Origin of the sequence: Azoarcus sp. L1K30 (assembly GCF_018122735.1) — a bacterium.
Taxonomy (GTDB): Bacteria; Pseudomonadota; Gammaproteobacteria; order Burkholderiales; family Rhodocyclaceae; genus Parazoarcus.
The window spans coordinates 433,538-491,208 of the sequence record NZ_JAGRRD010000001.1; the positions used below are offsets into that span (position 1 = coordinate 433,538).

Annotated in this window: 50 protein-coding genes; 19 read left to right on the top strand and 31 right to left on the bottom strand. The window is 63.8% G+C overall.

Translation table 11 applies throughout. The features are described from left to right. Positions 1-245: 245 nt before the first annotated feature. On the bottom strand, positions 246-1,043 hold the full coding sequence (locus tag J5J83_RS01980) for a helix-turn-helix transcriptional regulator (RefSeq protein ID WP_212344655.1): 798 nt from the start codon (positions 1,041-1,043) through the stop codon (positions 246-248). Positions 1,044-1,115: 72 nt separating this feature from the next. Here J5J83_RS01980 and J5J83_RS01985 point away from each other — a divergent pair, with 72 nt between their 5' ends. Beyond that, a complete protein-coding gene (locus J5J83_RS01985) occupies positions 1,116-2,345 on the top strand; it encodes an MFS transporter (protein ID WP_212344657.1) in 1,230 nt (409 codons plus the stop codon). On the opposite strand, the gene J5J83_RS01990 is transcribed toward J5J83_RS01985, so the two are convergent. From J5J83_RS01990 to J5J83_RS02095, 22 genes are all read right to left on the bottom strand, one after another. Then, a complete protein-coding gene (locus J5J83_RS01990) occupies positions 2,342-3,079 on the bottom strand; it encodes a Crp/Fnr family transcriptional regulator (protein WP_249115854.1) in 738 nt (245 codons plus the stop codon). The two genes, J5J83_RS01985 and J5J83_RS01990, sit on opposite strands and share 4 nt — an antisense overlap. 37 nt (positions 3,080-3,116) lie before the next feature. After that, entirely contained in the window at positions 3,117-5,021 is a 1,905-nt protein-coding gene (locus J5J83_RS01995) for a VWA domain-containing protein (protein WP_212344674.1), read from the bottom strand. A 3-nt stretch (positions 5,022-5,024) separates the two neighbouring features. Then, complete coding sequence (locus J5J83_RS02000) at positions 5,025-6,032, bottom strand: 4Fe-4S binding protein (RefSeq protein ID WP_212352726.1); 1,008 nt, start codon at positions 6,030-6,032, stop codon at positions 5,025-5,027. Position 6,033: 1 nt separating this feature from the next. Then, a complete protein-coding gene (locus J5J83_RS02005; protein ID WP_212344676.1) occupies positions 6,034-6,441 on the bottom strand; it encodes a hypothetical protein in 408 nt (135 codons plus the stop codon). Between the two features lie 24 nt (positions 6,442-6,465). Then, on the bottom strand, positions 6,466-7,266 hold the full coding sequence (locus tag J5J83_RS02010; protein WP_212344678.1) for a CbbQ/NirQ/NorQ/GpvN family protein: 801 nt from the start codon (positions 7,264-7,266) through the stop codon (positions 6,466-6,468). Beyond that, positions 7,263-7,532, bottom strand: a complete 270-nt coding sequence (locus J5J83_RS02015) for a cytochrome C oxidase subunit IV family protein (RefSeq protein ID WP_249115585.1) — start codon at positions 7,530-7,532, stop codon at positions 7,263-7,265. Before J5J83_RS02015 ends, J5J83_RS02010 begins: the two co-directional genes overlap by 4 nt. Positions 7,533-7,548: 16 nt before the next feature. Continuing rightward, on the bottom strand, positions 7,549-8,145 hold the full coding sequence (locus J5J83_RS02020; protein WP_212344680.1) for a cytochrome c oxidase subunit 3 family protein: 597 nt from the start codon (positions 8,143-8,145) through the stop codon (positions 7,549-7,551). A 147-nt stretch (positions 8,146-8,292) separates the two neighbouring features. Further along, the gene (locus J5J83_RS02025) at positions 8,293-9,234 is read right to left on the bottom strand and encodes a phosphatidate cytidylyltransferase (RefSeq protein ID WP_212344683.1); all 942 of its coding nucleotides are present in this window, start codon (positions 9,232-9,234) and stop codon (positions 8,293-8,295) included. 14 nt (positions 9,235-9,248) lie between these two features. Beyond that, complete coding sequence (locus J5J83_RS02030) at positions 9,249-9,869, bottom strand: lysophospholipid acyltransferase family protein (RefSeq protein WP_212344686.1); 621 nt, start codon at positions 9,867-9,869, stop codon at positions 9,249-9,251. 9 nt (positions 9,870-9,878) lie between these two features. Further along, positions 9,879-10,322 carry a hypothetical protein gene (locus J5J83_RS02035; protein ID WP_212344690.1) on the bottom strand — a complete coding sequence of 148 codons (444 nt, stop codon included), beginning with the start codon at positions 10,320-10,322 and terminating at the stop codon, positions 9,879-9,881. Then, positions 10,312-11,625: a phosphatase PAP2/dual specificity phosphatase family protein gene (locus tag J5J83_RS02040; protein ID WP_212344692.1), complete on the bottom strand. Its 1,314-nt coding sequence runs from the start codon at positions 11,623-11,625 to the stop codon at positions 10,312-10,314. The genes J5J83_RS02035 and J5J83_RS02040 overlap by 11 nt, the downstream gene beginning before the upstream one ends. Then, positions 11,622-13,385, bottom strand: coding sequence for a bifunctional alpha/beta hydrolase/class I SAM-dependent methyltransferase (locus J5J83_RS02045; protein ID WP_212344694.1), 1,764 nt, complete (start codon positions 13,383-13,385; stop codon positions 11,622-11,624). Before J5J83_RS02045 ends, J5J83_RS02040 begins: the two co-directional genes overlap by 4 nt. A gap of 5 nt (positions 13,386-13,390) precedes the next feature. Then, complete coding sequence (locus tag J5J83_RS02050; protein ID WP_212344696.1) at positions 13,391-14,014, bottom strand: CDP-alcohol phosphatidyltransferase family protein; 624 nt, start codon at positions 14,012-14,014, stop codon at positions 13,391-13,393. Between the two features lie 324 nt (positions 14,015-14,338). Beyond that, entirely contained in the window at positions 14,339-15,727 is a 1,389-nt protein-coding gene (locus J5J83_RS02055) for a 4Fe-4S binding protein (RefSeq protein WP_212344703.1), read from the bottom strand. Continuing rightward, positions 15,724-16,548, bottom strand: coding sequence for an FTR1 family protein (locus tag J5J83_RS02060; protein WP_212344706.1), 825 nt, complete (start codon positions 16,546-16,548; stop codon positions 15,724-15,726). Before J5J83_RS02060 ends, J5J83_RS02055 begins: the two co-directional genes overlap by 4 nt. Before the next feature lie 21 nt (positions 16,549-16,569). Continuing rightward, on the bottom strand, positions 16,570-16,908 hold the full coding sequence (locus J5J83_RS02065; protein ID WP_212344709.1) for a cupredoxin domain-containing protein: 339 nt from the start codon (positions 16,906-16,908) through the stop codon (positions 16,570-16,572). 78 nt (positions 16,909-16,986) lie between these two features. Beyond that, positions 16,987-18,471 carry a carbohydrate porin gene (locus J5J83_RS02070; protein WP_212344711.1) on the bottom strand — a complete coding sequence of 495 codons (1,485 nt, stop codon included), beginning with the start codon at positions 18,469-18,471 and terminating at the stop codon, positions 16,987-16,989. 1 nt (position 18,472) lies between these two features. Then, the gene (locus J5J83_RS02075; RefSeq protein ID WP_212344714.1) at positions 18,473-19,018 is read right to left on the bottom strand and encodes an iron transporter; all 546 of its coding nucleotides are present in this window, start codon (positions 19,016-19,018) and stop codon (positions 18,473-18,475) included. 215 nt (positions 19,019-19,233) lie between these two features. Further along, complete coding sequence (locus J5J83_RS02080) at positions 19,234-20,442, bottom strand: multidrug effflux MFS transporter (protein ID WP_212344717.1); 1,209 nt, start codon at positions 20,440-20,442, stop codon at positions 19,234-19,236. 45 nt (positions 20,443-20,487) lie between these two features. Next, positions 20,488-20,958: a MarR family transcriptional regulator gene (locus tag J5J83_RS02085; protein ID WP_212344726.1), complete on the bottom strand. Its 471-nt coding sequence runs from the start codon at positions 20,956-20,958 to the stop codon at positions 20,488-20,490. Positions 20,959-21,156: 198 nt separating this feature from the next. Continuing rightward, complete coding sequence (locus J5J83_RS02090) at positions 21,157-22,536, bottom strand: cbb3-type cytochrome c oxidase subunit I (protein ID WP_212344730.1); 1,380 nt, start codon at positions 22,534-22,536, stop codon at positions 21,157-21,159. 44 nt (positions 22,537-22,580) lie between these two features. Then, the gene (locus tag J5J83_RS02095; RefSeq protein WP_212344733.1) at positions 22,581-23,006 is read right to left on the bottom strand and encodes a cytochrome c; all 426 of its coding nucleotides are present in this window, start codon (positions 23,004-23,006) and stop codon (positions 22,581-22,583) included. Between the two features lie 247 nt (positions 23,007-23,253). Between J5J83_RS02095 and J5J83_RS02100 the strand changes: the two genes are divergently transcribed. Then, entirely contained in the window at positions 23,254-23,550 is a 297-nt protein-coding gene (locus J5J83_RS02100) for a hypothetical protein (protein WP_212344736.1), read from the top strand. A gap of 102 nt (positions 23,551-23,652) precedes the next feature. On the opposite strand, the gene J5J83_RS02105 is transcribed toward J5J83_RS02100, so the two are convergent. Together J5J83_RS02105 and J5J83_RS02110 are read right to left on the bottom strand one after the other, a co-directional pair. Beyond that, on the bottom strand, positions 23,653-24,918 hold the full coding sequence (locus tag J5J83_RS02105) for an HD-GYP domain-containing protein (protein WP_212344740.1): 1,266 nt from the start codon (positions 24,916-24,918) through the stop codon (positions 23,653-23,655). Between the two features lie 169 nt (positions 24,919-25,087). Then, the gene (locus tag J5J83_RS02110; protein WP_212344743.1) at positions 25,088-26,623 is read right to left on the bottom strand and encodes a fumarate hydratase; all 1,536 of its coding nucleotides are present in this window, start codon (positions 26,621-26,623) and stop codon (positions 25,088-25,090) included. Between the two features lie 224 nt (positions 26,624-26,847). Between J5J83_RS02110 and acs the strand changes: the two genes are divergently transcribed. The 7 genes from acs (at position 26,848) to J5J83_RS02145 (ending at position 39,570) form a co-directional block, all read left to right on the top strand. Further along, positions 26,848-28,812 carry an acetate--CoA ligase gene (acs, locus tag J5J83_RS02115; RefSeq protein WP_212344746.1) on the top strand — a complete coding sequence of 655 codons (1,965 nt, stop codon included), beginning with the start codon at positions 26,848-26,850 and terminating at the stop codon, positions 28,810-28,812. Between the two features lie 201 nt (positions 28,813-29,013). Continuing rightward, positions 29,014-29,211, top strand: coding sequence for a hypothetical protein (locus tag J5J83_RS02120; protein ID WP_212352728.1), 198 nt, complete (start codon positions 29,014-29,016; stop codon positions 29,209-29,211). Between the two features lie 13 nt (positions 29,212-29,224). Next, a complete protein-coding gene (locus tag J5J83_RS02125) occupies positions 29,225-31,954 on the top strand; it encodes a sensor histidine kinase (RefSeq protein WP_212344747.1) in 2,730 nt (909 codons plus the stop codon). Between the two features lie 45 nt (positions 31,955-31,999). Continuing rightward, positions 32,000-32,368 carry a response regulator gene (locus J5J83_RS02130; RefSeq protein ID WP_212344750.1) on the top strand — a complete coding sequence of 123 codons (369 nt, stop codon included), beginning with the start codon at positions 32,000-32,002 and terminating at the stop codon, positions 32,366-32,368. A gap of 3 nt (positions 32,369-32,371) precedes the next feature. Further along, positions 32,372-34,543: an exonuclease domain-containing protein gene (locus J5J83_RS02135; protein ID WP_212344753.1), complete on the top strand. Its 2,172-nt coding sequence runs from the start codon at positions 32,372-32,374 to the stop codon at positions 34,541-34,543. A gap of 46 nt (positions 34,544-34,589) precedes the next feature. After that, a complete protein-coding gene (locus J5J83_RS02140; protein ID WP_212344756.1) occupies positions 34,590-36,626 on the top strand; it encodes a sodium:solute symporter family protein in 2,037 nt (678 codons plus the stop codon). 190 nt (positions 36,627-36,816) lie between these two features. Continuing rightward, the gene (locus J5J83_RS02145) at positions 36,817-39,570 is read left to right on the top strand and encodes an EAL domain-containing protein (RefSeq protein ID WP_212344759.1); all 2,754 of its coding nucleotides are present in this window, start codon (positions 36,817-36,819) and stop codon (positions 39,568-39,570) included. Positions 39,571-39,976: 406 nt separating this feature from the next. Here the strand turns inward: J5J83_RS02145 and J5J83_RS02150 are convergent, their stop codons facing one another. Further along, positions 39,977-40,228 carry a hypothetical protein gene (locus J5J83_RS02150; RefSeq protein ID WP_212344762.1) on the bottom strand — a complete coding sequence of 84 codons (252 nt, stop codon included), beginning with the start codon at positions 40,226-40,228 and terminating at the stop codon, positions 39,977-39,979. Between the two features lie 197 nt (positions 40,229-40,425). On the opposite strand from J5J83_RS02150, the gene J5J83_RS02155 reads away from it, so the two are divergent. The 7 genes from J5J83_RS02155 (at position 40,426) to maiA (ending at position 47,417) form a co-directional block, all read left to right on the top strand. After that, positions 40,426-41,388 carry an MBL fold metallo-hydrolase gene (locus J5J83_RS02155; protein ID WP_212344765.1) on the top strand — a complete coding sequence of 321 codons (963 nt, stop codon included), beginning with the start codon at positions 40,426-40,428 and terminating at the stop codon, positions 41,386-41,388. A 422-nt stretch (positions 41,389-41,810) separates the two neighbouring features. Further along, entirely contained in the window at positions 41,811-43,478 is a 1,668-nt protein-coding gene (locus tag J5J83_RS02160) for an FAD-dependent oxidoreductase (protein ID WP_212344768.1), read from the top strand. A 10-nt stretch (positions 43,479-43,488) separates the two neighbouring features. Next, positions 43,489-43,713 carry a DUF2783 domain-containing protein gene (locus tag J5J83_RS02165; RefSeq protein ID WP_212344771.1) on the top strand — a complete coding sequence of 75 codons (225 nt, stop codon included), beginning with the start codon at positions 43,489-43,491 and terminating at the stop codon, positions 43,711-43,713. Positions 43,714-44,000: 287 nt separating this feature from the next. Then, on the top strand, positions 44,001-44,543 hold the full coding sequence (locus tag J5J83_RS02170; protein ID WP_212344774.1) for a VOC family protein: 543 nt from the start codon (positions 44,001-44,003) through the stop codon (positions 44,541-44,543). Beyond that, on the top strand, positions 44,540-45,550 hold the full coding sequence (locus J5J83_RS02175) for a fumarylacetoacetate hydrolase family protein (protein WP_212344777.1): 1,011 nt from the start codon (positions 44,540-44,542) through the stop codon (positions 45,548-45,550). Before J5J83_RS02170 ends, J5J83_RS02175 begins: the two co-directional genes overlap by 4 nt. Positions 45,551-45,611: 61 nt before the next feature. Further along, the gene (locus tag J5J83_RS02180; protein WP_212344780.1) at positions 45,612-46,643 is read left to right on the top strand and encodes a TRAP transporter substrate-binding protein; all 1,032 of its coding nucleotides are present in this window, start codon (positions 45,612-45,614) and stop codon (positions 46,641-46,643) included. Positions 46,644-46,772: 129 nt separating this feature from the next. Then, positions 46,773-47,417 carry a maleylacetoacetate isomerase gene (maiA, locus tag J5J83_RS02185; protein WP_212352731.1) on the top strand — a complete coding sequence of 215 codons (645 nt, stop codon included), beginning with the start codon at positions 46,773-46,775 and terminating at the stop codon, positions 47,415-47,417. A 24-nt stretch (positions 47,418-47,441) separates the two neighbouring features. Here maiA and J5J83_RS02190 read toward each other — a convergent pair whose 3' ends face one another. Then, positions 47,442-48,305: an IclR family transcriptional regulator gene (locus J5J83_RS02190; RefSeq protein WP_212344784.1), complete on the bottom strand. Its 864-nt coding sequence runs from the start codon at positions 48,303-48,305 to the stop codon at positions 47,442-47,444. A gap of 235 nt (positions 48,306-48,540) precedes the next feature. On the opposite strand from J5J83_RS02190, the gene J5J83_RS02195 reads away from it, so the two are divergent. Continuing rightward, complete coding sequence (locus tag J5J83_RS02195; RefSeq protein WP_212344787.1) at positions 48,541-49,638, top strand: PQQ-dependent sugar dehydrogenase; 1,098 nt, start codon at positions 48,541-48,543, stop codon at positions 49,636-49,638. A gap of 48 nt (positions 49,639-49,686) precedes the next feature. Then, positions 49,687-50,616: an alpha/beta hydrolase gene (locus tag J5J83_RS02200; RefSeq protein WP_212344790.1), complete on the top strand. Its 930-nt coding sequence runs from the start codon at positions 49,687-49,689 to the stop codon at positions 50,614-50,616. Positions 50,617-50,693: 77 nt separating this feature from the next. Here J5J83_RS02200 and J5J83_RS02205 read toward each other — a convergent pair whose 3' ends face one another. The 4 genes from J5J83_RS02205 to J5J83_RS02220 form a co-directional block, all read right to left on the bottom strand. After that, positions 50,694-52,325 carry a methyl-accepting chemotaxis protein gene (locus J5J83_RS02205; RefSeq protein ID WP_212344793.1) on the bottom strand — a complete coding sequence of 544 codons (1,632 nt, stop codon included), beginning with the start codon at positions 52,323-52,325 and terminating at the stop codon, positions 50,694-50,696. Between the two features lie 316 nt (positions 52,326-52,641). Further along, positions 52,642-53,052 (bottom strand): peptide-methionine (R)-S-oxide reductase MsrB, encoded by a 411-nt coding sequence (gene msrB, locus J5J83_RS02210; protein ID WP_212344796.1) that lies wholly within the window; start codon positions 53,050-53,052, stop codon positions 52,642-52,644. Positions 53,053-53,080: 28 nt separating this feature from the next. Then, positions 53,081-54,250, bottom strand: a complete 1,170-nt coding sequence (locus J5J83_RS02215) for a DUF2863 family protein (RefSeq protein WP_212344798.1) — start codon at positions 54,248-54,250, stop codon at positions 53,081-53,083. Positions 54,251-54,318: 68 nt separating this feature from the next. Further along, positions 54,319-55,152 (bottom strand): pyruvate, water dikinase regulatory protein, encoded by an 834-nt coding sequence (locus tag J5J83_RS02220; protein WP_212344803.1) that lies wholly within the window; start codon positions 55,150-55,152, stop codon positions 54,319-54,321. 120 nt (positions 55,153-55,272) lie between these two features. Here J5J83_RS02220 and ppsA point away from each other — a divergent pair, with 120 nt between their 5' ends. Beyond that, positions 55,273-57,639: a phosphoenolpyruvate synthase gene (gene ppsA, locus J5J83_RS02225; protein ID WP_212344805.1), complete on the top strand. Its 2,367-nt coding sequence runs from the start codon at positions 55,273-55,275 to the stop codon at positions 57,637-57,639. Positions 57,640-57,671 lie beyond the last annotated feature (32 nt).

The window sequence follows — 57,671 nt, forward strand, 5'->3', positions numbered from 1 at the left end:
TCCTCCCCCTTCAAGGGGGAGGTTGGGAGGGGGATGGGTCTTGGTTGGCAGCATTTGAAACCCATCCCCACCCCATCCCTCCCCTTGAAGGGGAGGGAGCAAGAAGCTGCCCACCCAACCCGATTAGCTGGTTCCTTCCCTTTCCTTGAACATGAAAGGGGGAGGGCGTTTCTCTAGCAGCCGACGTGAGTGTCAAACAGCGCGCAACACTTCACTAACGTATCGCCACCATATCCGGCCGGATCTCAGGTGTCGTTGCTGAAATAGCGTCGTGGTTCGATCCCGAGCGTACGGCGGAACATCGCGGTGAAGGCGCTCGCATTGCGATAGCCGAGCCGGTCTGCCACACGCGCCACCGGCACGCCATTGGCCAGTTGCCCCAGCGCCTCGACTAGCCGCGCCTGCTGCCGCCACTGGCGAAAGCTCATGCCGGTTTCGCGTGCGAACAGGCGGGCCAAAGTGCGGCTGCTGGTGGCGTGGCGCGCTGCCAGCGTCTCCAGCGTTTCCGGGTGGTCCGGGTGTTCGATCTGCGCGCGGCACAAGGCGAGCAGGCGTGGTTCGGCCGGCATCGGCAGATGCAGCGCCGGAATCTGCAATATCTGCAGTTCCTGCAGCGCGAGTGCGGCAATCTGGCCCGCGCGACCGCCGAGATCGTAGGCCAGCGGTTCGTCGAGCAGGGCCAGGATCAAGGCGCGCAACAACGGGCTGACCTCGATCAGGCAGCAGCGGTCCGGGAGTCCGGGGGCGGCTTCGGGGCGGATATACAGGGTGCGCATCTCGACCGGCCCGAGCATGATGACCTTGTGGTCGATATCGGCCGGAATCCACACCCCGCGCACCGGCGGCACCACCCAGCAGCCTTCCGCGGTTTCGACCCGCATCACGCCGCTGCCGGCGTAAATCAGCTGTGCGCGTGGATGGCGGTGGACCGGCGTCTCACCACTGCGGTAGTCGCGCGCCTTGGCGGTGACCGGGTGCGGCAGGGTCTGGTACTCGTCGTCATGGCTGACGGTAAGGCAGTCGATATCGTTTGTCCGATTCACGATGGTTTTTGTCAGGACAATTCAGAACTTGTCATTCTAGACTGCATGCCTGAAGAATTCTCGCTGACGGTCATGGAAAAGACACTCACCGCCGACACGGCACTTGCCGATGCACCCCCCGGCACCACGCACGACGTGCTCAACAACACGACCTTCGTGGTGATCGCCGCGATCAGCTTCTCGCACCTGCTCAACGACATGATGCAGTCGGTGCTGCTCGCCATCTATCCGATACTCAAGCAACGCCTGAGCTTTTCGTTTGCCCAGGTGGGCATGATCACGCTGGCCTTCCAGTTCACCGCCTCGCTCCTGCAGCCACTCATCGGTCTATACACCGACCACCGCCCGAAGCCCTGGCTGTTGCCACTGAGCAGTTGCTTCACCATGGTCGGGCTGTTGCTGCTGTCGCAGGCGTCGAGTTTCGGCGCGGTGTTGCTGGCGGCATCGCTGGTGGGAATGGGCTCGTCGATCTTCCATCCAGAGTCGTCGCGGGTAGCGCGCATGGCTGCCGGCGCACGGCCGGGACTTTCGCAATCGCTGTTCCAGATCGGGGGCAACCTTGGAACGGCGCTTGGCCCGCTGCTCGCCGCCTTGGTGATCGTACCGTTCGGGCAGGGCAGCGCCGCATGGTTTTCACTCGCGGCGCTGACGGGCGCCATCGTGCTGTCGCAGGTCGGGCGCTGGGCAGCGGTGCATGTGGCGGGTTTCCGCAAGCGCATGAAGGCCAGCCCGGGGAACACGCTCAGCCGTCGCCAGGTGGGCATCTCGCTGGCCGTGCTCGGTGGACTGCTGTTCTCCAAGTTCTTCTACATGGCCAGCCTGCAGAACTACTACACCTTCTACCTGATGCATAAATTCGGCCTGTCGGTACAGACTGCGCAGATGTATCTGTTCGGCTTCCTGCTGGCCGTTGCCGCGGGTACGGTGGCGGGCGGGCCCATCGGCGATCGCTACGGACGCAAGCGGGTGATCTGGGGCTCGATCCTCGGGGTGGCGCCGTTTACCCTGCTGTTGCCCCACGCCAACCTGATGTGGACGGCCGTGCTGTCGGTGGTGATCGGCCTGATTCTGGCATCCGCGTTCTCGGCGATCCTGGTGTACGCGCAGGAACTGGTGCCGGGCAAGGTCGGCGCGATCTCCGGCCTCTTCTTCGGCGTTGCCTTCGGCCTGGCGGGCATCGGCGCTGCGTTGCTCGGTCGCCTGGCGGATGCAACCGATGTCAGCACCGTCTATCAGGTGTGCGCATTTCTGCCGCTGATCGGGTTGCTGACGGTCTTCCTGCCGAACATCGAGCGACGCTAGCTCAGCGCGGCACGCAGCCGGCCGAGGTCCGGGACATGGATCGTACGTCCCTGCACCTGGATCAGGCCGGATTCGATCAGCTCGTGGAGGATGCGCGAGAAGTGCTCCTGGGTCAGGTTCAGGCGTGAGGCGATGATGCCCTTGCTGGTGGGTAGACGGATCGATACCGGCCCGCTGGTGAGGGTGTCGTCGTCGCTGGACTGTCCCTCTTCACGCAGCAGGTAGCCGATGATGCGGTCGCGGCCCGAGCGCAGCGAGTAGCTTTCGACGTCGGCAATCAGATGATGCAGGCGCTGCGACAGTCCGGCGATGATCTTGCGGCAGAAGGCCGGATCGCGGGCCATTTCGTCGAACACCACCTGTTTGGCGATATGCAGCAGCGAGCAGTCGGTCAGGGCCTGGGCCATCACCACATAGGGCTTGTCCATGAACATTACCGCTTCGCCGAAGCTCTGTCCCGGGTGCAGGATCTCGACCACCTTCTCGTTGCCTTCGGCCGAGATGAAGGCGAGCTTGATCTGCCCGCTCAACAGCAGGTGAAATCCGCTGCAGGCGTCCCCGCGGTGAAACAGGATGTCGCCCTTGGCGACGGCAAGCTGGCGGGCGCCGCGGGCGAAACGGGCGATTTCCGACGGTGCCAGGCCGTTGAACAGCGGGGCGCCGGCGAGCAGTCTGCCGATGTGTTCGCGTTCTGTTCCGCAATCGGGCTCGGTGGCCGCTGGCGCATCCTGCATGGCGGTTCGACAGATCTCATCGCAACGGGTCATGGGCTCACCTCGTGAGTTGGGCATAGAACATCGGCAGACGGGCGGGCAGTTCTTCGGGCTTGCGGATCACCGCGAACCCCGCCGGGCCGAACAGATGGGGCAGGTAGGCGGCACCTTCGCGATCGATGGTGACGCAAAAGGGTGTCACGCCGCGCTGGCGGGCCTCGATCACCGCCATCCGCGTGTCCTCGATGCCGTAGCGACCGTCATACAGGTCGAGGTCGTTGGGCTTGCCGTCCGACAGGATGAGCAGGATGCGACGGCTGGCGCGCTGGCCGTCGAGCAGCCCGGTGGCATGACGGATGGCCGCACCGAGACGGGTGTAGTAGCCGGGTTTGATGGCGGTGATGCGGCCGCGGATGCGGTCGTCGAAACGGTCGTCGAAGCGCTTCAGGTGGTGGAAGCGCACGTTGTTGCGCTTGACCGAGGAGAAGCCGCACAAGGCGAAGCGGTCGCCGGTCGCGGTCAAGGCTTCACCGAACAGCAGCAGGCTGTCGCGAATGACGTCGATGACGCGCGCCTCGCTCGATATCCAGGTGTCGGTGGAGAGGGAAAAATCGGCCAGCGCCAGGCAGGCGAGATCGCGCTCGCGTTTCTCCAGCGTCAGCCATAGCTGGTCGCTGCCCTGCCGGCCGCAGGCGCGGTCGGTGGCCGCTCGCACCACGGCGTCGATGTCGAGTTCGCTGCCGTCGACCTGGCCCTTGATCCAGCGCCGCCCCGGCTGCAGCATCGAGAACTGCTGGTGCAGCCGGCGCGCGGTACGGCGCAAACGGTCCGGCAGCGGAACCGGGGCTGCGCGCGGGTCATCGGCTGCGGCGGCCATCTCCAGCAGGCGCACGTGATCTTCTAGCAGGCGGTGCTTGCGGTAGTCCCATTCCGGCAGGGCGATGCCGGCGCCGAGCACGACGTCGTCCTCGGCGGCGGAAGGCAGGTCGAGGTCGAAGCGGACCTTCGATGCGGTGCGCTCGTCGTCGCGCGTCAGCGACAGCTGATCGAGATTGGCGGCTGCGGCCGCCGCGTCGGGGTCGGGGTCATCGTCTTCGCTGCGATTGACCTTGATGAACTCCGCCACCGACAGCAGGCTCTCGGCGCGGAAGAACATCAGCAGGCCATGTTTTTCCGGCGGCGCGTCAACCCGCTCGGCCTTGTGCGCGGTGTGCCCGGTGTCGTCGGGTTTGCCAGCACCGCCAGGCGGCGTTTCGCCGTGCCTGTCGTCCGGGCCGGCACCGCGTGCGGCTTCTGGCGCGCGGGGGCTGGGCAGCGTCAGCCACAGCAGCACCGGCTGTGCGGCAGGAGCATCGGCGGCGACGATCGGCAGTGCGTCGACGCTGCCCGGCACGTCGATGGCGCGGCGCAACGCGCGTTCGCGTTCAGCCTCGGGCGCGGGCAGTGCCGACGGGTCGGGGCGTTGCGCAAGCGTGGCCGCGACCAGCCGCCGATAACGTGGCTCGAGGCCGGGCCAGCGTGCCAGCGTATGCAGCACCGCGTGCTGGTTGAGCAGCAGTTCGCGCGATGGCTGGTCGGGTCCGGCGAGGGTCGCGTCGAGCGGTGCGCGTGCCAGCTCCGCATGGGCGGCCGCGAGCGCCGGGAGCCACAGGTAGAGTTCGCGATTCAGATCGCGATCGGCGAAGGCATCGATCAGCGGCGGCAGGCGCAGGGTGTTCTCATCCATGCTGGCGCGCGCCAGCTTCTCGCCGCTGCCGGCGAGACGCGCCAGCCAGCCGCGCCGCGCGCCGTGCACGTCCTCGGCGGAGGCGGCCACGCGCAGGCCGCCGTCGCCGCCGAGTGCGCGAAACAGCACGCCCACCGCACGGTTGCATTCCTTGAGCGTGACTGCGGCGTCCGGAAAGCTGCCTCCGGCGGCGCGGGTGATGAGTCGGTGCCAGAGTTTGCCGACGACTTCTTCCATGGCCTAGCGCTCCCTGCCGGCGCGAAAACCGGCTTCGTTCTGCCGTGCGGCCTCGTCGCTGACCCATTGCAGCAGGGGACCGTCCGGGTTGTCGGCCTGGGTTTCGCCGCAGGCGTCGATGCACTGTGCACACTGGGTGCAGGTGAACATGTGGCGCTTGATGTTGCGCGGGGTGAGCCGCATCGGGCACACCGCATCGCAGGCCGACTGTCTTTCCGGCAGGCAGGCGCTGCAGTCGCTCGCCCGCGCGCGCATGAAGCCGACCACCATGGCCTTCGGATTGCTCATCCAGGTCAGACTCTGGAACAGGCCGACCGCGCACGCATAGCGGCAGAACAGATGGCGTGCGAACAGGAACTCCATCGACAGCACGGCGGTGGCGGCGACGATGAAAATTGTCTGATTGCGGGTGAGCGCGGCGCGGACGAGATTGCCATAGACCTCGGCAGGTGGCAGCAGATAGGTCAGGAACACCATTGCCCAGGTGAAGGCGAAGGCGATCGCCGCGGGCACGACCACACCCCACCAGCGTATGTCGGGTTTGCGTTGGCTGCCATCGGGCAGCCATGGCGTGATCGGTGCCTTCTCCCAGATGCTGGGCTTGCCCGATGCGCGCAGCATCAGCGTGTTGATGGTTTCCACGACTGAGAAGTGCGGGCACAGCCAGCCGCAGTAGAGCCGACCCCAACGCCAGGCTACGTAAAGGAAGCCGCCTGCAGCGGCGAAGATCGGCAGGAACAGACGCAGCAGTACGTTGGCGCCGGCCTCGAGGGCGCCGATGCGTCCGGCGAGAAAATCGTCGAGCCCGAGACGCCACTCGAATCCGAGAAACCAGGCATGTCCGGCATTGAGGTCGTAGCGAAACAGGTCGAATATTGGCGCGACGACGAACAGCACGAAGAATCCGCTCTGGAACAGCAGGCGCCGATGCTGCCATGAGCGCGCCGGCGGGCGACCTTCGACTGCGATCGGGATGACGCGCGCGGGTTCGCGCCGGGCGCGGGACGCCATGTCAGTCATCACGCTTCGGACCCACGAACGGATAGCGCCAGCTCCGCCCATTGATCGCGCGCACGAGCCCCATCACGCCGAGCAGGATCAGCCCGGCGTGAAACAGGGTGAAGTAGAGCACCCCGATCACCCACGACCATGGATTGTCGAAGCCGCCGAGGACGAAGATGCCGACGCTGATCGAAACCAGCAGGGCGCCGCCCCACAGACAGGTTACGACGGTCTGGCGCAGGTGATTGCGCACCAGCGGATCGGGGTGCCTGTGGTGCACCGCCCACAGGACGAGCAGGGCAAGGAAGGCAATGCCGGGCAGCAGCATCAGGTTGATGATGAACAAGGCCTCCGCGGCAACCGCGAGCGGCGGACCGGGCATCAGGTTCTTGAGCGGATCGCTGCGTTCGATGGCCATGAGCTCGTGTGTCCGTAGCCGCGATCAGCGGCCGAACGTGGCCGCGACCACTTCCATCAGGGCCTCGACCGTGTCGATATCATCGGTGAGGCTTTCGACGATGGCGGTGCGGCAGGCTGCGACCGGATCCATGCCGCCCTTGATCAGCAGTGCGGCATAGATCAACAGACGGGTGCTGGCGGCTTCCTCGAGGTCGCGATCCTTGAGCGCGCGCAGCGCACCGGCAATGCCGACGAGACGCCGGGCCAGGTCCGGCGTGCAGGCGGTCTCGCCGATCAGGATCGCTTCCTCCTGTACCGGGGTCGGGAAGTCGAAGCGCAGGCTGACGAAGCGCTGGCGGGTGGACGGCTTCATGCCCTTGAGCAGGTTCTGGTAGCCTGGGTTGTAGGACACCACCAGCATGAAGGAGGGCGGCGCCTGCAGCAGTTCGCCGGTGCGGTCGATCGGCAGGATGCGGCGGTCGTCGGCGAGCGGATGCAGGACGACGGTCGTGTCCTTGCGTGCCTCGACGACTTCGTCCAGGTAGCAGATGCCGCCTTCGCGCACGGCGCGGGTCAGCGGGCCGTCGCACCACACGGTCTTGCCGTCGCCGATAAGGTGGCGGCCGACCAGGTCGGCGGCGGTGAGGTCGTCATGGCAGGCCACGGTATGGAGCGGCAGGCCGAGGCGTGCCGCCATGTGGGCGACGAAGCGGGTCTTGCCGCAGCCGGTCGGGCCCTTGATCAGCAAGGGCAGGCGGTTCCGCCAGGCCTGCTCGAAGACCTCAATCTCGTTGCCGGCGGGCTGATAGAACGGATGGTCCATGATCGGAGTTTCGCGCTTCATTGGGAGAGTCCCTTCCAGTAGGCAAGGCCGATCAGCACCCACACGAGCGAGATCCAGCCAAGGGTGATCAGGCGCCACATCAGCGGCGCATGGCGCAAGGCCATGAAATCGAGGATGACGATGCCGCCCTTGACGATGGAGATCGCCGCCAGCAGGGCGAGAATGGCCGGACCGCTGGCGCCGCCTTCGCCCACCCACCAGGTGAGCGCGGTGGCCGCGATCAGTGCCGCCCACAACAAGGTGGCGCGGCGCGCCGTGCCGTGCATGACGGTTTGGGTGCGATCAGTGGATGACATAGACGAGCGGAAAGAGGATGAGCCATACCAGATCCACCATGTGCCAGTAGGCGGCGCCGGTCTCGAGACCGTTCATGTCGCCGGGCCGGTAGCGCCCTTCGCGTGCGCCCCGCCACAGCGCGCCCAGGATCACCATGCCGAGGATGACGTGCATGAAGTGAAAGAAGGTCAGCGACAGATAGAACATGTGAAATGGACTGCTCGACAGGCTGATGCCCTGTTCGAACGCGGCCACATACTCGAACAGTTTGACCACCACGAAGCTGCCGGCGCACCCGATGGCGGCCAGCAGCCAGCGCGCAGCGATCGCCGCGGCGCGATGTTCGGCTGCCTGCACCGCGCGTACCACGAAGTAGCTTGCGGTCAGCAGCAGTACCGTATTGAGCGCGCCCGCGCCGCGATGCAGCGCCTGCTGTTCGGCATCGAACAGTGCGATGTGGTTGGCACGGGTGAAGGCGTAGGCGGCAAAGAACACGCCGAACGCCAGGAGTTCGGCAAGGATGAAGATCCAGATCGCGAGGTCGCCGGCAAGGCGCGGTGTTGCGGCCTGCGGCGGGATGGTGAGGGCAAGGGGGGTGCTCATGCCCGGCAGTCTAGAAAGATGCCGGTCGCCGATCCTTGATTCCAGACAATTCCATCGGGTCGAATACGCAAAAGTCGTGGAGCATTTGCGCCGTCACGGAGGCGTTTGCCATCAGCATGCCGAAGACTTCGTCCGTGAGCAGCTTGCTCAAGCCCACCAGTAACGCACGATGTGAAAGAAGATCGGCGCCGAGAAGCTGATGGAATCCACCCGGTCGAGCATGCCGCCGTGGCCTTCGATGAGCGTGCCCCAGTCCTTCACGCCGCGGTCGCGCTTGATCGCCGAGAGCACGAAGCCGCCGAAGAAGCCGACGATGTTGATGGTGAGCGCCACCAGTGCCGCCTGCCAGGCATTGAACGGCGTCATCCAGAACAGCGCGGCGCCCAGCGCGGTCGAGGTGAGCACGCCGCCCACCAGGCCTTCGAGGGTTTTCGAAGGCGAGATCGCCGGCGCCAGCTTGCGTTTGCCGAACAGCTTGCCCCACACATACTGGAACACGTCGCTGGACTGCACCGTGAGCACCAGGAAAATGATCAGCTGCGCGTTGCGGCCTTCGAAGCCGGGGATCTCCAGCGTCAGCAGCGCCGGCACATGGGAGATGCAATACACGCAGATCATCAGCCCCCATTGCACCTTGGCCGCGCGCTCCAGGAAGCGCTCGGCGTCGCTGCCCAGCGTGGCCGAGATCGGCAGTAGCAGGAAGGCATAGACCGGGATCAGGATGCTGAACAGGCCGTACCAGTGGGAGGCGATGAGCACGTACTGAACGGGCAGAAAGAAGAAGAAACACCACATCAGCGCACGGTGGTCGCCGCGCCGGGTGTGGGTGAGGGAGATGTACTCGCGCAGCGCCTGGAAGGAGATCAGCCCGAACAGCACGATGATGCCGCCCTCGCCGATCCAGAAGGCCACCGCCAGCACGCCCACCATCCACCACCAGGCGTTGATGCGGGCGTTGAGGTTGTCGATCACCGCGCTCGAGGCGCCGGGTGCGAGCCGCCACTTGAGCACCACGGCGATGCCGCTGGAAACCGCCAGCGCCGCGAACACGGCGGCGAACACATTGAACAGGGTCTGATCGGGGCTCATGCGGAATCCGGGGTTCAGTTCGCAGGTGGGGCGAGCTCGAGCAGCGCGCCGCGGGTACGGTCGAGAAACTCGGACTTGGTCTCGTCCGGCTGAAGGGTGAGCGGGCAGCCGAAGGTGAGAGTGCACAGCAATGGCACCGGCACCATGGCGCCCTTGGGCATCACCCGGCCGAGGTTCTCGATCCACACCGGCACGAACTCCACCTGCGGCATGCTCTTTGCCAGATGGTAGATCCCGCTCTTGAAGGGCAGCAGGTCTTCCCCCAGGTTGCGCGTGCCTTCGGGAAACAGGATGAGCGAGTCGTTCGTGCGCAGGGCGTCGGCCATCTGCTCGACCGGATTGGGGCCGTGCTGCTGGGGCCGGCGGTCGATCAGCACGGCGTTGAACACCCGGGTGATCAGCCAGGTCTTGAAGCCGCCCTTGAGCCAGTAGTCCGCCCCCGCCACTGGCCGCGTGTGGCGGCGCAGCGCCGGCGGCAGTGCCGCCCACACCACCACGAAATCCCCGTGGCTGCGGTGGTTGGCGAAATACACCCGCAGCCGGCGCTCGGGCGCGCAGCCCTGCCACAGGGGGCGCACGCCGGTGAGCAGCTTGGCGAAATTGCACAACAGCAGGGCGAACAGCTTTTCGATCATCGAAGTCACTCAGGTCCACAAGGCCAGTGCAGATAGCGCCAGTTGCAGGCCGCCGCAGATCGCCTGCCAGCGCAGCAGGCGTCGGGCGCCTTGCCGCCGGTCGGCCAGATCCGCATCCAGCGACGCAGCTCGCGGCGCCTGTCGGCCCACACGGGCATCGAAAGCCGCCAGGTCGGCGGCCGGGTCGGCGTCATGATGCCACCGGGATGCCCACAAGCGAAAGATGTCGGCATCGAAACGCACCCGCTCGGCGAAGTACAGCTGGGCGGCGGCCAATGCGACCACCGCGACCAGCGCCGCCCGATGCACCGGATGGCCCATGAGCCACACCACCAGGGTCATCAGCAGCGTCGCCCCGCTTACCCGCAAGATCACACGGCCGGTGTCGAGCATGCCGGCGGTCACCGCGGCGTCGGCGGCCAGGCGTGTGGTTTGATCGGTGTCAGCCGGCATGGACGAAGGCCTCGAGCAGCGCACGATGGGCGTCGGTAAACACCACCTGCGGTCGGGCGGCGCGCGCCCGGGCGATGGCGTCCTCGACACGCATCTCGCGGCCGCTGTGTAGTAGCCAGGCGGCCACCGTGAGGGCGCTGCGCGAATAGCCCAGGGCGCAGCACACCAGCACGCGTTCGGCGCTGGCCTGGGCCAGTTCCAGTGCCCGCACCGCTTCGCTAAGTGCCTCTGCCGGTGGCACGGCCAGATCCAGCATGGGCACGCTGCAGGACAGGCGGGCGCCGACGGGCGTGTCGAACTCGGCGGTGAGATCGACGATGGCATCGAAGCCGTGCGCAGCCAGTTCGGCCGGCGTGGGCAGCCGGCCCAGCCAGACCGTGTCGGTGACCAGGTCTGGCGCTGGCCGGTGGCGGGTCCACAGGTGGCGGTTGATCCAGGCGCCCAGCCGATAGGGCGCCAGCAGCCAGCGCACCGCGGCGCTTTGCCGGCCGGCATGCTTCTGGAAACCGACCGTGCCCAGCCAGGCATAGTTGACCGCCACCAGCGCCAGCGCCACCGCCGGCCAGATCGCCAGCAAGGCCACACCGCCCCGCAGCGAGATCAGCCCGCAGGCCAGCGCGCCGAGCGCGTAGTAGACCGCCAGTCGTGGTCGGGTGGCATCGGCGCGGCTGCGCAGTGGGGACTCCCCGCGGTCGGGCCACAGCCACAGGCACAGCAGGCCCACCAGCGCGCCGGTGGGCAGGTCGAAGAAATGGTGTTGCCAGGTGGTCAGCACCGAGGCCGCCACCAGCGCCGCCCAGACATGCCAGCACAGGCGCCATCCGGGCGAGGCGCGGCGCACCAGCACCCACCAGATGATCACGAGCAGGCCGATGTGCAGCGACGGCGCCTGGTTGTAGGGCAGATCGAAGCCGGCGAGCGCATCGAAAAGCGCGCCGAACACGCCGTCGGCGGTCGGCTTGTCGCCCGAGAATCGCAGTGGAAAGGCCACGAAGCAGGCCACCGAGATGAGCTGCGCGGTGAGCAGTCGCAGGCCGTGGTGATTGACCTCGCGCGGTGTGCGACAGGCCAGGAAGGACAGGCCGTACATCAGGTCGATGGACCAGTAGGGCACGATGGTCCAGGGCCAGAAGGGAATCGCCGTCTCCCAGCCGAACACGATGCTGGTGTTCACCCCGCGGCTGGCCGCCAGCTGGTTGGCCCAGCCGTAGCTCAGAAAGAACAGCGGCGCGAGCAGCGCCAGCCAGCCCAGGCTGTGTTTCCAGCGGATCGGTCCGGCCGGTGCGGCGACGAGGGTGTTCATGCGGTGGTGCGACGTGCGATCGAAACGGTGAAGATGCCCCATTCATCGATGCGCTGCCCGGTTTTCTCGAAGCCGGCCTCGCGCACCAGCTGGTCCATCTCCGCCTGGGTGCGGCGGCGCATCACCCAGGCTTCGCCCTCGCGGTGGCTGGTGAGCGCGCGAGCGATCATCTCCAGTTGCGGATGCCAGGGCTGGCCGGTGTAGATGAGGTAGCCGCCCGGTTCAACCGCCTGCGCCATGCCCGCCAGCGAGGCGCGGACCATGTGGTTGGACGGAAACAGCTCATACAGCCCCGAGACGACGCCGATGGTCGTGCCTGGCTGCGCGCCGGCCACCGACGCTGTGTCGAAGGCATCGCCCTTCACGAAGCGGGCGATGTCGGCCAGCCCCTTCTGTTCAATCAGGCGCCCGCCGTCGCGCACGTTGATGTCCGAGTAATCGCGCAGTAGCACCGCGTCGGGACGCGTGCCGTCGGCGGTGAGCGCATCGAGCACATACCGACCGTGGCCGGCGGCGATGTCCAGTACCCGCACCGGCATGTCGGCCTTGCGCAACCTGCCGATGGCCAGGCGGATGAGTTCCTCCAGATTCAGCTTGCGCTGGCGGATGCCGCGCCAGCCGATGGCGTCCAGGTAATTGCGATCCACCATCCGGCCGATGAAGCCGGCGCCCCTGGCCTCGTTGCGATACACATAGTCGAGGGTGCTGCCCGAATCGAAGCCGGTGCGATGCCCGAGTGACACCCCGTCCGACACCATGCCTGCCCAGTGCAGGCCTTTGCGATAGGTTTTCCAGTACCAGCCCTTGAGGCTGCCTTCGGGCAAGGGCGCGGCCAAGGTCTGCGCCTCCTCGAAGGTGAAGCCGGCCTTGTCGGCATTGTTCAGGTCCACCGCCGGCGCGGGGCTGTCGAACTGGCGCAGGATGAAGCTGCGCACCTTGCCCACGGCGCTTTCGCGATCGGCTTCGCCGAGGGTGTCGTGGAAGAAGCCCTCCAGCACATGCTTCTCCTTCACCGCGCTGCCCAGGCGATCGAAAAAGTCATGCTGGGGCTTGTGATGAACCACCCAGTCCGACCCGGAGATGAGCAGCTGGGTCGGGATCGTGATCGCGGTCGCATCGGCTACCACCCGTTCCGCCGCCTCGTACAGGCCAAGCAAAATGTTCACCGAAATGGCACGTGTGATCAGCGGGTCGGCATCGAAGCTCGCCTGTCGCGCCGGATCGTGGGTGAGGAATTTCGACTTCACATAGCTATTGACGTAGAAGTTGCCGCGCAGCTTCTGCATCAGGCGCAGGCCGGGCCGGGCGAAAGGCACATACAACTTCACCTTGAAGGCCGGCGAGGCCAGCACCAGCGCGCGCACCCGAGGCGCATAGTCGTGCGCCCAGGTGGCCACTGTCACCGCGCCCACGCTCTGCGCCAGTATTGTCATGTCGGCATGGGCGACGCCGTGGGCGTCGCGGATGTGATCGACGAAGGTCTGCACGTCGCGCACCGAGGTGCCGAAACTGGGCGAAAAGCCGCGCTCGCCGGGCGAGTGGCCATGGCCGCGGGCGTCCCAGGCGAACACATCGAAATCGGGCAGATCCAGTTCATCCACCAGATGCGCCATGCGCCACGAGTGCTCATGGCCGCGATGGAACATCACCACCGCGCCCCGGCGCTCACCGGTGGCCGGCCAGTGGCGATAGAACAGTTCAACGCCGTCATGGGTGGCAAACCGGTTCTCGATCATCGGTCGTTCGTTCAGTCGGTCCATGGGATTCATCCTTGCAGGTCCCGTGCGTGGAGTTCGGCCAGGCCGGCGCGCACGCGATTGATGATATTCAAGACGATCAGCAGCGCCATCACCAGCATCAGCCAGCCCGACCACGCCGGCAGCGCGCCGGCCAGCCCCAGCCACAGGCCCATCGCGCCAAACACGAAGGCCCGGTCGCTCTTGCCCATCGGCCCCTCGTAGCGGCGCGAGGCACCCACCATCGGCCCCAGCGCTCCTGTCATCTCCGACAGCGCCGACAGCCAGATCACCGCCCCTACGCTCAAGCCGCCAAACGGCGCCACGAAGGCGAAGGGCAGGTACAGGGCCGCATCGGAGATCACATCGGTGAGTTCGTTCAGGTAGGCGCCAAGCGTGGACTTCTGCCCATGCTCGCGCGCCAGCATGCCGTCGATGGCATTGAGCGCCATGCGCAGGAACAACCAGATCGGCAACACCAGGAAGGCCGCCGGCCCCGGCCGGAACACCGTCAGCACCAGCCCGATCGCCACCGAAATGCCCATCGCCAGCAAGGTCACCGCATTGGCGGTGATACCCGCCGCCGCCAGTCGCGTGGTGATCGGGCGCAACAGGTTCTGGAACCTGGGCTTGATGTCGTAGATGGAAAGCATCGGTCTCGCTCGGTGAGTCAGGCAGCAGCATGATAGCGAGCAGCGTATCGCGAGGCGATACCGGCGTCATTCAGTATCGGATTTTCAGACAGAAAGAAATTGGGGGGCGATGGAGCGCGCTTTCGCGGGCAATTGTAGCGTCGGGCCAGCGCTCGGAGTGACTCCGGCAGCAGGATCGCTTTGCCGATCCGGTTGCGTTTCTCGCCTTCCCGTGGTCGGACGGCGGGAGCCACGTGCTCTCAATGCGCGTGAAGCATCTGCACGTGCTTCTGAGCGCCCTTCCTTGCGGCGCTCGCACTCAAAGCGGGACCGGACGGGCGACGCTTACCACAGGTAAAACATCGTGACCCATGGCATCACTGCGCCAGCTGCCGCGCTTGCGAAAGCGAGCCAGGCGGCACACTGACGTAGCGGGCCGCCGTCCGGGGTGCGGCGTACATGGATGAAGCCGAGCACGAGACTGGCGAGCGTGGCCATCGCGAGCAGGACGCCGCGGATCAGCGGCAGCGACGTCAGCGTGTAGCCTTCTGCCGCGAGCAGGGTGACGGTCAGCGCCGACAGACCGAGGAAAACGCCTGCGCCGCCCAGCGGAACCAGCGCATAGGCCAGGCGCAGATGAGCGCCTGCCTGCTTGAGCAGGCGTCCGGCGATGCGCAGCCACAGGGTGATCCAGCCACCGATCAACAGCGCGGCGGCGCCGATATAGGCAAGGATCAGCAAGCCGTCGAGCCAGGTGAAGACATCGTTGGCTTCCGGGTAGTGGGTCAGCAGCCACCACGGCGCATCACTTCCGAGCAGCGCGAATGCGTCGTGCTCGATCAGCCAGGTTGCCAAGGTGAGCTTGGCCTGCACGAACCAGGGCGAGGATGACCACTGGAAGGCACCGATCGCGGTGCCGATGACGCCAAAAACCAGCAGTCGTACCTCCCACCGGTCGGCGTCGCGATCGTCGAGTGCCGCGACCTCGGCGCCGGGCATTCTGGCGACAAGGCTGACCGCGTCCCGATGGCCGCTGCAGCGCCCGCACATGTGACATTCGGCGGCGCTTTCCATACGCCGGATATCGACGAGCGGGGCACAGTTGATCGGAATCAACCGCTGTCCGCCATGCGCATCCCAGGCGCTGCGATCGGTGCGGAAGTGAATGGGGGCCAGGCGCGAGAGAAGGCCGAAAACACCATTGACCGGGCACAGGTGGCGGCACCAGACGCGCTTGTTGCGGCCATAGACGAGACCGACGGCAATGGCCGCCACGGTCGAGCCGCCAAGCACCAGCAAAACCGCCTTGGGATATTGATATACGCTGACGAGCTGACCATAGATGGTCGTGCCCAGGAATGCGACGAAGGGCCAGCCGCCCCATTTGAGCCAGCGCGGTACCGGACGGCCGAGACCGATGCGCGAGACCTGTTCGGAGACGAAGCCTTCCGGGCACAGTACGCCACACCACACCCGGCCCAGCAGCATCATCGACACCAGCACGAAAGGCCACCAGATGCCCCAGAAGATGAATTGGGCGAACAGGGTCAGGTTATCCCACAGATGGGCGCTCGACGGCGGCAGGGGGAGGACGGCGGGGGTGATGACGAGAAACAGGTAGGCCAGCAGGACGACCCATTGCGCCCCCACGATCCAGCCGCGGTGGCGGCGCATGGCATCGCCCAGGCGCGCGAGTCGGGGCAATGCCGGGGTGGGCAGCGCACAGGTCGTCATGCCCCCGACCTCTTGCTCAGGCGGGCGCGTCCCAGCCACGCGATCAGCGCCCAGTAGCCGAACCAGGCAAGCAGTACGGTGAGCGAGGGTTGCGCACGGTAGCCGGTGAATGCGGCTGCGATGGCGCCGGTCGTGCTGCCATCGGAGAGCAGGGCAGAGCTGTCCCATACCGGTTCGAGCAGCGGCGGCAGCCATTCCATATTGATCAGCCGCTCCACGCCCGATACCAGCAGTGCCGCCGCCAGCAGGAACAGCACGATCTCCGTGATGCGGAAGAACAGGCGACTCGGCATCCAGCGCGCACCACGCTGGATCAGCCACGCCGTTGCCAGCGCCAGGGCGAAGCCCACGCCGGCGCCGAGTAGCATCCTGCCCAGTGTGCCGCCCGATTGTTCGACGCCCAGACCGTAGAGGAAGAGCACGGTTTCGGCACCCTCGCGGCCCACGGCGATGGTTGCCAGCATGGCCGCCGACAGTCCGCCGGCCGCATCGGCGGCCTTGCTCATGCCGGCTTCGAGTTCGCGTTTCATGTTGCGGCCGTGATGCCGCATCCACAACACCATATGGGTGATCAGCCCGGCCGCGATGAACACGATTGCGGCCTGGAAAGCATCCAGCGCCGCCCCGGCCAGCTGGCTCTGCAACCCGAGCATGGCCACGGCGAGCGCCCCGGCCAGCAGCATGCCTCCACCGACGCCGGCCCAAAGATGCCTGAGGCCGATGCGGCCATCCCCGCGGTCACGGATCCATGCGTAGAGAATGCCGATGACCAGCATGGCTTCGACGCTTTCGCGCCACACGATGAACAAGGCATTACCCATGATGGCTTCCCCCGTGCGGGCTTATTGTGCGATGAAGCGGCCCTGGGCCGTATCGCGATGGAATTCGCCGAAGAAGGGGTAGGTACCCGGCTTCAGCGGCGGAAATACGGTGCTGCGGGTCACGCCCGGTCCGACCACCAGCTCCTTGAGCGGGCTGGGGGTTTCGAACTCCTCGGGCCCGGCGTTCTTGTTGACCAGCGTCAGGCGAAAGCGCGTGTTTGCCGGGACGGTGATCGTATCCGGGGTAAAACGGCCGTCTTCGGCGACGACGGTGAAGTTCGGAATGTCGGCATGGGCGAGACCGGAGAGGGCGAGGGCCGCGCCACCCAGCAGGCATGCAAGCAGTCGTGTCGGTGTCATGTGAGAATGGTCCTGGCTGCAAAACGATGAAAACCCTGCCCGACGCGAGGCCGGACAGGGTGCTGGAAAGGGTGGTTGTCAGAACGCATACAGGGCGCGAACGCCGAAGGCGGTGATATCCTGGCCGTCGCGGTTGCCTGCCGGGCGGCGCAGATACTGCAGGTCGGGCGTCAGCGCAATCTGCTCATTGATGTGCCAGCGGTAGTAGATCTCCGCCACCTGTTCCGCGCCGCTGGCAGCAAAGCCATAGTCGCTCAGCAAGGGCGCTGCATCGCGGAAGTCGCGGCTGCTGCGCATCCAGGCCCAGGCGAAGCCGAGTCCGTCGGCGCCGCGTCCCCAGGCGTCACCGGTCAGCTCGGCCCCGACGGTGAGTGCGCGGTCGAAGGCGACACGGCCGGAACTGGCCTGACCGTAGCGTGCGAACAGGGTCAGGTCCTCATGCACTTGCTGGTCGACACTCGCCCCCCAGCCGGTGGTCTTTCCGCTGGTGCCATCGAAAGCCTCGTACTGCCCGTTGCGCCATGCATAGAGACGGTAGTTGCCTTCGAGACCGAAGGCCTTGCGACCGTATTCGAGCTGGCCGATCACGAAGGGCTTGTCGAAGCTGCGGCCGAAGCGCGCGCCTTCGCCCGCACCAAACATGGCCAGCGAGGCCTGCCACCAGTCCGCTGCGCCGGCTTCGTTGCGATAGGCCAGGCGCAATCCCGGCGAGAAGCCGTAGCTGTCGGCACCGACCGCACCGCCCGAGTCGAGCATCGGATTGTGTACGAAGACATTGTTGAGGAAGCGTTCGCCCTCGTTGTCGGCGATCGTGTTCTGGTCGAAGAACACGAAGGGGTCCATCTTGCCCACGGTCAGTTGCAGCGACTGTTTCGAGTCGGCTGCGTCGCCGAGCGGCGTCGTCAGCTGATACCAGGCCTGGGCGACGATGGCGTAGGTTTCTTCCGATCCGCCCGCGGCCTGGAATGCAAGGCTGTTGAAGGCGCCGGTAAACGCCGGTTTCAGACCGCTGAAACTCTCGCCCTGACCGACCCGTAGCTGGGTAAAGAACTCTCCGCTTCCCGCACCGACGTCGCCGGCCGGCAGCGTAATCCCGATGTCTCCGCGCCACGACAACTGCGATTCGCGCTTTCCCGACTCGCGCGCATGGCCGTTGATCTGCTGGGCCACGGCGGCCACACTGCCTTCGACCGCGATGCCGTCGAGTGCTTCGGCCAGGCGCGAGGGGGCGGCAATGGTCTCGGCCTTCGCTTCGACCGCTTTCAGGCGCGTGACCAGTTCGGGCTCGCGCTCGCTGATGCGATCGCTCTCAAGGCCCCGGGCGAGTTCCTCGTTGGCCTTTTCCAGTGCAGCAACGCGCTGGTTGAGCGCCGGCGCGGATTTCTCCGCGGCGAGCCGGGATTCGAGCTCGGCATTGCGCTGCTCGAGCTTCTCGACGCGCTCGGCGAGGCGACGAAGCTCGGTCAGCAGTGTGCCCTGATCCGTTGTCGCAGCGTGTCCGATGCTGCTCGCGCCGATGACCGCGAGCGCGATCGCCGTCCGGGCAAGAGGAGGGAAGTGCATCTCAGTAGCCACCCTTCTTGCCAACGCCGACATAGGTGAACTCGTTTTCGACGTCGAACGCCTTGAACCACGGGCGCACGCCGGTTTCGCGGTCGGTGTGACGGCCGAAATGGGTGCCATGGGTTTCACCCGGCGGCAGGATGGTGTACTTCACCTTGTACTTGCCCGGTCCGTCGAGCTTGATGTTGTCGCCGTAGTGGGGGCCGTCGCTCGCCACCATGGGCATGAAGTCTCCGCTGGCTTTCCAGCTGCTGCCGACCTTGGTGATCTCGAATTTCACCGTCAGGTAGGGAATCCAGCTGCCTTCCTCGAACCCGTTGGGGTTGTTTCCGAGCGCACGCACGTCGGCTTCGATATGAATGTCGGACTCCGAAGCCTTCTTCATCATGCCTTCCGGTTCCATTTCCACCGGCTGCAGGTACACGGCAGCAATCTCCATTCCGTTGCGCTGCTGCGGCGTGCCAATCGGGTATTCGAGAGCGTGGGCCGTGAGCGAAAGGCTTGCTGCACCGGCAAAAATCAGGTTGCGCAGGATGTTGGATGGCATGTCGGTTCCTCGTTGAATGTGTCAGTAGGCTTGGCTCGAGAAAATAGTAATGCAAATGCGAAACGTTATCAATATTGTTGTGCGATGCACACGCGCTCGGTCGGAATCTGGAGAGTGAGGGCGCAATAGAGCGCAGAGGCCCCGCTGCCTGACGGCAAGCGGGGCCTCTGCGGGCGGACTGTCTCGTCGCGGAGGTGGCGCTGGCGACGGGGTGCTCAGGCGGCCGGAACGGGCGTCCGCTCGGTGTAATACACCGTCACCAGCGCGAGCGCACCTAGCACCACGTACGCGACGATCAAGGGCGATACGCTGCCGTTGAAAAGGTGACCGATCAAGAGGCCGATAAGCGCGCCGGTGACCGTGCTGAAGAAGCCGATCATCGACGAGGCGGTGCCGGCCACATGGCCCAGGGGTTCCATGGCCAGGGTATTTAGGTTCGATGCCAGAAAGCCGAACAGGAATACGCTGCCGCCCTGCAACAGCATGAACACGAGCAAGGTTTCCCGGCCAGTGAGCGCCAGACCGAGGTGGACCAGGTTGATGCCGACCAGTACGGCCAGTCCGGTGAGGGCAATGCGGCGCATGCCGAAGCGATGCACGAGCCTTGAATTGGTGAACGCCGCCACCGCAAGCGAGGCCGCCACCGCGGCAAACAGCAGGGTGAAGCTGCGGCCGACGTCGAACACGTCAACGAAAATCTGCTGCGCCGACGTGATGAAACCCATGTGCCCGCCGACGACCAGCCCCAGGGCCAGCATGTAGCCGACCGCCACCCGCGAACTCAGGGTGATGCGGTAGGCGCCGAATATGGCGGTGGCGGAGATGGCACGGCGGCGTTCTGGCGGCAGCGACTCCTGCAGGCGCAACAGGGTCCAGGACAGCACCACGGTACCGGCCACGACAAGGGCGCCGAAAGCCCATCGCCATGGTGCGACCAGCAGGATCAACTGGCCCATGGACGGCGCCAGGATCGGTACCGCCATGAATACCATCATCGCCAGGGACATGACCTTGCCCATCTGCGGGCCGGAGTACTTGTCGCGCGCCAGCGACACCGCGATCACGCGTGGTGCGCCCGCGCCGACGCCCTGCAGCAGGCGTGCGGCAAGCAAGGTGGCAAAACTGTCGGTGATGGCCGACAGGAATCCGGCCACGGCGAATACGATCAGGCCACCGATGAGCACAGGTCTGCGGCCATAGCGGTCCGACAGCGGGCCGTAGACGAGTTGCGACATGCCCATGCCGAGAAGATAGACGCCGATGACCGCCTGCGCCTGATTGGGATCGGTGAGGCTGAAATCGGCGTGGAGCATGGGCAGGGCAGGCAGCATCACGTCGATGGCGAGCGCGTTGAGCGCCATGCACGCCGCGATGAAGCCGACGAATTCGGTAAAGCCCATCGGACTGCGGTCAGCGCGGTTCATCGCCGCCTCCCGTCCCCGGTGTGGCGCGTGCGCGTAAGGTATGTGTCATCTGTCGAGGTTCTCTGTAAAGGGTTGCAGCGCTTCTGCGAGCGCGTCGAGTTGTTCCGGCGAGGCCACGCGTTCGAGCAGCGCGATATCGCTGCCAATGACGGTCTTCATGGCGTGCTCGATGAGTTCGATGCCTTCCGGTGTGAGCCGGATGCGGCAGCCGCGACGATCGGCATCATCGTCGGTGCGCAGGATGTAGCCCTTGCTTTCCAGCCCCTTGAGCACCTTGGTGAGACCGCCCGAGGTCAGCAGCATGCCCTTGTAGATATCGGAAGGACGCAGTTCGTGCGGGGCGGGCGTCTTGCGCAGCGTGGCAAGTACCGAGTACTCGACGGGCGACACGTCGAAGCGGGCCATTTCGCGCTGGGCGTTTTCGTAGATCAGGTCGCGCAGGCGGAAAATTCGGGCGATCAGTCGCATTCCCGGGGTATTGATCTCGGGAAAGCTGTCTGCGGTCATGCGCAGCATGTCTTCACAACGGGTTCGGCAGCGTGGGCTCATGCTGCAGATCATAGTGAATAGATTGCTTTCTAGCAAGCAATCTATTCAGGTGAATGCTGCGTGTCGCGCTTTTCTGCCGTTTAGGACGCAAAAAAAGGGTGGCTTGCGCCACCCTTCAACTCGGCGACCCGACAGCGTCGGGCGCGACCGGAGAGACACCCGATGTCAGGCGCTTGCTGCCTTCGTTTCGCCCTTGACGAAGAAGCTCAGCACATAGATGACCAGACCAATGAAGAACATGGTGCCGGCGCCCTCGCGCAGCCAGTAGAACAGCGACACCTGATCCTGTGCGGCCATGAAGGACATCGGCGTGTCCGATACGCGCTGCAACCAGATCTGCAGGATGCCGGCCGCGGTCAGGAACAGCGTGATGAAGACCATCGCGATCGTCATCAGCCAGAAACTCCACATCTCCAGTACTTGCGCCTTGTTCGAGTTGGCAGCGCGGCCACGCAGGATGGGCATGGCGTAGCTGATCAGGCACAGCACTACCATCACGTAGGCGCCATAGAAGGCCATGTGACCGTGGGCGGCGGTGATCTGCGTGCCGTGGGTGTAGAAATTCACCGGCGCGAGCGTATGCAGGAAGCCCCACACGCCGGCACCGAGGAAGGCCATCACGCCGGTACCCAGTGCCCACAGCACGGCAGCCTTGTTCGGATGCTCGCGACGGCGGCGGTTGACCATGTTGAAAGCGAATACGGTCATCGCGAAGAAGGGGATCGGCTCCAGCGCGGAGAAGATCGAACCCCACCACTGCCAGTATTCAGGTGCGCCGATCCAGTAGTAATGGTGGCCGGTGCCGATGATGCCGGTGACCAGGGTCAGGGTGATGATGACGTACAGCCATTTCTCGATCACCTCACGGTCGACGCCGGTGACCTTGATCAGCACGAAGGCGAGCAGGGCGCCAAGGATCAGCTCCCATACGCCTTCCACCCAGAGGTGCACCACCCACCACCAGTAGAACTTGTCGCGCACCAGGTTGTGCGGATTGACGAAGGAGAACAGGAAGAAAATCGCCAGTCCCCACAGGCCGAGCAGCAAGACCATGCTGATCGCGGTCTTGCGGCCCTTGAGCATGGTCATGCTGATGTTGAACAGGAAGGCCAGCGCGACCACGACGATGCCGAGCTTGGTCGGCAGCGGCTGTTCGAGGAACTCGCGCCCCATGGTGGCGAGCAGGTCGTTGCCGGTCATCTGGGCCAGCGTCGCGTATGGCACGAACAGGTAGCCGAGAATCGTCAGCGCACCGGCAACGAGGAAGATCCAGAACAGCCCCAATGCCAGTTTCGGGCTCCACAACTCGGTTTCGGATTCCTCCGGCACCATGTAGTAGGCCGCGCCCATGAAGCCGAACAGCAGCCACACGATCAGCAGATTGGTGTGCACCATGCGTGCGACATTGAACGGAATGGTCGGAAACAGGAAGTCTCCGATCACGTATTGCAGTCCCATGATCAGGCCGAAGACGATCTGCCCGATGAACAGTCCGATCGCCGCGATGAAGTAGGGCTTGGCGACCGCTTGTGATTTGTATTGCATGTATATCCCCTTGAGTCCTGTCGAGAAGCGTGTCGTGTGCCGACTCAGCCCTCGATGTTGGGCGGCCAGTTCGCGGTATTGATCTCAGAGCTGTACTTGAGGAAGGCCACGAGGTGGTCGAGCTCCTCGTCGGTCAGGTGAAATTGCGGCATCTGACGGCGACCGGGTGCGCCGGTGGGCTGGGACTGGATCCACGCCTTGATGAACTCGGGCCCGCGACGGGTATAGACGTTGCCCAGTTCGGGGGCGAAATAGGCGCCTTCGCCCAGCAGGGTGTGGCAGCCGATGCAGTTGCGCGTCTCCCAGATCTTCTTGCCGGCGATGACCTCCGCGCTCAGGTTCTCGCGGTTGTCACGTTTAGGAAGGGTCTTCTCGGTATCGAAGGTCAGCGCAAGGAAGAGCAGGAAGAAGAAAACTGTGCCCCCGTAGAAGATATTGCGCGCCATCGCCTTGGTGAACATGCCGCTCATGGAGTGCTCCTGGTGATTGTCTCGTTATGTCCGGAAGGTGAATGAAAACCGTTGGGTGAGGCGGATTCTGGTTTTCCGGGCGCACGTACTCCATGATTTGCATCAAGAACCGCCAGGCGCGGCCGATATGGTCCCTCAGGTGTGAATTTGTTCCTTAGTCGGCTGTCTTGAACTGATCATCATGTGAGCGCGATGATCCGTGCTGGCGCGGACGAACGTATAATCGATCATCATCTGGAGCCCGACCTTGAGATCCCTTGCACAGAACAGTTGGCAGAATGTTCCGTATGGAGACGACGACCACGCCTGTCTCGGGGATATCTTCGCGCTGGAGACGGACGCGCTGGAGTTGTCCTCGCTCGGTGTCGTGCTGGGGCGTTTCGACGCGCGAATCGGGTGCTTCGAACGCTGCCTGCTTACACGGTCGACCTTGCGCCGTCTGGAGGCGCTGGGCGGAAAATACTTCTGGGATCTCGCGCCGATGCAGGAACACGCGGCGGCGTCAGCCACCTGGCGGCGGTCTGCTTCCGTCCTGCTTCACTGACTGTGACTGATACGAACCGCTGCCGGCACCCTGGGGGCGCCGATGCGGCGTCGCGCTGTTCCCGCGCTTGGGCGCTGTTCCCGCGCTTGGGCGCTGTCTGCGTCAGGCGCCTTCCATGAAATAGCGTTCGAGCAGGGGCATGAGTTGAGCCCGCAAGCTCTCTTCTCCCGCCTGTGAAAAGCGTTCATGCACGTCGGTGGCAAGCGGGGCGAAGACGCGAAGGAGAGCTGGGTCAAAATGACTGCCAGCGTCCCGCTCCATGATTTCAAGTGCGCGCTGCGGTGACATCGGCTCTTTGTAGGGGCGGCGCGAGGTGAGCGCGTCGAACACGTCAACCACGGCGAAAATCCTTGCATTGAGCGGAATGGCCTCACCGCTCAGCCCCTCCATGTAGCCGGAACCATCGTACTTCTCATGGTGGTAGGCAACGACGTCGCGCGCCTGCAACAACCATTCCGAGTGCTTGAGAATCTCGATGCCCAGCGCGACATGGGTCTTCATGATTTGGAACTCTTCGGCGGTCAGCTTGCCGGGCTTCAGCAGGATGGTGTCGGAGATGCCGATTTTTCCGGCGTCGTGCAAAAACGCGCCGGCCACGAGGCCACGCATCATGCTGTCGGGCAGCTTGATCGCCTGGGCGAGCGCGAGCGCGTAGAGGGTGACGCGATAGTTGTGGACATTGGTGTCGGAGTCGCGTTGCGCGATGGCTCCGCCGAGCACCTGGAGCAACTCGAGGTTGCCGCGCAGAATGGAGCGCGTGCGGGCGGTGACCTCGCGGTGCAATGCCATGACGACGGGGTAGGTGACCAGGGTGGTCAGCATGATTGCGGCGACGACGAGGCCGACCGTCCTGATTACATCCATCCGGATCTGGCCCATGGTCGCATCGTCGGGCAGATACACGCCCTCGAGATAGCCGGATGGCGCTGCGCCTGCGCGCGCGATCGGCACCGCGACCACCAGCGCAAAATGTCCGGCGACCATGCGCTTCAGATAGCTTGCTTCCGACGTCAGCGGAATGTGCCCGCCGCGCTTCAACTCTTCTTCGAGTTTGTCGAGTGCCGGTGGCACGTACTCCAGGATTCGTTCTTTGTCGGGGCCATAGAGTTCGATGATGCCGAAATGATCGGTGGCGACGTCCTGGATCACCAGTTCAAGTTCGGCCAGCGTCATGCGCCCGGACGCATAGGCGTCGAGGTTCTGTGGTGAGACGCGTTGCGCCGTGTGGGTCGCAAGTGCCATCACCCGTTCGTCGATCTTTTCAGATTCCGTGAGCCAAGTGAGGACGCCAACGAGCATGGCGGTGATCACACCGACCCAGAGAAGCCGTCTGCGCAAGGTCTGATGAGCATTCAGCGGGTTGGCCAAGATTGTGATCCCATGTTTTCTTCATGGTTAAATGGCTGCCAGCACACCTGCCTGAAAGTGGCATGGTTCAACGGTATCTGATCCGGGTGCGCGGACGGGAGCGGACTGCCCCCTCTCCGATCTGCCCGGCCGCGGATGCGCGACCGGGGGATGCACTACATCTGCGCGATTACGCGACGGCGACCGGAATCTTGCCGATCTTCGCCTGCCATTCCTTCGGGCCGGTGTTGTGCACGCTCGTGCCGCTCGAGTCGACCGCGACGGTCACCGGCATGTCCTGGACGTCGAATTCGTAGATGGCCTCCATGCCGAGGTCTTCGAAGCCCACCACCTTGGCCGACTTGATTGCCTTGGCGACAAGATAGGCTGCGCCGCCGACGGCCATCAGGTAGGCAGACTTGTTGTCCTTGATCGCCTCGATCGCGACCGGGCCGCGTTCGGACTTGCCGATCATCGAGATCAGTCCGGTCTGCTCGAGCATCATGCGGGTGAACTTGTCCATCCGGGTTGCAGTGGTCGGGCCGGCAGGGCCGACCACTTCGTCACGCACCGGGTCGACCGGGCCAACGTAGTAGATCACCCGGTTGGTGAAATCCACTGGCAGCTTCTCGCCCTTGGCGAGCATGTCCTGGATGCGTTTGTGTGCGGCGTCACGACCGGTAAGCATCTTGCCGTTGAGCAGCAGTTTCTGGCCCGGCTTCCACGACGCAACCTCTTCCTTGGTGAGGGTGTCGAGATTGACGCGGGTCGCGGTCTTGAGGTCGGGCGTCCAGGTAACGGCCGGCCAGTCTTCCAGGCGCGGCGGCTCGATTTTCGCCGGGCCGCTGCCGTCGAGGTGGAAATGACAGTGGCGTGTTGCGGCACAGTTCGGTACCAGCGCCACGGGCAGGTTGGCCGCGTGACAGGGGTAGTCGAGCACCTTGACGTCGAGCACGGTGGTCAGACCGCCCAGGCCCTGGGCGCCGACGCCGAGGGCATTGATCTTGTCCATCAGCTCGAGGCGCAGTTCCTCGGCGCGGGTGAGCTTGGCACCGGAAGCGGCCTTGTCCCTGAGTTCGTGGATGTCCACCGGCGCCATGATGGATTCCTTGGCCAGCAGCATTGCCTTTTCGGGCGTGCCGCCGATGCCGATACCGATGATGCCCGGCGGGCACCAGCCGGCACCCATCTGCGGGATCATCTTGAGTACCCACTCGACGAGGTCGTCGGACGGGTTGAGCATGGCGAACTTGGACTTTGCCTCGGAGCCGCCACCCTTTGCCGCACAGATGACTTCGACGTGGTCACCCGGCACGATCTCGAAATGGACCACGGCGGGCGTGTTGTCGCGGGTGTTCCGGCGGGCGCCGGCGGGATCGGCCAGCACGGATGCACGCAGCGGGTTGACCGGGTTGCCGTAGGCGCGCCGCACGCCTTCGTTCACCATCTCCTGCAGGCTCATGGTGGCGTCGTCCCAGCGGACGTTCATGCCGACCTTGAGGAAGACCATGCCAATACCCGTGTCCTGGCAGATCGGGCGATGCCCTTCGGCGGCCATGCGCGAGTTGGTCAGAATCTGGGCAATGGCGTCCTTGGCGGCGGGGCTTTCCTCGCGCTCGTAGGCCTCGCCGAGTGCCTTGATGTAATCGAGCGGATGGTAGTAGCTGATGTACTGGAAAGCATCCGCGACTGACTGGATGAGGTCTTCCTCGCGAATTACGGTCATGCTTGGATCTCCGGGGTGGCTTGAGCGAAGTGATGCTACAGTTCAAATTCTAACACTGGCAGGCATGACGGAGCATTCGCGACAATGTGTAAGTCCTGTGTAAGATAGGTGTTATTAAATGCCGTCCATTCCACGGCCGGAATGCAGACGAATCACAGGCTGGATCAACCAGCCGCGCCGCTTGGGTCAGCTTCAAATCTTTGATTAGTTGAGGAGAGGTCAGCATGTCGAATGAACAACAAGTACGCATCTACAACCCCACGGAAGAATTCAAGAAGAACGCGGCTGTTTCCGGCATGGAAGCCTACAACGCCCTGGTGAAGGAAGCCGAGGACGACTACGAAGGGTACTGGGCACGCAAGGCCCGCGAGCTGGTGGAATGGAAGAAGCCCTTCACCCAGGTGCTGGATGAAAGCAATGCACCTTTCTTCAAGTGGTTTGCAGACGGCCAGCTGAACGTTTCCTACAACTGCCTCGACCGTCAGGTGAACAATGGTCTGGGCGACAAGGTTGCGATCATCTTTGAAGCGGACAGCGGTGAAGTCACCCGCGTCACCTACAAGGACCTGCTCGGTCGCGTATCCAAGTTTGCCAACGCGCTGCGCGGTGCAGGTGTCAAGAAGGGCGATCGCGTCGTCATCTATCTGCCGATGTCGATCGAAGGCATTGTTGCGATGCAGGCATGTGCCCGTATCGGCGCCACCCACTCCATCGTGTTCGGTGGCTTCTCGGCCCAGGCCCTGCGCGACCGCATCAACGATGCCGGCGCGGTGGCCCTGATTACCTCCGACGGCCAGTTCCGCGGTGGCAAGGCACTGCCCCTGAAGCCGATTGCCGACGAAGCACTCGGCATGGGCGGCTGCGAATCGATCAAGAACGTGTTCGTGGTCAAACGCACCGGTGCCGACTGCGCCATGGTGGCGGGGCGCGACACCTGGTATCACGACGCCGTGGCGGGTCAGTCCGACGTTTGCGAGCCGGAGTGGGTCGATGCCGAACACCCGCTGTTCCTGCTCTACACCTCGGGTTCGACCGGCAAGCCGAAGGGCGTCCAGCATTCGACGGGCGGCTACCTGCTGCATGCCATCCTGACCATGAAGTACACCTTCGACATCAAGCCGGACGATGTCTTCTGGTGTACCGCCGACATCGGCTGGGTGACCGGTCACACCTATATTACCTATGGCCCGCTGGCCTGCGGCACGACCGAGATCGTGTTCGAAGGCGTGCCGACCTATCCGGATGCCGGCCGTTTCTGGAAGATGATCCAGGACCACAAGGTTTCCGTGTTCTACACTGCGCCGACCGCGATCCGCTCGCTGATCAAGGCCGCCGACAACAACGAAGCCGTTCATCCCAAGAAGTACGACCTCTCGAGCCTGCGCATCCTCGGTTCGGTCGGTGAGCCGATCAACCCGGCTGCGTGGGAGTGGTACTACGAGAACGTCGGCGGCGGCCGCTGCCCGATCGTCGATACCTTCTGGCAGACCGAAACCGGTGGCCACATGATCACCCCGCTGCCGGGCGCCACGCCGCTGGTGCCGGGTTCCTGCACGCTGCCCTTCCCGGGCATCCAGGCCGCCGTGGTCGATGAAACCGGTACCGAAGTTCCTTGGGGGCAGGGCGGCATCCTGGTCGTCAAGCGTCCGTGGCCGGCAATGATCCGCACCATCTGGGGCGACCCCGAGCGTTTCGTCAAGTCCTACTACCCGGCCGATTTCCAGGGCAAGCTCTATCTGGCCGGCGACGGCGCGATCCGCGACAAGGACACCGGCTACTTCACCATCACCGGCCGTATCGACGACGTGCTGAACGTCTCCGGTCACCGCATGGGCACGATGGAAATCGAATCCGCGCTGGTGGCCCACGAGAAGGTTGCCGAAGCAGCCGTAGTGGGTCGTCCCGATGATCTGACGGGTGAGGCCATCGTCGCCTTCGTAGTGCTCAAGGGCGCGCGTCCGAGCGGCGAGGAAGCCAAGGCCGTGATCAAGGAACTGCAGAACTGGGTCGGCCACGAGATCGGGCCGATCGCCAAGCCGAAGGACATCCGCTTCGGTGAGAACCTGCCCAAGACGCGTTCGGGCAAGATCATGCGCCGCCTGTTGCGCCAGCTGGCCAAGGGCGAGGAGATCACGCAGGACACCTCGACGCTCGAGAATCCAGCCATTCTGGATCAGCTCAAGGGTTGAGTTTTCGGTGCCGGCGGCAGCGCTGCCGGCACCTGCACGGAATAACGGAGATGATCCGGCCACGTAGCCGGGTCCGGGTGAGGAGAGGAAGGCGCGCGCAAGACGTGCCTCCGAATTGTCGTGTGTCGCTGAAGCCGCCATCAAGAGCGGCAGCGCCGCGCCGCTATAATCAGGGCAACGCCGTCATCATTGGGGTGCATGATGCGCAAGGGTCTTGCCGGGCAACGTCTGGTCGCCGTGTTTCTCGCCGGCATGTTGCTGTTCAACTTTCCATTGTTGTCCTTGTTCGACCGGCCCGTCAGGGTGTTCGGTCTGCCTTTGCTGCATGTTGCGCTCTTCGCCATCTGGGCCGGACTGATCGCGCTCATGGCGTGGATTGCCGAGCGGGGCTCAAGATGATCCGAGCCGCGTGATGCTCTCGGGCAGCACCATCGTCGGTGCGTCGATCGCCTACCTGCTGGTGCTGTTTGCCGTCGCCTATGTCGGCGATCGCCGTGCCGATCAGGGGCGCTCCATCATCGATAATCCGTGGGTGTATTCGCTGTCGCTCGGCGTGTATTGCACGGCATGGACCTACTTTGGCAGTGTCGGACGAGCCGCATCGGGCGGCATCTGGTTCCTGCCTATCTATCTCGGTCCCACCCTCGGTCTGGCGCTGTCATGGCTGGTGGTGCTGAAGATGATCCGCATCGCCAAGACGCACCGCATTACATCGATTGCCGACTTCGTCGCGTCGCGCTACGGCAAGAGCCACGTGCTGGGCGGATTGGTCACCGTGATTGCCGTGGTCGGGACGGTGCCGTACATCGCTTTGCAGTTGAAGGCCATTTCGGGCGGTTATGCCCTGCTCACCGGCGATCACGACAGCGATTTCAGTCCCCTGCATCTGGGGGGCTGGCTGCAGGACAGTACGCTGTATCTCGCACTGACGCTGGCCGCTTTCACGGTGCTTTTCGGCACCCGTCATCTCGATACGACCGAACGTCACGAAGGCATGGTGGCGGCGATCGCTTTCGAATCAGTGGTGAAGCTGCTGGCCTTTCTCGCGGTCGGCGTGTATGTCACCTATTTCCTCTACGACGGTATCGGCGATATCTATGCGCGTGCCGCGGCGAATCCCGATCTGCTGTCGCTGCTCAGTTTCGACGGTGCGGGCAAGACAGGGTATGGAGGCTGGTTCTCGTTGATGCTGCTGGCGATGCTGTCGATCATCTTTCTCCCGCGCCAGTTCCAGATCATGGTCGTCGAGAACGTCAATGAGCAGCATCTGCGGCGGGCGAGCTGGGTGTTTCCCGCCTATCTGCTCGCAATCAATATCTTCGTCATTCCAATGGCGCTGGGCGGGTTGTTGCTGTTCGGTCGCGGCACGGTGGATCCCGACACTTTCGTACTCACCTTGCCCATGGTGCACGGGCAGGTCGAGCTGGCCCTGCTGGTGTTCGTCGGTGGCCTGTCGGCTGCAACCGGCATGGTCATCGTGGAGACCATTGCGCTGTCCACGATGGTGTGCAACGACCTAGTGATGCCCCTGTTGCTGCGCGGATCCGATTTCGCACGCGACGGGCGCCGCGATCTGACCGGCACGCTGCTGATGATACGGCGCGGCGCCATCGTCGTCGTGATGTTGCTGGGCTACCTGTATTTTCGCCTCGCCGGGGAAGCCTATGCGCTGGTGAGTATCGGCCTGATCAGTTTTGCCGCAGTCGCGCAGTTTGCACCGGCCATGCTGGGGGGCATGTACTGGCGTGGCGGCACGCGCGATGGCGCGCTGGCGGGCTTGCTCGCGGGGTTTTCGGTATGGGCGTACACGTTGCTATTGCCGTCGTTTGCCAAGTCGGGCTGGCTCGACATGGCGATTCTGACTGCAGGGCCATTCGGTATCGAATTTTTGCGTCCTGAGCACCTGTTTGGGCTGGGCGGCCTCGACAGCCTCAGTCATGCGCTGTTCTGGAGCCTGTTGGCGAACGTCTGCGGCTATGTCGGGGTGTCGCTACTGCGTTCGCCCACCGGCGCCGAGGCAAGCCAGGCGACGCTGTTCGTCGACGTCTTTCGGCGCGGGCCGGGTACGCCGGCAAGCTTCTGGCGTAGCGGAGCAGAGGTGCGTGAGTTGGTGCCGCTGGTATCGCGCTTCCTCGGGAAGCGTCGGACCGAAGAGGCCTTTGCGCGCTACGCTCGTTCGCATGATCTGTCCAGTCTCGATCAGTTGAAGGCCGACCCCGAGCTGGTCAATTTCGCCGAAAGCCTGCTCGCCGGCGCCATTGGCAGTGCGTCCGCCCGCGTCATGGTGTCGACCGTGGTGCAAGAAGAGCCGCTCGGCCTCGACGAGGTCATGAACATCCTCGACGAGGCGTCACAGGTGCGCGCCTATTCGCATCAGCTCGAGGAGAAATCGCGCGCGCTGGAGGTGGCCACTAGCGAATTGAGGGCGGCCAACGAGCAGCTCAAGGAGTTCGACCGCCTCAAGGACGATTTCATGTCTTCGGTCACGCATGAATTGCGTACGCCGCTGACCTCGATCAGGGCGCTTTCCGAGATGATGCTGGATGATCCGCGCACCGATCTGGCGAACCGCAAGCGCTTTCTCGGCATTATCGTGTCGGAAACCGAACGCCTGACGCGGCTCGTCAATCAAGTGCTGGACCTCGCCAAGATCGAATCCGGCCACGCCGAATGGCACAATTCGGATGTCGATATGCGGGAGCTGGTCGAACATGCAATATCGACCACTTCGCAACTGTTTCGTGATCGTGGTGCCGAAATCGTCACCGACCTGGCAGACGCGGTGCCCGTACTCAGGGCCGATCATGATCGCCTGCTGCAGGTCATGATCAACCTGCTGTCCAATGCGGCCAAGTTCGTGCCGGAGGGGCGCGGACGGGTCGAGGTGAAGCTCAGTGTCGGTGACGAGGGCATCAGGGTGGATGTGGCGGACAATGGCGAGGGCATCTCGCCAGAACTGGAGCCGGTGGTGTTCGAGAAGTTCAGACAGGGCGGCGGTGCCAAAGCGCGACCGCAAGGCACTGGGCTGGGTTTGCCGATCAGTCGGCAGATCGTCGAGCACTTCGGTGGTCGTTTGTGGGTGAAATCGAAACCGGGAGAGGGTGCGGTATTTTCGTTTGTGCTGCCAATGCAGCCGGTCTGAACGACGGATGACATAAAATAGAACAGGCAAGAGGGGAGGGAATGCATGTCCAGGAAAATATTGATTGCAGACGATGAGCCCAATATCGTCATCTCGCTCGAGTTTCTGATGAAGCGGGAGGGGTTTGAGGTCATCATCGCAACGGATGGCGAGGAGGCGGTGCACCGGATTCGCAGCGATCGGCCCGATCTCGTGCTGCTCGATGTCATGATGCCCAAGAAGAGCGGTTTCGAAGTCTGCCAGGAGGTCAAGGCCGATCCGGCCCTGCAGGATATCCGCATCCTGATGCTGACCGCGAAGGGGCGCGATACGGAGGTCAGCAAGGGGCTGGCGCTGGGCGCCGACGCCTACATGACAAAGCCGTTTTCGACCAAGGAGTTGGTGGAGCGCGTACGCAGCATGCTGGAGCGCTGATCCATGTCGGCCCGCATGCGCTTCGTCCTCGCGGTCATCGTGCTCGGCCTGCTCATGACAGGCCCCTTCGTGCTGACCGCCATCCTGGTGTGGGTGGAAGCGAAGGGGGCGCAACGTGAGCTGCTGATCCAGGTGATCGAGCCGCTCCTGCCGCTTGGCGCCTTGCTGACCATCATGGGTTTCGCGGTGGGTGTCAGCGTATTGCGCAACCTGTTTCGTCAATATGTTCAGGGTCTGCTGCGCATGGCGGAGAACCTTCGCCTGATGCTGGGCGCCAACGCAGGGTTCCGCGTGGAACCCGACGGGCCGCCCGAGGTGCAGGCGCTCGCGCTTGCCGTCAATGAACTGGCGCAGCAGCGCGACACGGTGAGCAAGGATGTCGAGGCGCAGATCAGCGCCGCCAAGGCCTCGGTGGAGCAGGAGCGGAATCGTCTTGCCGCACTGATGTCCGAACTCACGCAAAGCGTGGTGGTGTGCAATCTGGATGGTCGCATCCTGCTCTACAACAACCGCGCCAGAATGCAGTTCAAAGCCATGTCCGACGCACCGGGGGTCGCTGGTGGCGGGGAACTGATCGGGCTCGGGCGTTCGATCTATGGGGTATTCGAGCGCAATCTCGTCAGTCATGCGCTGGAGACGATCAATCAGCGCCTGGGGCGGGAAGGGGCGCAGCCGGTGGCCAATTTCGTCACCACGACGCGTGCCGGGCAGCTACTGCGGGTGCAGATGGCGCCGGTGCTGTCGGCCGCAGAGAACGACGAGGCACGTGAGCGCAGCCTCAGCGGTTTCATTCTGATGCTGGACAACATCACGCGCACCTTCGAGAAGGAGTCGCGGCGCGACCAGATGCTGCACACGCTGACCGAGGGCAATCGGGCCGCATTGGCAAACGTCCGCGCCGCAGCCGAAATGCTGGAATACGCTGATCTGCAGGGCGAGTTGCGCGAGCGCTTCCGTGCCGTGATCCGCGACGAGACGCAGGCCATGAGCCGTCGCCTGGATCAGACCGCGAACGAGTTTGCCGATTCGCTCAAGGCGCGCTGGCCGCTGGAGGAAATGCTCGGGGCCGACCTCATTGCGGCACTGCAGCGCCAGATCGAGCAGCGCCTCAGTCTGCGTACCAAGCTCGAGGAGGTCGACGAGGCCCTGTGGGTGAAGGTCGACAGCTTCTCGCTGATGCAGGCCGTCACCTATCTGGCCAGCCGCCTGTCCGACGAGTTCGAGGTGCGCGAAGTGCGCCTGCGCCTCATTGCGGCCGGTCGCCTGGTGCATGTCGATCTCATCTGGTCGGGGCAGGCGATGAGCACGGAGACGGTGATGACCTGGGAACTCGAGCCGATGCAGTTTGCCGGCGAGAGCAGTCCGCTGACCGTGCGCGACGTGGTCGAGCGTCACGATGGCGAGATGTGGCTCGAGCGCGAGAAGGTGCGCCATCGCGCCTTCTTCCGTCTGCTCATTCCGGCCGCGGTGCCGCAAGAGCAGGTGGAGTCCGAAGCCTTCCTGCGCGGCGAGAGCCGTCCGGAATATTACGACTTCGACCTCTTCAAATGGTCGGAGAAGTCCCATGCGCTCGACGATCGGCTGCTGACGGAACTGGCGTACACGGTGTTCGATACCGAGACAACCGGCCTGAACCCGTCGCAGGGCGACGAAATCATTCAGATCGGCGCTACCCGCGTGCTCAATGGCAAGCTCCTGCGCAACGAGTCCTTCGAGCAGCTCATCGACCCGTGCCGTCCCTTGTCGGCGGAGTCGGCAAAGATCCACGGCATTTCGGAAGACATGCTGCGCGGGCAGCCGACCATCGATACGGTGCTGCCGGCCTTTCATGCCTTCTCCGCCGAAACCGTGCTGATCGCTCACAACGCGGCCTTCGACATGCGCTTCCTGCAGCTCAAAGAGACGCTGACGGGTCTGCGCTTCGATCAGCCGGTGCTCGACACGCTGCTGCTGTCGGCGGTGGTGCATCCCAACCAGGAATCGCACCGCCTCGAAGCCATCGCCGAACGCCTCGGGCTCACCATCATCGGCCGCCACACGGCGCTGGGCGACGCCATCGTCACCGCGGAAGTCTTCCTCAAGCTCGTGCCCCTGCTGGCGGAAATGGGCATCCGTACCCTGCGCGAGGCCCGAGAGGCCGCCGAAAAGACCTACTATGCGCGGATCAAGTATTGATGCCGGCTGACCACCACGTCGTCGCCGTCAGGGCCGGGAGGCGTCCTTGAGCGCCTTCTCGCGTCAGCTTCGGCGCTACTACGGCTGGTACACCGGCACCTTCGTGTTCTTCGTGATCGCGCTTGCGATCGGCGAACAGCTCGGCCTGTCGCACTATCTCATCGGCCATGTGTTCCTGTTCGTGACCATCGCGATCTACGCCAGCATCGGGGTCATGAGCCGCACCACCGATGTGTCCGAATACTACGTGGCGGGCAGAAGGGTGCCAGCGGTATTCAATGGCATGGCCACGGCGGCAGACTGGATGAGCGCGGCGTCCTACATCGGTCTGGCCGGTACGCTGTATTTCTCGGGCTTCGAAGGCCTCGCCTTCGTCACCGGCTGGACCGGCGGCTTCGTGCTCGTGGCCTTGCTGCTGGCCCCGTACCTGCGCAAGTTCGGTCAATACACGATTCCGGACTTCCTCGGCGCGCGCTACCAGGGCAACTTTGCCCGGCTGGTGGGGCTGGCGGCGACCGTGCTGGCGAGCTTCGTCTACCTGGTGGCGCAGATCTACGGTGTGGGTCTGGTGACCAGCCGCTTCGTCAGCGTCGAGTTCGAAATCGGGTTGTTCATCGGTCTGGCCGGCATCCTGGTGTGCTCTTTCCTGGGCGGCATGCGCGCGGTCACCTGGACCCAGGTGGCGCAATACGTCATCCTCATCATTGCCTACTTCGTGCCGGTGGTCATCCTGTCGTACAAGCTCACCGGCGTGCCGCTGCCGCAGGTGATGTACGGTCAGGTGCTGACCCAATTGACGGCCCGCGAGGAAGAGTTGATCAAGGATCCGGGCGAGCTCGAAGCGCGCAAGCAGTATCGCTATCGCGCCCAGGACTACGCCTCCAAGATCGCCGATTTGCCGGGTTCGCTCGAAGCGGAGCGGCGGTCGCTGATCGAGCGCCTTAACGTGATGCGGCTGGAGAATGCGTCGGCGCGGGAAATCGCCCATACCGAGCGTGCGCTGCGCGACCTTCCGCATGCCCCGGACGAGGCCCGGACGCAATGGAGCAAGGCCGAGGCCGAAGCGCTGGAGCGTTCGCGCTCGCCCCCCCGGCACGCGCAGGCGCACCCCGGCAACACACCGGAGGCGCGTACCGCCTCGCGCAACAATTTTCTGGCGCTGGTGTTCGTGCTGATGGTCGGCACCGCTGCGCTGCCGCACATCCTGATGCGCTACTACACCACGCCGGGCGTGGTCGAGGCGCGGCGCTCGGTGTTCTGGTCGTTGTTCTTCATCTTCCTGCTCTACGTCACCGCGCCCGCGTACGCGGTGTTCGCGAAATGGGAGGTGTACAACCACGTCATCGGCTCCAGCCTCTCCATCTTGCCCGACTGGGTGGTGTCGTGGGGCAAGGTCGGGCTGGTGCGCATCGAGGACATCAACGGCGACGGCATCCTGCAGCTCTCGGAACTGACGATGAACACCGACGTGATCATGCTCGCCACGCCCGAGATCGCCGGCCTGCCCTATGTGGTGACCGGTCTGGTCGCTGCGGGTGGTCTTGCCGCTGCGCTATCGACCGCCGACGGCCTGCTGCTGACCATCTCCAACGCGCTTTCGCACGATCTGTACTACAAGGTCATCAACCCCAATGCGTCCACCCATCGGCGCTTGGTCATCTCCAAGTCGCAGCTGCTGGTGGTGGCCGTCGTGGCCGCGTGGGTCGCTTCACTGCGCCCCGACAACATCCTGTTCATGGTCGGGCTGGCGTTCTCGATCGGTGCGGCGTCCTTCTTTCCCGCCCTGGTGCTCGGCATCTTCTGGAAGCGCGCGAACCGGGCTGGCGCGGTGGCCGGCATGCTGCTCGGGCTCGGGGTCACCCTGTATTACGTAGTGCGCACCCATCCCTTCTTCGGCGGCTCGATGGCCAACGCCTGGTTCGATATCAACTCGATCTCGGCGGGCGTGTTCGGGGTGCCGCTGGGTTTCATCGTGATCATGGTCGTCAGCCTGCTCACGCCGCCCCCGCCAAAGGAAATCCAGGATCTGGTCGATTACGTGCGCTACCCGCAACTGCCGCCGTCGGAGGCGCCGCCGCACTGAACCGCGGGTGATGACGTGCGGCACCAGATCAGACGCTTCGGTCTGAATCCGACGGGGGCAGGGCGGACGCCGCGATGGCGGGGGGTGGAAAATACGGGTTTTAACTTATTACTTTTGTGATATGTTGGCCGCAGTTTCCCGCGACCCGTGCATGACAGGGCGCCTTGCAACCCGTACTGTGTCCTGATCCATGCCCATCGTGCTTCGCACCTCCAGTGGTCGCCACCTGCTCGCGGTGATCGCGCTACTTTTTGCGACACTGGTGTCACCCGCCCATGCAGCCGATGATGTGCTGTCGACGCTGTTCAGGGGGCATGCTTCGATCATGCTCTTCATCGAGCCCGGCAACGGTGCGATCGTTGATGCGAATGCCGCCGCCGAGCGCTTTTACGGGCGCTCCAGAGACGAGCTCCGGGGTATGCGGATTCAGGACATCAACGCCCTGGATGACGAGGATGTAGCCGCCGAACGCGCCCGTGCGCTTGCCGAACGTCGCAATTATTTCGTGTTTCCGCATCGCGCGGCCGACGGGCGGATCCGCACGGTCGAGGTGTACTCCTCGCCGGTACGCCTTCCGGATGGACGCGATCTGCTGTTGTCGGTAATCCATGACGTATCTGGCAAGGCGCTGGCCGAAGACGAACTGCTGGCCTACAAGGGGCGTCTCGAGGAGCTGGTCGACCAGCGTACGCGCGAACTCGATGCGAGCAATCTGTGGCAGCGGCGCACCCTGTGGGGCGCCGTGGTGCTGCAGGCGCTGGCGATTGCGTTGCTGATGTTCAACATCCACCACCGACTGCGCGCAGAGCGCGCGCTCAAGCGCGAACAGGACGAGCTTCGCGACAGCCAGATCTACAACCGGCTGCTGTTCGACGATTCGCATATCCCGCTGGTGGTCATGGATCCAGCAGACAGGTGCTACATCGATGGCAATACGGCGGCGGCAGAGATATACCGCCTCCATTCGCGCGAGGCGCTGATCGGGCGGCAACCGCTCGACTTCTCGGCGCCGTACCAGGCGGACGGAAGCGACTCGGTGTCTGCGGTCGGACAGCGGATCGACGCGTGTCTCCGCGACGGTATAAGCGTCTTCGAATGGCTGCACCGGCGGCCCGATGGCGCGTTGTGGGTTGGCGAAGTCCGTCTGATGCGTTTCCAGCATCGCGACAAGGTGCTGGTGCAGTTCAGCCTGCGCGACATTACCGAAAGCAAGCGCGCCGAGGAGCGTCTGCGGCTGGCGGCGAACGTGTTTGCCCATGCGCACGAGGGGATCTGCATCACCGACGCAGAAGAGCGCATCGTGGATGTCAATCCGACCTTCATCAATATCAGCGGCTACAGCCGCGAAGAACTGATCGGGCAGACGCCGAGGCTGCTGCGCTCGGGGCGCCATGACCGCGAGTTCTATGCCGCCATGTGGTCGGCCATCGGGCGCCGCGGATACTGGCGCGGCGAGGTCTGGAACCGGCGCAAGAGCGGCGAGGTATATCCCGAACTGCTCACCATCTCCGGGGTTCCGGATTCGGGCGGCAGACTGAGCCACTATGTTGGCGTGTTCACCGACATCGCCGATATCAAGCGTTACGAAGAGCGGCTGGCGCACATCTCTCACTACGACGCCCTGACCGACGTTCCAAACCGGGCACTGCTGGGCGATCGCATGTTGCAGGCCATCGCCCAGATGCGACGCTCGGATCAGCTTATGGCGGTGTGCTTCCTTGACCTGGACGGTTTCAAGGCGGTCAATGATCGCCACGGCCATGCCGTCGGCGACAGTCTGCTGGTCGAAATGGCCGGCCGGCTCAAGGCCGCCATGCGTGGCGGCGACACCGTTGCCCGCCTCGGCGGCGACGAGTTCGCGCTGCTGCTGATCGGCCTCGATCATGTCGACGAATGCAAGCAGGCACTCGAGCGTCTGCTCGCGTCCGTGGCGCTGCCGGTCATTGTTGGCGGCGAATCCGTCGTCATCTCGGCCAGCGTCGGCGTAACGCTTTTCCCGCACGACGACGAGAGTCCCGACATCCTGCTGCGTCATGCCGACCAGGCCATGTACGAGGCAAAGCAGGCGGGGCGGAATCGCTTCCACATCTTCGACGCCGAAAACGATCGCCGCGCCCAGATCCAGCGCGAGCAGCTCAACCGCATCGAAGAGGCGATTGCCGGCGAGGAACTGGTGCTGCATTACCAACCCAAGGTCAACATGCATGCGGGCAGGCTGATCGGCGCCGAGGCGCTGGTGCGCTGGCAGCATCCCGAGCGCGGACTGTTGCCCCCGGCGCAGTTCCTGCCCCTGATCGAGAACCACGACCTGATCGTGCGCCTGGGCGAATGGGTCATCGACGCCGCGCTGACGCAAATGGCGTCATGGCGGGCACAGGACCTCGACCTGGCCGTCAGCGTGAATATTGCGGCCCGTCATCTGCAACAACCCGATTTCGTTCCCCGGCTCAAGGCCACGCTCGCGCGCCATCCCGACATTCCGTCCGGCCGCCTCGAACTCGAGGTACTCGAAACAGCGGCGCTCGAAGACATGGGACGTGCGTCGCAGGTGATCGAAGAATGCCGTGCCTGCGGCGTGCACTTCGCGCTGGACGACTTCGGCACCGGCTATTCGTCCCTGACCTATTTCAAACGGCTGCCGGCATCCGTGCTCAAGATCGACCAGTCTTTCGTGCGCGACATGCTCACCGACCAGGAGGACCACGCCATCGTGGAAGGCGTGATCGGCCTGACCCGTGCATTCCAGCGTACCGTGATTGCAGAAGGTGTCGAGACCGTGGCGCACGGTGTGGAACTCATCCGCATGGGCTGCGAACTGGGCCAGGGCTACGGTATCGCGCGTCCCATGCCGGCCGCTGCGCTCCCGATCTGGGCTCAGACCTGGAAGCCCGACCCGGCTTGGGCCGAGGCGGGTAGGGAAAGGGTGCTTGAGCTGGCTGGATGAGCTCGGCCGCGCGCGAGCACTTGGTCATGCGCGATACACCTTTCCATTGCGCCTCCACGCCGGCGAAGTGAGAGCGCGGCATTTCGACATGTCGACTTTTCTCCGCCATTCAGACGCGGCTACCGTGGGTCACCAGGGCGCGTCTCCACCGGTTTCGCGCTGCGCTCGCAGCGCTTAGGCGATGTGCCGGCAGTGAGCAAATGTGGCGTGTTGATTGGCACTGAAGCTGGCACGACGAAGCTCCCTCCCCTTCAAGGGGGCGGCGCAGGGAATTCGGCGAGCGGGAAACAGGACGCAAGATCGACTTGCAAAGCGAAGAGGCCCGGTTCATCCCCGAGCGAGCTGGGAGCACGTCATTCGGCTCGATCTTCGTTGTTAGTGTCACGCATTCTGGATGGCGCTGGGCTCACGGAGTGAGCCTGCACCCTCGGATGTGTCCGAGATTCTCCGCCCAGCATGTAATTTCTTCGGCGACCTGAACGCGCAACCCCTCCGGCCCCAGCACCTCGCAATGCCGCCCACGCTTCAACACATCCATCATCAGCTCCCGATGATCGTCATACGACACCTCCAGCGTGTCGAGCAGTGTGCTGCGTGATACGAGCCGGCGCTCCGAGAACAGCCTGCGAATGGTCACGATGCGATCTGTCTGGCTCACGGGGCGGCTCCGCGTTCGATGTTTCGATCATAACCAATATGTATGTGGCTACCAATGATGAATATCGCGCGCGGTATGCGTGGATTGGCGCCAGCGTAGCCGGATGCAATCCATAAAATTAACTATTGGCAAACGTATTGACCATTAACAAATCATCAACTAGGATGTGTTCATCCACCCATCAGGAGAAGCAATCCATGAACACCAAGGTATTTGCATCGCAGGCCGATCTCGAAGTGAAGAAGGTGAGTTTCGACAAGCTGTCGGAAAACGCTTACGCCTACACGGCCGAGGGCGACCCCAACACCGGGATCATCATTGGCGACGATTCGGTGATGATCATCGACGCCACAGCCACGCCCGTGATGGCGCAGGAGGTGATTGCCAAGGTGCGCGAGATCACCGACAAGCCGATCAAGTACGTGGTGCTGACCCACTATCACGCAGTGCGCGTGCTCGGTGCGTCGGGCTACAAGGACGCCGGGCTGGAGCAGATCATTGCCAGTCAGGACACCTACGACCTGATCGTCGAGCGTGGCCAGCAGGACATGGATTCGGAGATCGGACGCTTCCCGCGCCTGTTCAATGCGGTCGAGAGCGTGCCGGGGCTGACCTGGCCGACGATGACCTTCCAGGGCGAGATGACGCTGTGGATGGGCAAGCTCGAGGTCAAGATCAAACAGGTGGGGCGCGGGCACACCAAGGGCGACACCATCGTCTATCTGCCGTCGCAGAAGATCTGCTTCTCGGGCGACCTGGTCGAGGCCGACGCCGCCTGTTATACGGGTGATGCCTACCTGAGCGACTGGCCGCAGACGCTGGACAATCTGGCAGCGATGAATTTCGAGAAGCTGGTGCCCGGTCGCGGCCCCGCGCTGCTCGACCCCAAGCGCGTGCAGGAAGGCCTGGCCTATACCCGCGACTTCGTCTCCACGCTGTATCGCAGCGCACAGGAGGCGGTGGCGCAGGGGCTGGACCTGAAGGCGACGATGGCGCACGCGCGCAAGAACATGGATCCGAAGTTCGGTCAGGTGTTCATCTACGAACACTGCCTGCCCTTCGACGTGACGCGTGCGCACGACGAAGCCAGCGGCATCCGCGATCCGCGCATCTGGACGGCCGAGCGCGACCAGCAGATGTGGCATGCGCTGCAGGCGTGAGGATGGGCTTGCTGCAGGGGCGTCCGGGGGATGGGTTTCAAGTGTTGCCAACGAAACCGATCCCCCTCCCAACCTCCCCCTTGAAGGGGGAGGAGTTCCGTTCTTTTCCTTTCCTTGAACATACAAGGGGAAGGGACTTGCTAACGAGGTTCGGATGGCCTCTGTTTGGCTCCCTCCCCTTCAAGGGGAGGGTTGGGGTGGGGATGGGTTTGCAGCGGTCGGAGTAACCCATCCCTCTCCTAACCTCCCCCTTGAAGGGGGAGGGACAAGGTGCCGACACTGAGTTCAGGTCAACAATTGCCGGGTTGGTAGGTGACATCAGAGTAAGACATCGGTACCTGACAGCAGAGTAAGGCAACTCCCGGAAAACTCCCCCACAGATGGGCTGTACCGGGACCAACGATGAAATTGGAGGAGACAAGGTGCTGAGCACATTTAACTACCCGAAGTTCGAATACCGTCGCCCGCCCGAGATCGACTCGGGCACCGATGGTCACTATCCGGTCATCGTTGTGGGCGCGGGCCCGGTGGGGCTGTCGGCGGCAATCGATCTGGCGATGCAGGGGCAGTCGGTGCTGTTGCTCGACAACGACGACACGGTGTCGATCGGATCGCGCGGCGTGTGCTACGCCAAGCGCGCGCTCGAGGTGCTCGATCGCCTTGGCTGCGGCGAGGAGATGGTGCAGAAGGGCGTGTCGTGGAATGTCGGCCGCACCTTCTTCCGCGAAGAAGAGGTCTTCAGCTTTAACCTGTGTCCGGAGCCCGATCATCACCGCCCGGGCATGATCAACCTGCAGCAGTATTACCTTGAAGACTACCTGGTCAAGCGCGCGAAGCAGCTGCCGAACCTGGAAATGCGCTTCAAGAATACGGTGATTGCGGTCACCCCCGACCGCGAGAAGGCCACGCTGCGCGTGGAGACGCCCGACGGCGCCTACACCGTGACCACCGATTGGCTGGTGGTGGCGGACGGTGCCCGCAGCCCGATCCGCACGATGATGGGGCTGGATATCGAAGGCAAGATCTTCATGGACCGCTTCCTCATCGCCGACGTGGTGATGAAGGCCGAGTACCCGACGGAGCGCTGGTTCTGGTTCGATCCGCCTTTCCATCCCAACCAGTCGGTCCTGTTGCACCGGCAGGCGGACAACGTGTGGCGCATCGACTTCCAGCTCGGCTGGCAGGCCGATCCGGAAGAAGAGAAGAAGCCCGAAAACGTGATCCCGCGCATCAAGGCCATGCTGGGCGACGATCGCGAGTTCGATCTTGAATGGGTCAGCGTGTATACCTTCCAGTGCCGGCGCATGAACCGCTTCAATCACGGGCGCGTGCTGTTCGTGGGCGATGCCGCGCACCAGGTGTCTCCGTTCGGGGCGCGTGGCGCCAACTCGGGTATCCAGGACACCGACAACCTGATGTGGAAGCTCAAGCTGGTGATGGATGGCAAGGCGCCGGCCTCGCTGCTCGATACCTACAGCGAGGAGCGCGTGTTTGCGGCCGACGAGAATCTGATGAACTCGACGCGTTCGACCGATTTCATCACGCCCAAGAGCGCGGTGAGCAAGACCTTCCGCAACGCGGTGCTGGGGCTGGCCGAGCATTACCCGTTTGCGCGCGCACTGGTGAATTCGGGGCGCCTGTCGGTGCCGAGCTTCTTCTCCGAATCCAGTCTGAATACCGCCGATGCCGACACGTTTGCCGGCGTCATGGTGCCAGGGGCGCCGATGGACGACGCGCCGGTCGAGTCTTCGGACGGCCACAAATGGCTGCTCGGCGCACTCGGCAATCGCTTCCAGTTGCTCTACTACGTGCCCGATGCGTCGGCGCTGGATGCGGCCACGGCCCGCGCACTGGCCGGGCTGGCCGATGCGCCGATTCCGGTCGAGTCGCTGGTGGTGGCCGAGCGTGGTACCGCACCGGCCGGGCTGGTGACCCTGATCGACAGCAAGGGCCGCATCCGGGAACGCTACGATCTCACGCCCGGCGCCTGCTACCTGGCACGCCCGGACCAGCATGTCGCCGCGCGCTGGCGCGGGCTCGACGTGGCCAGCGTGCGTGCGGCAGTTGCGCGCGCCACTTGCAACGCTTAAGGAGACAACCATGGCCCTCATCACCGACGCCAACCTGCAAGAGCCCGGCAAGCGCTATTTTCGTGCGTTCTCGCCCGGCGACGATTTCTACGAAGCGCTGATCGACACCCATCGCGACCTTACCGACGAGCAAAGCGCCATGGTCAATGCGCGCTTGATCCTGCTGTTGTCGAATCACATCGGCGACATCTCGGTGCTGCGCGAGGCGATGAAGATTGCCCGTGAAGGCGTTTGATTGCTGACCCTGCAATGAAACGCGTGAAATCAGTGTCTGCACCGGGTTCCTCCCCCTTCAAGGGGGAGGCTAGGAGGGGGATGGGTTACTGCGGCGTCGGTTGAACCCATCCCCACCCCAGCCCGGTAGCCAGCGCCAGGAGGCGCTGTCGTTCAGGCGGCAGCGAGCGATGCTCGCCGAAACCCCGCCTTCACCCCCTTGAAGGGGAGGGAGCTGTGGGGCCGCACTCCACTCGGCATCACCAAATTGATTGCCGGGTCAATGAGAAAACAGAGGAGAGAGCAAACATGATCAAGAAGATTCACCACGTTGCCTACCGCTGCAAGGACGCACTGGAGACGGCGCGCTGGTACGAGCAGCACCTGGGCATGAAACTGGTGTTGTCGATCGCCGAGGATGCGGTGCCGTCGACCGGCGAAGCCGATCCCTACATGCATATCTTCATGGATGCCGGCATGGGCAACGTGCTGGCGTTCTTCGAGTTGCCGACGCGGGCGCCGATGGGGCGCGACACCAACACCCCGGCATGGACCCAGCACCTGGCCCTCGAAGTCGAGTCGATGGAAGTACTGATGGCGGCCAAGGCGCGGCTGGAAGCGGCCGGCATCGAGGTGGTCGGTCCGACCGACCACGCGCTGTTCCAGTCGATCTATTTCTTCGACCCCAATGGTCACCGCCTGGAACTGGCCTGCAACACCGGGAGTCCGAAGATGCTCGAGGCGCTGGACAAGGTGAAATGGGACATGCTCGAGGAATGGGCGAAGACCAAGAAGGCCCCCAAGCATGCGGCGTGGATGCATGACGGCAGCTACAAGGAGATGTTCAATTGAAACTCGCGACCCTCAAACAAGGCGGGCGTGACGGCACGCTGGTCGTCGTCAGCCGCGATCTCACGCGCTGCCGCGCCGTGCCGGCGATCGCGCGCACCCTGCAGGCGGCGCTGGACGAGTGGGAGGCTTGCGAGCCGCAGTTGCGCCAGGTGTATGAGGCGCTCAACAGCGGCGCGCTCGAATCGCAGCCTTTCGACCCCGCTGCATGCCATTCACCGTTGCCGCGCGCCTACCAGTGGGCCGACGGTTCGGCCTATATCAATCACGTCGAGCTGGTGCGCAAGGCGCGCAACTCGGAGGTGCCGGCGTCCTTCTACACCGATCCGCTGATGTATCAGGGTGGGTCCGACACCTTCATCGGCCCGCGCGACAAGGTGGTTGCCGACGAACGCTGGGGCATCGATTTCGAGGCCGAGGTGACGGTGGTCACCGGTGACGTGCCGATGGGCGCCACGCCTGACGTCGCGGCCCGGGCGGTGCGCCTGGTGATGCTGGTCAACGACGTGTCGCTGCGCAACCTGATCCCGGCCGAGCTGGCCAAGGGCTTCGGCTTTTTCCAGAGCAAGCCGTCGAGCGCATTCAGTCCGGTGGCGGTTACACCCGACGAACTCGGCGAGGCGTGGCGCGATGCCAAGGTGCATCTGCCGCTGATCGTCGATCTCAACGGCAAGCGCTTCGGCCATCCGAACGCGGGCGAGGACATGACCTTCAACTTCGGCCAGTTGATCGCGCATGCGGCGAAGACGCGCGCGCTTGGCGCCGGCGCGATCATCGGCTCGGGCACGGTGTCGAACAAGCAGGGCAACCTGTGGGGGTCGTCGGTCGACAATGGTGGCGTGGGCTATTGCTGCCTGGCCGAGGTGCGTACTTACGAGACCATCGAGCAGGGCAAACCCGTAACGCCTTTCATGCACGCCGGTGATAAGGTCCGTATCGAGATGGTCGACGCCGAGGGGCGCAGCATTTTCGGCGCCATCGAGAACGTGGTCGCGCCCTTCGCTGGCTGAACATCCGGCAACGCCGCCTCGCGAGGGGCGGTATACACAGAATAAGATGGAGGAGACATTGATGGATAACAGGCATTTTCTGAAGGCCGTAATCGGCGCTGCGCTGGCAATGGGAACCGCGCTTGCCAGTGCGGAGGAAATCACCCTCAAGGTGGCGCATTTCTGGCCATCGTCGGCATTGTCGCAGCAGAAGGTGCTGGAGCCGTGGTGCGACAAGATCGCCAAGGAATCGTCCAACCGGCTCAAATGCCAGATCTATCCTTCGATGCAGCTTGGCGGGACGCCGCCGCAACTGATCCAGCAGGCGGCCGACGGCGTGGCCGACATCGTGTGGACTTTGCCGGGCTACACCGCCGGCCGTTTCCCGTCGGTCGAAGTGTTCGAGCTGCCCTTCATGTCGCGCACGGCCGAAGCGACCAGCCGCGCGCTGTGGGACTACGTGGAGCAGTACGGTCAGAAGGACTTCGCGCGCGTCAAGCCGCTGGCTTTTCACGTCCATGACAACGGCTACGTGCACGGCAACAAGCCGATCAAGACCATGGCCGACTTCAATGGCATGAAGATGCGGGCGCCCACGCGGCTGACCAACAAGATGCTGGCTGCATTCGGTGCGGCGCCGGTGGCGATGCCGCTGCCGGCGGTGACAGAGGCCATGTCCAAGGGCGTGATCGACGGCTATGTGCTGCCGTGGGAAGTGATCCCGACGATGAAGCTGCAGGAACTCACCAAATACCACTCCGAGACCGATCCGTCCGAGCCGGCGCTGTATACGGCAGTGTTCGTGATTGCAATGAACAAGGCCAAGTACGACAGCCTGCCGGCCGATCTGAAGAAAGTCATCGACAATAATTCCGGCGCCGACTTCTCTGCGCAGATTGGTCGGGTGTGGGACGAGTCGGCGCCGCTTGCGCGGCAGAAGGCGGTCGACAACGGCAATACCTTCAACACCATTCCGGCTTCCGAGCTGGTGTCGTGGCGCAAGGAGGGCGACAAGCTTGCGGCGGAGTGGGTCAAGGAGATGAGCGACAAGGGCTATCCGGGGCAGGCCATGCTCGATAGCGCGAAGAGCCTGATCGACAAGTACAAGCGCTGACACGACACCGAAGAAGCCATTCGCGCCGAATTTGCGCTGGTTTGTCCGCCCGGGATCCGGTCTTGAAAGGACCGGATCCCGTTGCGTATGCTGGACCTGCCCGTGAACCGAGCCATTGCAGGGGGAAAGATGAAGCTCTATACCTATTTCCGAAGTTCCGCCGCGTACCGCGTCAGGATCGCACTCAACCTGAAGGGCCTGGACTATGACGCCGTGCCCGTACACCTGACCCGCACGGGCGGCGAGCATCTGCAGGAAGGCTATCTCGGTGTCAATCCTGCCGCGCTGGTGCCGGCACTGGCCGAGAATGGCAGGGTCCTGACGCAGTCGATGGCCATTATCGAGTATCTGGACGAGACCCATCCAGAACCCGCGCTGCTGCCGGGAACGGCAGTGGATCGCGCGCGCATCCGCGCCATTGCGCAGGCCATTGCCTGCGACATTCACCCGATCAACAACCTGCGCGTCTTGCAGTACCTTGCGCGTGAGCTTGGGGCGAGCGAAGAGCAGAAGAACACTTGGTATCGGCACTGGGTGGAGCTGGGTCTCACCGCAGTGGAAGCCATGCTCGCGGGCGACGCGCGCACCGGCGCCTTCTGCCATGGCGATACGCCCACCCTTGCCGATTGTTGCCTGGTGCCTCAGGTGTTCAATGCGCGGCGCTTCAAGTGCCGGATGGACGCGTTTCCCGTACTCAGCCGGATCGCTGAACGGTGCGAGGATATCGAGGCCTTTCGCCTCGCCGCACCTGGAAATCAGCCCGACGCCGAGTAGGCAGCGCGGGGCGCTGAGCCCCGCTCAGTGTGCGCCGGAGGTGTTGCCCAGCCTGCCCGAGATCTCGCGCGCGCAGGCCAGCACCCGGGTCGCGGTGGGGCCGTTCCAGTCCGCGTCGAATGCGCCAGCCGGGCCCATCGCGGTAATGGCCAGCGACAGCGCGCCGCTGTTGTCGAACACCGGCGCCGAAAAGGCATTGATGCCCGGAATCGGGTGGCCAAGCGCACGTGCCAGGCCATGTTTTCGCACTTCAGCCAGCAGTTCGTCGACGTGGCGCTGGGACATCTTCAGGGCGGGCTGCTCGCCGCCGGCCAGCTGGGTGAGCTCTTCTTCCATCAAGGGCCGGGTGATGCGCGTGGGCAGGAAGGCCGCAAATACGCGGCCGGTGGCCGTGAGCATGAGCGGCGTCATCACCGTGCCCGGGCGCATGTTGATGTGGATGGGGCGGTGGCATTCCTCGATGCGGATGATGGTCGGGCCGCGATTGCCCCATACGGCGATGGCCACGTTGAGCTGGATGTCGTCGGCGAGCGCGGCGATTTCCGGCATGGCCGCCTTGATCGGATCGAGCGCATGCAGGGCCGTCAACCCCATCTGCAGCGAAAACGGGCCCAGGCCGTAGCGGCCGGTGATGGCGTCCTGTTCGATCAGGCCAAGCTTGCCGAAGCTCACCAGGTAGGGGTGCGCCTTCGCCGGCGGCATTCCGGCCTCGCGTGCCAGGTCTTTCAGCATCATCGGCGTGCCATTGCGCACCAGCGCCTGCAACAGGGTGCCGCCGACCTCGATCGACTGGATGCCGCGACGGTCGCCACGCTCCGCGATGCGTCCTTCGGCAGCGCCGTTGTCCGTATCGGTGGCGCCATGGCCACGCTTGTCGTTTGTCAGCATTTCATGTCTCGCATGGTGCAGATGTTAGCATTTTCGGTGCTGTTGATCGTTCTTTGTGCGGAATTGGTCGCGTTGCGGCGAGCCGCCGCGCACGGCATGAACGAACCCGCGTTTCGATTGCCCTATCGCCGTGAGCGACAGGTTTCGGCATTTTCATTTCGGGAGCGGGAACGTGGTGAATGCAAGCACAGCGATTGGTGGCCGTGGACGGGATCGGTTGCGCCGCGGCGCAGTGATGACTCTGTTGGCCTTGTGTGCCGCGTGGCCGGTCGCGGGCTTTTCCGCTGCGCTCGAGACGGGGGTCAGGGCGACGGTCGTCGCAAGGGGGCTGGAGACGCCGTGGGCGCTGGCATTCTTGCCCGACGGCCGCATGCTGGTGAGCGAACGACCCGGGCGCATGCGCATTGTGAGTACCGACGGCTCGGTGTCGGCGCCGCTTGCCGGTGTGCCCGACGTGCACGCCAGCGGGCAGGGCGGGTTGCTCGACGTCGTGCTCAGTCCCGACTTCGTTCGCGATCGCACGATTTTCTTCTCCTTCGCACAGCCGACGCCGAACGGCGCGCGCACTGCGGTGGCGCGCGCCGTGCTGGCGGTCGATGCGCTTCGTCTCGATGAGGTGAAGGTCATCTTTGCTCAGCGCGAGGCCCCCTCAGGGGGGCATCACTGGGGGTCGCGCCTGGTTTTCGGTCGTGACGGCAACCTTTTTGTCACGCTTGGCGACCGTTTCAGTTTTCGCGACCGCGCACAGGATCTGGGCAGCCACTTGGGAAAGATCGTGCGGATCCGCCCCGATGGCTCGATTCCGCCGGACAATCCCTTCGTCGGCAGGCCGGGCGCGCTGGCGGAAATCTGGTCGTACGGGCACCGCAACGTGCAGGGGGCTGCGTTGCATCCCGTGACCGGGCGCTTGTGGGCGCATGAACACGGGCCGCAGGGTGGTGACGAAGTCAATGAAATCCTGCCCGGACGCAATTATGGCTGGCCGGTGATCACGCACGGCCGCGAATACGTGTTTGGTACCCGCATCGGTGAAGGTACGGAACGCGCCGATGTCGAGCCCTCCCGCCTGCAGTGGACGCCTTCCATTGCGCCTTCGGGCATGAGTTTCTACACCGGGAAGGTGTATCCCGGCTGGCAGAACGGACTGTTCGTGGGCTCGCTCAAGTTCAGGATGCTGGTGCGCCTGAGTGAAACGGATGGAGCGGTGAAGGAGGTGTCGAGACTGCTGCAGGACGAGGGCAAGCGCATTCGCGACGTTCGCCAGGGGCCGGACGGAAAGCTGTGGCTGCTCGAAGAGACCGATGGCAGCGTGCTACGCCTGGACCCGATGTGAACGGACGATGCTAGACTCATCGCTGTCTCCCTCCGGTATCCGACACACATGCGTCTGTTCGAACGACTTAGGCAACTGTTCAAGGCCCCCCCTGTTCCCGAACGGCCCCATCTCGGCGTGCGCGAACGTTCGGTTCAATGTGTCGGTCCGCACGGCCTGCATCGTATGGCCTATACCGAATGGGGCGACAGCGACAACCCGCGGGTGCTGATCTGTGCGCACGGTCTGACCCGCAACGGCCGCGATTTCGACGATCTGGCGCGGGCGATGGCGGATGAATATCGTGTGATCTGCCCCGACGTGGTGGGCCGCGGCAGAAGCGACTGGCTTGGCGTGAAAGGCGATTACGGCTTTCCGCTCTACGTGTCGGACATGATCACGTTGATTGCGCGGCTCAATGTCAAGACCGTGCATTGGGTGGGGACGTCGATGGGCGGCATCATCGGCATGCTCATCGCGAGCATGCCGCATTCGCCGATCACCCGTCTGGTGCTCAACGACGTGGGGCCTGTGATCACTGCGGTATCGCTGCGCCGGATCGGCCCGTATGTCGGCACTGCGCCGGTGTTTCCGTCGATGGAGGCCGCGGAGGCCTACATCAGGGAGGTGAGCGCGCCTTTCGGTCCGCTCACCAACGCGCAGTGGCGTCACCTGACGCAGTATTCGGTGCGTCCGGTCGAGGGTGGTTTCGCCATGATGTACGACCCCGGCATCGGCGACGCATTCAGGCAGATTCCGATCGTGATGGATGTCGAGATGTGGGACACCTACGATCGCGTGCGCTGTCCGACCCTGGCGCTGCGTGGGGCTGAGTCGGATCTACTCGAGCGCGATGTTCACGTCGCCATGTCGAGTCGCGGCCCTGCAGCGCGGATCGTGGAATTCGACGGCATAGGGCATGCGCCGATGTTGATGGACCCCGGGCAGATCCGCGTCGTGCGGGACTTCCTGCTCGAAGGCGGGCGCGCGGCATCCTGAGCGTGCGGAGGCCGCCCGGCGGCGCCTGATACCGGCGCGCCGGGGCGGGAGGCACCCGCCCGGGCTGCTGGTCCGGATCAGATGCGGAAGCGGTTGGCGCTCTCTTGCATGCGTGTGGCGAGATTGGCAAGCGACTCGGCCGAGGACGAAGTCTGCGTCGTCGTCGCACTGGTTTCCTCGGCGTAGGTCGCGATCTCCTCGACGCGCTTGGCAACCTCGGCCGACGCGCTGGATTGTTCGCGCAGCGCAACGTCGACCTCGCCGACCAGCTCGGCTACGCGTCGTGCCATGGATTGAAGATTGGCGATGGTCTGCCCGGCTTTCTGCGCGTGCTCGACGCTGTTCTTGACGGCCCCGACCCCTTCGTCGATGCCGTTGACGACTTCGCGCGTGGAATCCTGGATCGATGACACCATCGTGGTGATCTCGCGTGTCGATTGAGCGGTGCGCTCGGAGAGCTTGCGTACCTCGTCGGCCACCACGGCGAAGCCGCGACCGTGTTCGCCGGCCCGCGCCGCTTCGATCGCCGCATTGAGCGCCAGCAGATTGGTCTGTTCGGCGATGTCCTTGATGACCTGGACGATGTTCGAAATCTGCTGCGACTCGATCGCGAGGCCGCCGATGCGCTCCGATGCGCTCGCGACCACGTTCGATACACGGTTGATCTCCTCGATCAACTGGTCAACGGTGGCGCGTCCTTCACGCGCCTGGGCGTCGGAATCCCGCGCCAGTTTGCTGGCATCACCTGTCGTGTCCGAGACGTGATTGATCGACACGGTCAGCTCTTCGACATTGGCGGCAATTGCCGCAGACGCACTGCTTTGCACACTGGAGCTTTGCTCCATCTGTTTGACGCTGTCTCCGAGGTGGCGCGCGGCCCCGTTCAGTTGCTCGGCATGATTGCGCGTTTCCGAGACCGTTTCATGCAGGGCCGTCTGCATTTGCGCCATGGCCGTGGTCAGGTGCCCAATCTCGTCTCCGGCAGGCGGCGGGAGTGCCTTGTCTGCCAGATTGCCTGCCGCGATCTGATTGGCAGCAGTGACGAGTGTGTCGAGGCGTCTGGCGATGAGTCTGGAGATGATGGTCGACATGACGATCGCCAGGATGATCCCTGCCACCAATGCAATGCCGGAGAGGAGAGTCGCCCTATCCGACAAGGCTTCCTGGTCCTGTGCGGTGACTTCGGTGGCGTCGGCGTTGAAGGCGACCAGCGCATCGACGGCGTCGCGCAGGCTGTTGGCATTGGTGACCCACTCCGTGCGCTGACGCTGCATGGCTGTGTCGATCTGCCCGGCATTGACGAGGTCGATAACACCCTTCACCGACGTCTCGTAAGCCGCGGCACGGGCTTTGACGTCTTCTACCAGCTTGTGCTCGGCGTCGTTCGAGACATGGGGCTCGTAGGCCTTGATCGCATCGTTCAGGCCCTGGCTCAGCTTGTCCAGGGAGGCCTCCATTTTCTTGCGGCCGCTCGGGTCTGATTCGAGCAGGTACTCCAGGCTGCGAATCCGGTACCGGAGCCGAAACTGGCTGATCTTTGCGACCTTGACAATGGACGGGAGTTCTTCACGCGCGAGCTTCGTCCCGAGACCGTGCAGTTGATTGATCTGCACGATCGAGAGCCCGAGCGCGATGATCAGTATGCCGCCCGACAGCAGGAAGTTGACTAGGAGCTTCGCGCCCAGTCCCAGGTTGTCAAACCATTTCATTATTCTGTCCCCCTATTTCTTGGCCGACGTGTGGTGCAACCGGGGCAAATGCCAAGTGGCGAACGAATGGCCCGGTGCACTGGTATCGTCAGCTCGACGTGATACTTTAGCGCCAGTGTATAGGTGTGCTCTTGAGGGCACCTGTCCCGAGTGGCGGTTGGGGCCGATGATGGGCTCCTCCCCCTTGTATGTTCAAGGAAAGGGAAGGAACCCGCTAAACAGGTTCGGGCCGCCAACCTGAGTGCCGAACAGCCCGTAGCATTACACTGGATAGGCGCTGCTTCGGTGGCGACCGGCCAGAGCGCTGCCACGGTTCTCAGGCGCCGGCTTCCTCGTCCGGCACGAAGCGGACGGATGCGGAGTTGATGCAGTAGCGCAGGCCGGTCGGTGGCGGGCCGTCTTCGAATACATGGCCGAGGTGGGCGCCGCATTGGTGACACAGCACCTCGGTGCGGCGCATGAAGTGGCTGTTGTCTTCCGCTGACTCGACGTTCTCGGGCGCTGCGGCGGTCCAGAAACTCGGCCAGCCGCAGCCGGCGTCGAATTTATGCTCGGCGTCGAACAGCGGCGCGTCGCAGCAGACACACCGATAGCTGCCCTTGTCCCAGGTGTTCCAGTACTCGCCGGTGAACGGGCGCTCGGTGCCCTTTTCGCGGGCAACGTGGTACTGGATGGATGTCAGCAGCTCGCGCCATTCGGCGCTGGATTTCTCTATTTTTCTTGCCATTGCTGTCTCCGTTGGCGGCCGCGGCGTATCAATGCAGGTGTCTCGGAACCTGTTCGGTGTGATCCTCGGGCATTTCGGCGTGGACGATTTCTCCTTCCGGGGACGGGTACATCGGTGCGCCGCAATCCTCGCAGTACTCCAGTGGAAAACGATGATCGAGCACGCGCACGTCGCCGACGCCACACTCGCGCAGGACGGCTTCGATCGCAGCCGGGACGTCCATCGCCTCGTCTTCGGTGCCGAGCAATGGCCACACCACACCGTGGACGACATCCTCGCGCCCGCGCAGGGTGAAGCCGATGCGGTATTCCTCGATCTGCTGGTCCCAGAAGGGCGCGATGACGGCCACCAGACTGGGGGCGGGGGCATCGAGTGCTGCGCCGAGGAAGGCCACCGAGGCGCGAACGGAGTAGGGTCTGCTGCCCTTGTCAGCCATGCGGCTGGCAGCGAAGTAGGCTTCCGGCAGCACGAATTCGAGCGCGCAGCCGGGCATCAGTGGCGCCAGACAGGCGCCGCCCTGGCTGCGCCATTGCTCGAGCGCCTGTTCGCGGCTGCCATCGGGCTCCTGCCAGCGAAATAGCGCTTCGCCCTTGCGCACCGCGACCGCCGCCAGCAGATAGCGGGTGTCGGACAGGAACTGCGTGGTTTCGGGCATGCCCGCAGTCTCGATATGGAGGTCGTGCCCATCGATCGCCGCGCGTCCCATGATGCCGGCGAACTGGGCCGTTGCACAGTATCCCTGTGGCAGTTGGTCGGGGCTGAAGATGAAGTCCGCGATCGCCAGTCGGGTTCCCGAGGCCAGGACGTGAGCCTGCAGGTGAACCCGGATGTTTGCCAGCGTCGTGGCCGACAGGCTGGTGGCCGGTATGTTGAACCGCGACCACGCCAGCACCGGCGCGGCGATGAGCAGGATGTCGTGTTCGGCCGAGACGCCTGCGGCAGATTCGGCGCGTGATTCGATGTGGTCGGCCAGTTCGTCGTAACCGGGCGTGTCATTGCCGAAGAGCTGATCGAGGGCGGCGTTGAGGGTGTCTTCGTCATCACTGCCGAGGACCGTGTCGATCACGCCGGAAAGACGTTCCTCCCAGTATCGGTCTTCCACTCTGCAGCCGGATTCGGCCAGCCCCGAGGCCAGCCAGACAAGTTGTTCTGCTAGGCGGCCGATGCCGCCGCGGCGCTTGATGCGCGGTCTTTTCATCTCGAATCCCGTGTGGCGATGCGTTACTTGGGTGCTCAGGCATTTTGAGCCATTCTAGCGCAGCAGGTTCAGTACGCCGGTTTGTTGAGGCTGACGGTCTGCAGGATGGTGGCCGAGATTTCTTCAATGGACTTGGTGGTCGAGTCGAGCCAGCGGATATTCTCCCTGCGCATGAGCTTTTGCGCCGCATCGATCTCGTAGGTGCAGTTCTCGTGGGAGGCATAACGGCTGTTGGGGCGGCGCTCCTGGCGAATCTGCGACAGGCGTTCGGGGGCGATGGTGAGGCCGAACAGCTTGGTGCGATAGCGGTGCAGCTCTCCGGGGAGCTTGTTGCGCTCGAAATCCTCCGGGATGAGCGGATAGTTCGCCGCCTTGACACCGAATTGCATCGCCAGGTACAGGCTCGTTGGCGTCTTTCCCGAGCGCGACACGCCGACCAGAATCACGTCGGCCTCGGCGAGTTCGCCGTCCGAAGAAATGCCGTCATCGTGCGCCATCGCAAAGTTGATGGCTTCGATGCGATTCTTGTAGTCGTTGCTGTCGGCGATGCCGTGAAAGCGGCCGACGGCGTGGGTGGAGCGCTGACCGAGTTCGGATTCCAGCGGCCCGATGAAGCGATCGAACAGGTCGAGGAACAGGGCATCGGCCTTGTGCAGTGCGCTGACTGTCTCCGGATTGACCAGGGTGCTGAACACGATCGGGCGGGTACCGTCGGCAATGAAGGCTTCCCGAATCTTGTTCGCGCAGTCGATGGCCTTGTCGAGATCGTCGACGAAGGGAATGCGAACCTGGCGAAAGCGGGCATCGGGGAACTGGGCCAGCAGGCTGTGGCCCAGCGTTTCCGCGGTAATGCCGGTGCCGTCGGAAATGAAGAAGACTGTCCGGTTCGGGAGATTGCTCATGTTTTCAGAGGGCTCGCTGGTTTCGCGTGGATGACTAGGGCAAACCCTGCCGTGCGGCAGAGCACAATTATTCTGTAAAATACCATTTTTCGATTTCTTCATGGATTCCGGAAGCCACTCATGAGCCGTTACGTCATTCCCTTCGTAGAACTTCGCATGACCGACGTCGATAAGGTCGGCGGCAAGAACGCCTCGCTCGGCGAGATGATCAGCCAGTTGCCGTCCAGCGTCCGCGTGCCGGGTGGTTTCGCGACCACCGCCGACGCCTACCGCGAGTTCCTCGCTCACAATGGGCTGGCAGACCGGATCAATGCCGCACTCGATGTGCTCGACGTCGACGATGTCGACGCGCTGGCCAAAACCGGTGCCGAGATCCGTCAGTGGATCATCGATACGCCCTTTCCGGCGCAGCTCGAAGCCGACCTCAAGGCTGCCTACGAGCAGATCACGGCCGAAGGCGAGGGCAGTTTCGCCGTGCGCTCGTCGGCTACTGCAGAGGACTTGCCCGACGCATCGTTCGCGGGTCAGCAGGAGACCTTCCTCAACATTCACGGCTATGAGAACATTCTGCATGCCATGAAGGAAGTGTTTGCGTCGCTCTACAACGACCGCGCGATCGCTTACCGCGTGCACAAGGATTTCGCCCACGCCGACGTGGCCCTGTCGGCCGGCGTCCAGCGTATGGTGCGTTCCGACACCGGCGCGTCGGGTGTGATGTTCACGATCGACACCGAATCCGGCTTCAAGGACGTGGTGTTCATCACCGCCTCTTACGGGCTGGGCGAAACGGTGGTGCAGGGCGCGGTCAACCCGGACGAGTTCTATGTTCACAAGCCCACGCTGGCGCTCGGCCGTCCGGCGGTAGTGCGCCGCAATCTCGGGTCCAAGTTGATCCAGATGGTGTTTTCGGACAAGAAGGAAGCCGGCAAGTCCGTGCGCACCATCGATGTGCCCGAGGCTGATCGCAATCGTTTCTCGCTGACCGACGAAGACGTGCTCGAGCTTGCGCGCTATGCGGTGGTGATCGAGCAGCACTACGGCCGTCCGATGGACATCGAGTGGGGCAAGGATGGTGTCGACGGCAAACTCTATATCCTGCAGGCGCGTCCGGAAACGGTGAAGAGCCAGTCCGCCGGCCATGTCATGGAGAAATACCGCCTCAAGCAGTACGGTAAGGCGCTGACCCACGGTCGGGCAATCGGTCAGAAGATTGGTGCCGGGACCGTGCGCGTGGTGAAGGACGCCTCCGAGATGAATCGCGTTCAGGCCGGCGACATCCTCGTGACTGACATGACCGACCCCAACTGGGAGCCGGTGATGAAGCGCGCCAGCGCCATTGTCACCAACCGTGGCGGCCGCACCTGCCACGCCGCGATCATCGCGCGTGAGCTTGGCATCCCTGCCATCGTGGGCTGCGGCAACGCGACCGACATCCTGTCCGAGGGTGATTCCGTCACCGTGTCCTGCGCCGAAGGCGACACCGGCTATGTATACCGCGGCCGGCTCGAATTTGAGGTCATCACCACCGACATGGGCAACCTGCCCGACATTCCGGTGAAGATCATGATGAACGTCGGGAATCCCGAACTCGCCTTCGAGTTCGCGCAGATCCCCAACGGCGGCGTCGGTCTGGCCCGCCTCGAGTTCGTCATCAACAACATGATCGGCATTCACCCGAAGGCCATTCTCGAACTGAGCCAGGTGCCGGCCAGCCTGCGCGATGAGATCAACCGCCGGTCGCGCGGCTATGCCACGCCGAAGCAGTTCTTCATCGAGAAGCTGGTCGAAGGCGTGGCGACAATCGCCGCCGCTTTCTATCCGAAGCCCGTGATCGTGCGGATGTCCGACTTCAAGTCGAACGAATACCGCAAGCTGCTCGGCGGTGACATCTACGAGCCGGAGGAGGAAAACCCGATGCTGGGTTTCCGTGGGGCATCGCGATACATCGCGCACTCGTTCCGCGACTGCTTCGAAATGGAATGTGCCGCAATGCGCAAAGTGCGCAACGAACTGGGCCTGACCAACGTACAGATCATGATTCCGTTCGTGCGCAACGTCGAAGAAGCCTCGGGCGTGGTGAATCTGCTCGCCGAGCATGGTCTGAAGCGTGGCGTGAACGATCTCAAGCTCATCATGATGTGCGAGATTCCGTCCAACGCGCTGCTGGCCGACCAGTTCCTCGAGCACTTCGACGGCTTCTCCATCGGCTCCAACGATCTGACTCAGCTTACCCTCGGGCTCGATCGTGACTCGGGACTGGTGGCGCATGCCTTCGACGAACGCGATCCCGCAGTGAAATCCTTGCTGTCGATGGCGATCAAGTCGGCAAACCGTCTCGGCAAGTATGTGGGTATCTGCGGTCAGGGGCCGTCGGACCACGCGGACTTCGCCGAGTGGCTGATGGATGAAGGCATCCAGACCATTTCGCTGAACCCGGATACGGTGGTGTCGACCTGGCTGAGTCTGTCTTCGCACGTCGGCAAGTAAGCGCAGGGTTTTCGGTAGTTGGCAGGACGGCG

What these genes read in the sequence shown, in the direction of transcription:
- J5J83_RS01985 (WP_212344657.1), top strand. Translation starts at nt 1,116, where the DNA reads ATGGAAAAGACACTCACCGCCGACACGGCACTTGCCGATGCACCCCCC.
- J5J83_RS01990 (WP_249115854.1), bottom strand. Translation starts at nt 3,079, where the DNA reads ATGCAGGATGCGCCAGCGGCCACCGAGCCCGATTGCGGAACAGAACGC.
- J5J83_RS01995 (WP_212344674.1), bottom strand. Translation starts at nt 5,021, where the DNA reads ATGGAAGAAGTCGTCGGCAAACTCTGGCACCGACTCATCACCCGCGCC.
- J5J83_RS02000 (WP_212352726.1), bottom strand. Translation starts at nt 6,032, where the DNA reads ATGGCGTCCCGCGCCCGGCGCGAACCCGCGCGCGTCATCCCGATCGCA.
- J5J83_RS02005 (WP_212344676.1), bottom strand. Translation starts at nt 6,441, where the DNA reads ATGGCCATCGAACGCAGCGATCCGCTCAAGAACCTGATGCCCGGTCCG.
- J5J83_RS02010 (WP_212344678.1), bottom strand. Translation starts at nt 7,266, where the DNA reads ATGAAGCGCGAAACTCCGATCATGGACCATCCGTTCTATCAGCCCGCC.
- J5J83_RS02015 (WP_249115585.1), bottom strand. Translation starts at nt 7,532, where the DNA reads ATGCACGGCACGGCGCGCCGCGCCACCTTGTTGTGGGCGGCACTGATC.
- J5J83_RS02020 (WP_212344680.1), bottom strand. Translation starts at nt 8,145, where the DNA reads ATGAGCACCCCCCTTGCCCTCACCATCCCGCCGCAGGCCGCAACACCG.
- J5J83_RS02025 (WP_212344683.1), bottom strand. Translation starts at nt 9,234, where the DNA reads ATGAGCCCCGATCAGACCCTGTTCAATGTGTTCGCCGCCGTGTTCGCG.
- J5J83_RS02030 (WP_212344686.1), bottom strand. Translation starts at nt 9,869, where the DNA reads ATGATCGAAAAGCTGTTCGCCCTGCTGTTGTGCAATTTCGCCAAGCTG.
- J5J83_RS02035 (WP_212344690.1), bottom strand. Translation starts at nt 10,322, where the DNA reads ATGCCGGCTGACACCGATCAAACCACACGCCTGGCCGCCGACGCCGCG.
- J5J83_RS02040 (WP_212344692.1), bottom strand. Translation starts at nt 11,625, where the DNA reads ATGAACACCCTCGTCGCCGCACCGGCCGGACCGATCCGCTGGAAACAC.
- J5J83_RS02045 (WP_212344694.1), bottom strand. Translation starts at nt 13,385, where the DNA reads ATGGACCGACTGAACGAACGACCGATGATCGAGAACCGGTTTGCCACC.
- J5J83_RS02050 (WP_212344696.1), bottom strand. Translation starts at nt 14,014, where the DNA reads ATGCTTTCCATCTACGACATCAAGCCCAGGTTCCAGAACCTGTTGCGC.
- J5J83_RS02055 (WP_212344703.1), bottom strand. Translation starts at nt 15,727, where the DNA reads ATGACGACCTGTGCGCTGCCCACCCCGGCATTGCCCCGACTCGCGCGC.
- J5J83_RS02060 (WP_212344706.1), bottom strand. Translation starts at nt 16,548, where the DNA reads ATGGGTAATGCCTTGTTCATCGTGTGGCGCGAAAGCGTCGAAGCCATG.
- J5J83_RS02065 (WP_212344709.1), bottom strand. Translation starts at nt 16,908, where the DNA reads ATGACACCGACACGACTGCTTGCATGCCTGCTGGGTGGCGCGGCCCTC.
- J5J83_RS02070 (WP_212344711.1), bottom strand. Translation starts at nt 18,471, where the DNA reads ATGCACTTCCCTCCTCTTGCCCGGACGGCGATCGCGCTCGCGGTCATC.
- J5J83_RS02075 (WP_212344714.1), bottom strand. Translation starts at nt 19,018, where the DNA reads ATGCCATCCAACATCCTGCGCAACCTGATTTTTGCCGGTGCAGCAAGC.
- J5J83_RS02080 (WP_212344717.1), bottom strand. Translation starts at nt 20,442, where the DNA reads ATGAACCGCGCTGACCGCAGTCCGATGGGCTTTACCGAATTCGTCGGC.
- J5J83_RS02085 (WP_212344726.1), bottom strand. Translation starts at nt 20,958, where the DNA reads ATGCTGCGCATGACCGCAGACAGCTTTCCCGAGATCAATACCCCGGGA.
- J5J83_RS02090 (WP_212344730.1), bottom strand. Translation starts at nt 22,536, where the DNA reads ATGCAATACAAATCACAAGCGGTCGCCAAGCCCTACTTCATCGCGGCG.
- J5J83_RS02095 (WP_212344733.1), bottom strand. Translation starts at nt 23,006, where the DNA reads ATGAGCGGCATGTTCACCAAGGCGATGGCGCGCAATATCTTCTACGGG.
- J5J83_RS02110 (WP_212344743.1), bottom strand. Translation starts at nt 26,623, where the DNA reads ATGACCGTAATTCGCGAGGAAGACCTCATCCAGTCAGTCGCGGATGCT.
- acs (WP_212344746.1), top strand. Translation starts at nt 26,848, where the DNA reads ATGTCGAATGAACAACAAGTACGCATCTACAACCCCACGGAAGAATTC.
- J5J83_RS02120 (WP_212352728.1), top strand. Translation starts at nt 29,014, where the DNA reads ATGCGCAAGGGTCTTGCCGGGCAACGTCTGGTCGCCGTGTTTCTCGCC.
- J5J83_RS02125 (WP_212344747.1), top strand. Translation starts at nt 29,225, where the DNA reads ATGCTCTCGGGCAGCACCATCGTCGGTGCGTCGATCGCCTACCTGCTG.
- J5J83_RS02130 (WP_212344750.1), top strand. Translation starts at nt 32,000, where the DNA reads ATGTCCAGGAAAATATTGATTGCAGACGATGAGCCCAATATCGTCATC.
- J5J83_RS02135 (WP_212344753.1), top strand. Translation starts at nt 32,372, where the DNA reads ATGTCGGCCCGCATGCGCTTCGTCCTCGCGGTCATCGTGCTCGGCCTG.
- J5J83_RS02145 (WP_212344759.1), top strand. Translation starts at nt 36,817, where the DNA reads ATGCCCATCGTGCTTCGCACCTCCAGTGGTCGCCACCTGCTCGCGGTG.
- J5J83_RS02155 (WP_212344765.1), top strand. Translation starts at nt 40,426, where the DNA reads ATGAACACCAAGGTATTTGCATCGCAGGCCGATCTCGAAGTGAAGAAG.
- J5J83_RS02165 (WP_212344771.1), top strand. Translation starts at nt 43,489, where the DNA reads ATGGCCCTCATCACCGACGCCAACCTGCAAGAGCCCGGCAAGCGCTAT.
- J5J83_RS02170 (WP_212344774.1), top strand. Translation starts at nt 44,001, where the DNA reads ATGATCAAGAAGATTCACCACGTTGCCTACCGCTGCAAGGACGCACTG.
- J5J83_RS02180 (WP_212344780.1), top strand. Translation starts at nt 45,612, where the DNA reads ATGGATAACAGGCATTTTCTGAAGGCCGTAATCGGCGCTGCGCTGGCA.
- maiA (WP_212352731.1), top strand. Translation starts at nt 46,773, where the DNA reads ATGAAGCTCTATACCTATTTCCGAAGTTCCGCCGCGTACCGCGTCAGG.
- J5J83_RS02190 (WP_212344784.1), bottom strand. Translation starts at nt 48,305, where the DNA reads ATGCTGACAAACGACAAGCGTGGCCATGGCGCCACCGATACGGACAAC.
- J5J83_RS02195 (WP_212344787.1), top strand. Translation starts at nt 48,541, where the DNA reads ATGACTCTGTTGGCCTTGTGTGCCGCGTGGCCGGTCGCGGGCTTTTCC.
- J5J83_RS02200 (WP_212344790.1), top strand. Translation starts at nt 49,687, where the DNA reads ATGCGTCTGTTCGAACGACTTAGGCAACTGTTCAAGGCCCCCCCTGTT.
- J5J83_RS02205 (WP_212344793.1), bottom strand. Translation starts at nt 52,325, where the DNA reads ATGAAATGGTTTGACAACCTGGGACTGGGCGCGAAGCTCCTAGTCAAC.
- msrB (WP_212344796.1), bottom strand. Translation starts at nt 53,052, where the DNA reads ATGGCAAGAAAAATAGAGAAATCCAGCGCCGAATGGCGCGAGCTGCTG.
- J5J83_RS02215 (WP_212344798.1), bottom strand. Translation starts at nt 54,250, where the DNA reads ATGAAAAGACCGCGCATCAAGCGCCGCGGCGGCATCGGCCGCCTAGCA.
- J5J83_RS02220 (WP_212344803.1), bottom strand. Translation starts at nt 55,152, where the DNA reads ATGAGCAATCTCCCGAACCGGACAGTCTTCTTCATTTCCGACGGCACC.
- ppsA (WP_212344805.1), top strand. Translation starts at nt 55,273, where the DNA reads ATGAGCCGTTACGTCATTCCCTTCGTAGAACTTCGCATGACCGACGTC.